The sequence below is a fragment of the Pseudomonas sp. GW821-FHT02H09 genome (assembly GCF_059421425.1).
In genome coordinates, this window is record NZ_JBWKVA010000033.1 from 1 (window position 1) to 57,671 (window position 57,671).

General features: G+C 56.3%; 45 protein-coding genes and 3 pseudogenes (1 of these 48 running past the window's edge). 26 read left to right on the plus strand and 22 right to left on the minus strand.

The features are described from left to right. Nucleotides 1–453 precede the first annotated feature (453 nt). From katG to AC07VR_RS29895, 5 genes and pseudogenes are all read right to left on the minus strand, one after another. Entirely contained in the window at nt 454–2,688 is a 2,235-nt protein-coding gene (gene katG, locus AC07VR_RS29875) for a catalase/peroxidase HPI (protein ID WP_495013417.1), read from the minus strand. A gap of 1,291 nt (nt 2,689–3,979) precedes the next feature. Then, entirely contained in the window at nt 3,980–5,122 is a 1,143-nt protein-coding gene (locus tag AC07VR_RS29880; RefSeq protein ID WP_495013418.1) for an FAD-binding oxidoreductase, read from the minus strand. A gap of 9 nt (nt 5,123–5,131) precedes the next feature. Then, a complete protein-coding gene (locus AC07VR_RS29885) occupies nt 5,132–6,388 on the minus strand; it encodes an aromatic ring-hydroxylating oxygenase subunit alpha (protein ID WP_495013419.1) in 1,257 nt (418 codons plus the stop codon). A 147-nt stretch (nt 6,389–6,535) separates the two neighbouring features. After that, on the minus strand, nt 6,536–7,474 hold the full coding sequence (locus AC07VR_RS29890) for a LysR substrate-binding domain-containing protein (protein WP_495013420.1): 939 nt from the start codon (nt 7,472–7,474) through the stop codon (nt 6,536–6,538). A gap of 150 nt (nt 7,475–7,624) precedes the next feature. Then, nucleotides 7,625–7,750, minus strand: a pseudogene (locus AC07VR_RS29895) (MFS transporter); the annotation flags it as partial. A 530-nt stretch (nt 7,751–8,280) separates the two neighbouring features. Between AC07VR_RS29895 and AC07VR_RS29900 the strand changes: the two are divergent. The 10 genes from AC07VR_RS29900 (at nt 8,281) to AC07VR_RS29945 (ending at nt 18,703) form a co-directional block, all read left to right on the plus strand. Further along, nucleotides 8,281–8,994 (plus strand): GntR family transcriptional regulator, encoded by a 714-nt coding sequence (locus tag AC07VR_RS29900; protein ID WP_494995581.1) that lies wholly within the window; start codon nt 8,281–8,283, stop codon nt 8,992–8,994. Then, the gene (locus AC07VR_RS29905) at nt 8,991–9,902 is read left to right on the plus strand and encodes a dihydrodipicolinate synthase family protein (protein WP_495013421.1); all 912 of its coding nucleotides are present in this window, start codon (nt 8,991–8,993) and stop codon (nt 9,900–9,902) included. Before AC07VR_RS29900 ends, AC07VR_RS29905 begins: the two co-directional genes overlap by 4 nt. Further along, complete coding sequence (locus AC07VR_RS29910; RefSeq protein ID WP_495013422.1) at nt 9,895–11,412, plus strand: aldehyde dehydrogenase; 1,518 nt, start codon at nt 9,895–9,897, stop codon at nt 11,410–11,412. Before AC07VR_RS29905 ends, AC07VR_RS29910 begins: the two co-directional genes overlap by 8 nt. Next, on the plus strand, nt 11,409–12,755 hold the full coding sequence (locus AC07VR_RS29915) for an NAD(P)/FAD-dependent oxidoreductase (RefSeq protein WP_495013423.1): 1,347 nt from the start codon (nt 11,409–11,411) through the stop codon (nt 12,753–12,755). The genes AC07VR_RS29910 and AC07VR_RS29915 overlap by 4 nt, the downstream gene beginning before the upstream one ends. Nucleotides 12,756–12,827: 72 nt before the next feature. Continuing rightward, the gene (locus AC07VR_RS29920) at nt 12,828–13,676 is read left to right on the plus strand and encodes a glycine betaine ABC transporter substrate-binding protein (protein ID WP_494995577.1); all 849 of its coding nucleotides are present in this window, start codon (nt 12,828–12,830) and stop codon (nt 13,674–13,676) included. A gap of 76 nt (nt 13,677–13,752) precedes the next feature. Then, nucleotides 13,753–14,871, plus strand: coding sequence for a quaternary amine ABC transporter ATP-binding protein (locus AC07VR_RS29925; RefSeq protein WP_494995576.1), 1,119 nt, complete (start codon nt 13,753–13,755; stop codon nt 14,869–14,871). Beyond that, nucleotides 14,868–15,716 (plus strand): ABC transporter permease, encoded by an 849-nt coding sequence (locus tag AC07VR_RS29930; protein WP_495013424.1) that lies wholly within the window; start codon nt 14,868–14,870, stop codon nt 15,714–15,716. The genes AC07VR_RS29925 and AC07VR_RS29930 overlap by 4 nt, the downstream gene beginning before the upstream one ends. After that, a complete protein-coding gene (locus AC07VR_RS29935) occupies nt 15,713–16,564 on the plus strand; it encodes an ABC transporter permease (RefSeq protein WP_494995574.1) in 852 nt (283 codons plus the stop codon). Before AC07VR_RS29930 ends, AC07VR_RS29935 begins: the two co-directional genes overlap by 4 nt. A gap of 12 nt (nt 16,565–16,576) precedes the next feature. Further along, nucleotides 16,577–17,575: a 4-hydroxyproline epimerase gene (locus tag AC07VR_RS29940; protein ID WP_495013425.1), complete on the plus strand. Its 999-nt coding sequence runs from the start codon at nt 16,577–16,579 to the stop codon at nt 17,573–17,575. Between the two features lie 144 nt (nt 17,576–17,719). Continuing rightward, complete coding sequence (locus AC07VR_RS29945; protein WP_495013426.1) at nt 17,720–18,703, plus strand: GlxA family transcriptional regulator; 984 nt, start codon at nt 17,720–17,722, stop codon at nt 18,701–18,703. Nucleotides 18,704–19,043: 340 nt separating this feature from the next. Here the strand turns inward: AC07VR_RS29945 and AC07VR_RS29950 are convergent, their stop codons facing one another. From AC07VR_RS29950 to AC07VR_RS29960, 3 genes are all read right to left on the minus strand, one after another. Next, the gene (locus AC07VR_RS29950; RefSeq protein WP_495013427.1) at nt 19,044–19,811 is read right to left on the minus strand and encodes a metallophosphoesterase; all 768 of its coding nucleotides are present in this window, start codon (nt 19,809–19,811) and stop codon (nt 19,044–19,046) included. 124 nt (nt 19,812–19,935) lie between these two features. Continuing rightward, nucleotides 19,936–22,752, minus strand: a complete 2,817-nt coding sequence (locus tag AC07VR_RS29955; RefSeq protein WP_495013428.1) for a 2-oxoglutarate dehydrogenase E1 component — start codon at nt 22,750–22,752, stop codon at nt 19,936–19,938. A 250-nt stretch (nt 22,753–23,002) separates the two neighbouring features. After that, nucleotides 23,003–24,034: a GlxA family transcriptional regulator gene (locus tag AC07VR_RS29960; RefSeq protein ID WP_494995570.1), complete on the minus strand. Its 1,032-nt coding sequence runs from the start codon at nt 24,032–24,034 to the stop codon at nt 23,003–23,005. Nucleotides 24,035–24,351: 317 nt separating this feature from the next. On the opposite strand from AC07VR_RS29960, the gene AC07VR_RS29965 reads away from it, so the two are divergent. Further along, nucleotides 24,352–25,437: an NAD(P)H-dependent flavin oxidoreductase gene (locus tag AC07VR_RS29965; protein ID WP_495013429.1), complete on the plus strand. Its 1,086-nt coding sequence runs from the start codon at nt 24,352–24,354 to the stop codon at nt 25,435–25,437. Between the two features lie 610 nt (nt 25,438–26,047). After that, a complete protein-coding gene (locus AC07VR_RS29970) occupies nt 26,048–26,701 on the plus strand; it encodes a peroxiredoxin (protein WP_494995568.1) in 654 nt (217 codons plus the stop codon). Between the two features lie 774 nt (nt 26,702–27,475). On the opposite strand, the gene AC07VR_RS29975 is transcribed toward AC07VR_RS29970, so the two are convergent. The 8 genes and pseudogenes from AC07VR_RS29975 to AC07VR_RS30010 form a co-directional block, all read right to left on the minus strand. Further along, nucleotides 27,476–28,804 (minus strand): MFS transporter, encoded by a 1,329-nt coding sequence (locus tag AC07VR_RS29975; RefSeq protein ID WP_495013430.1) that lies wholly within the window; start codon nt 28,802–28,804, stop codon nt 27,476–27,478. A 160-nt stretch (nt 28,805–28,964) separates the two neighbouring features. Further along, nucleotides 28,965–30,158, minus strand: coding sequence for an L-2-hydroxyglutarate oxidase (gene lhgO / locus AC07VR_RS29980; protein WP_495013431.1), 1,194 nt, complete (start codon nt 30,156–30,158; stop codon nt 28,965–28,967). A gap of 125 nt (nt 30,159–30,283) precedes the next feature. Continuing rightward, nucleotides 30,284–30,994, minus strand: coding sequence for a FadR/GntR family transcriptional regulator (locus AC07VR_RS29985; RefSeq protein WP_495013432.1), 711 nt, complete (start codon nt 30,992–30,994; stop codon nt 30,284–30,286). Nucleotides 30,995–31,474: 480 nt separating this feature from the next. Next, nucleotides 31,475–31,600: pseudogene (locus tag AC07VR_RS29990) on the minus strand (IS630 family transposase); the annotation flags it as partial. Between the two features lie 314 nt (nt 31,601–31,914). Continuing rightward, on the minus strand, nt 31,915–33,246 hold the full coding sequence (locus AC07VR_RS29995; protein WP_495013433.1) for a sodium:solute symporter family protein: 1,332 nt from the start codon (nt 33,244–33,246) through the stop codon (nt 31,915–31,917). A 183-nt stretch (nt 33,247–33,429) separates the two neighbouring features. Continuing rightward, complete coding sequence (gene ilvD / locus AC07VR_RS30000) at nt 33,430–35,100, minus strand: dihydroxy-acid dehydratase (RefSeq protein ID WP_495013434.1); 1,671 nt, start codon at nt 35,098–35,100, stop codon at nt 33,430–33,432. 39 nt (nt 35,101–35,139) lie between these two features. Then, a complete protein-coding gene (locus AC07VR_RS30005; protein ID WP_495013435.1) occupies nt 35,140–36,489 on the minus strand; it encodes an FAD-dependent oxidoreductase in 1,350 nt (449 codons plus the stop codon). Nucleotides 36,490–36,727: 238 nt separating this feature from the next. Then, the gene (locus AC07VR_RS30010) at nt 36,728–37,756 is read right to left on the minus strand and encodes a LacI family DNA-binding transcriptional regulator (protein WP_495013436.1); all 1,029 of its coding nucleotides are present in this window, start codon (nt 37,754–37,756) and stop codon (nt 36,728–36,730) included. 265 nt (nt 37,757–38,021) lie between these two features. Here AC07VR_RS30010 and AC07VR_RS30015 point away from each other — a divergent pair, with 265 nt between their 5' ends. Both AC07VR_RS30015 and AC07VR_RS30020 read left to right on the plus strand, forming a co-directional pair. After that, nucleotides 38,022–38,996, plus strand: coding sequence for a quinone oxidoreductase family protein (locus AC07VR_RS30015; RefSeq protein ID WP_494995567.1), 975 nt, complete (start codon nt 38,022–38,024; stop codon nt 38,994–38,996). Between the two features lie 80 nt (nt 38,997–39,076). Then, a complete protein-coding gene (locus tag AC07VR_RS30020; protein ID WP_495013437.1) occupies nt 39,077–40,000 on the plus strand; it encodes a LysR family transcriptional regulator in 924 nt (307 codons plus the stop codon). A 201-nt stretch (nt 40,001–40,201) separates the two neighbouring features. On the opposite strand, the gene AC07VR_RS30025 is transcribed toward AC07VR_RS30020, so the two are convergent. Continuing rightward, on the minus strand, nt 40,202–41,800 hold the full coding sequence (locus AC07VR_RS30025; protein ID WP_495013438.1) for a winged helix-turn-helix domain-containing tetratricopeptide repeat protein: 1,599 nt from the start codon (nt 41,798–41,800) through the stop codon (nt 40,202–40,204). Between the two features lie 259 nt (nt 41,801–42,059). Between AC07VR_RS30025 and AC07VR_RS30030 the strand changes: the two genes are divergently transcribed. The 4 genes from AC07VR_RS30030 (at nt 42,060) to AC07VR_RS30045 (ending at nt 46,104) form a co-directional block, all read left to right on the plus strand. Then, nucleotides 42,060–42,821, plus strand: coding sequence for an SDR family oxidoreductase (locus AC07VR_RS30030; protein WP_495013439.1), 762 nt, complete (start codon nt 42,060–42,062; stop codon nt 42,819–42,821). An 82-nt stretch (nt 42,822–42,903) separates the two neighbouring features. Further along, a complete protein-coding gene (locus tag AC07VR_RS30035; RefSeq protein ID WP_495013440.1) occupies nt 42,904–43,317 on the plus strand; it encodes a cupin domain-containing protein in 414 nt (137 codons plus the stop codon). A 97-nt stretch (nt 43,318–43,414) separates the two neighbouring features. Continuing rightward, on the plus strand, nt 43,415–44,512 hold the full coding sequence (locus tag AC07VR_RS30040; protein WP_495013441.1) for an HlyD family secretion protein: 1,098 nt from the start codon (nt 43,415–43,417) through the stop codon (nt 44,510–44,512). Beyond that, nucleotides 44,509–46,104 (plus strand): DHA2 family efflux MFS transporter permease subunit, encoded by a 1,596-nt coding sequence (locus tag AC07VR_RS30045; RefSeq protein ID WP_495013442.1) that lies wholly within the window; start codon nt 44,509–44,511, stop codon nt 46,102–46,104. The genes AC07VR_RS30040 and AC07VR_RS30045 overlap by 4 nt, the downstream gene beginning before the upstream one ends. Nucleotides 46,105–46,135: 31 nt before the next feature. On the opposite strand, the gene AC07VR_RS30050 is transcribed toward AC07VR_RS30045, so the two are convergent. Then, a complete protein-coding gene (locus AC07VR_RS30050; RefSeq protein ID WP_495013443.1) occupies nt 46,136–46,777 on the minus strand; it encodes an FMN-dependent NADH-azoreductase in 642 nt (213 codons plus the stop codon). A 107-nt stretch (nt 46,778–46,884) separates the two neighbouring features. Here AC07VR_RS30050 and AC07VR_RS30055 point away from each other — a divergent pair, with 107 nt between their 5' ends. Continuing rightward, entirely contained in the window at nt 46,885–47,739 is an 855-nt protein-coding gene (locus AC07VR_RS30055) for a LysR family transcriptional regulator (protein ID WP_495013444.1), read from the plus strand. A 129-nt stretch (nt 47,740–47,868) separates the two neighbouring features. Here the strand turns inward: AC07VR_RS30055 and AC07VR_RS30060 are convergent. The 3 genes and pseudogenes from AC07VR_RS30060 to AC07VR_RS30070 all read right to left on the minus strand — a co-directional run. Next, a pseudogene (locus AC07VR_RS30060) lies at nt 47,869–47,995 on the minus strand (3-oxo-tetronate kinase); the annotation flags it as partial. Between the two features lie 20 nt (nt 47,996–48,015). Next, complete coding sequence (gene denD / locus AC07VR_RS30065) at nt 48,016–48,990, minus strand: D-erythronate dehydrogenase (RefSeq protein ID WP_495013445.1); 975 nt, start codon at nt 48,988–48,990, stop codon at nt 48,016–48,018. A 15-nt stretch (nt 48,991–49,005) separates the two neighbouring features. After that, nucleotides 49,006–50,316 carry an MFS transporter gene (locus AC07VR_RS30070; RefSeq protein ID WP_495013446.1) on the minus strand — a complete coding sequence of 437 codons (1,311 nt, stop codon included), beginning with the start codon at nt 50,314–50,316 and terminating at the stop codon, nt 49,006–49,008. 162 nt (nt 50,317–50,478) lie between these two features. On the opposite strand from AC07VR_RS30070, the gene AC07VR_RS30075 reads away from it, so the two are divergent. Further along, complete coding sequence (locus AC07VR_RS30075) at nt 50,479–51,264, plus strand: FadR/GntR family transcriptional regulator (protein ID WP_495013447.1); 786 nt, start codon at nt 50,479–50,481, stop codon at nt 51,262–51,264. A 656-nt stretch (nt 51,265–51,920) separates the two neighbouring features. Here the strand turns inward: AC07VR_RS30075 and AC07VR_RS30080 are convergent. Further along, nucleotides 51,921–52,805 (minus strand): LysR substrate-binding domain-containing protein, encoded by an 885-nt coding sequence (locus tag AC07VR_RS30080; protein WP_495013448.1) that lies wholly within the window; start codon nt 52,803–52,805, stop codon nt 51,921–51,923. Between the two features lie 164 nt (nt 52,806–52,969). On the opposite strand from AC07VR_RS30080, the gene AC07VR_RS30085 reads away from it, so the two are divergent. The 6 genes from AC07VR_RS30085 to AC07VR_RS30110 all read left to right on the plus strand — a co-directional run. After that, nucleotides 52,970–53,716, plus strand: coding sequence for an SDR family NAD(P)-dependent oxidoreductase (locus tag AC07VR_RS30085; RefSeq protein ID WP_495013449.1), 747 nt, complete (start codon nt 52,970–52,972; stop codon nt 53,714–53,716). A gap of 65 nt (nt 53,717–53,781) precedes the next feature. After that, nucleotides 53,782–54,630: an alpha/beta fold hydrolase gene (locus tag AC07VR_RS30090; protein WP_495013450.1), complete on the plus strand. Its 849-nt coding sequence runs from the start codon at nt 53,782–53,784 to the stop codon at nt 54,628–54,630. 58 nt (nt 54,631–54,688) lie between these two features. Further along, nucleotides 54,689–55,438, plus strand: a complete 750-nt coding sequence (locus AC07VR_RS30095; protein WP_401117527.1) for an SDR family NAD(P)-dependent oxidoreductase — start codon at nt 54,689–54,691, stop codon at nt 55,436–55,438. 44 nt (nt 55,439–55,482) lie between these two features. Beyond that, nucleotides 55,483–56,232: an SDR family NAD(P)-dependent oxidoreductase gene (locus AC07VR_RS30100; RefSeq protein ID WP_495013451.1), complete on the plus strand. Its 750-nt coding sequence runs from the start codon at nt 55,483–55,485 to the stop codon at nt 56,230–56,232. Nucleotides 56,233–56,304: 72 nt separating this feature from the next. Continuing rightward, complete coding sequence (locus tag AC07VR_RS30105; protein ID WP_495013452.1) at nt 56,305–57,564, plus strand: MFS transporter; 1,260 nt, start codon at nt 56,305–56,307, stop codon at nt 57,562–57,564. 86 nt (nt 57,565–57,650) lie between these two features. Continuing rightward, nucleotides 57,651–57,671, plus strand: the start of a protein-coding gene (locus AC07VR_RS30110) for a glutathione S-transferase family protein (protein ID WP_495013453.1). The gene runs 627 nt beyond the window's last position; 21 of the gene's 648 nt are visible here — the first part of the coding sequence; it begins with the start codon at nt 57,651–57,653; its stop codon lies beyond the right edge, outside the window.

The following is a 57,671-nucleotide window of genomic DNA, read 5'->3' on the forward strand; positions in this document are numbered from 1 at the left end:
TCTCTACAGCGGACGCAGAGCGTCCGGGGCGGCATTCCCACGCAGAGCGTGGGAACGATCAAGACCATGAACGTCGCCTAAGGCGAGTTCAGCGTCATCGAGCCCCATTCGGTGTTGAGCCGGGTGGGGCTTTTTTGTGAGTCGGGAATGAACAAAGGCTTGTCTTTGATTCCTGAAAGCTTCGGTGACTTCCCCACGGCTTTGCCGAACCTGACGCTGTACCGGCGAGTCTCGCCGACGAAGCCTGTTCCCTGCATTTACAACCTGCGGCTGGGCGTCACTGCGCGATGCGGCGAGCAAAAAGTCCAACGCCTCCACACAGGGAGGCGTTGCGGGTTTTCAGGAGCACCGAATGGAATATGCCGCATCTACTCTCGGCAACCTCCCTGGAGTCCCCCAACCTGAGCGATCAGGTCGAGGTGACCCAGTTCAAGACCAGGTCCAACGTTCGCATCACCTGAGGTCGAAGCGGTCAAGGTTCATCACCTTGGTCCAGGCAGCTACGAAGTCTTTCACGAACTTCTCCTGGGCGTCGCTGCATGCGTAGACCTCAGCCAACGCCCTCAATTGCGCATTCGAGCCAAAGACGAGATCGACACGAGTGCCTGTCCATTTGAGGTCGCCGGTTTTGCGATCGCGCCCTTCAAACTCTTCATTGGCGTCCGAGACCGGCTTCCATTCCACGCCCATGTCGAGCAGGTTGGTGAAGAAGTCGTTGGTCAACGCTTCAGGTCGCTTGGTGAAGACCCCGTGCCGGGTTTGTCCGACGTTGGTATTGAGCACGCGCAGGCCGCCAATGAGCACCGTCATTTCTGGCGCGGTGAGTGTCAGTAGTTGCGCCTTGTCGATCAGTAATGCCTCGGCCGGTACCCGGTAACGGGTCTTGAGGTAGTTACGGAAGCCATCGGCGATGGGTTCGAGAAACCCGAAAGACTCGACATCCGTCTGTTCCTGATTCGCGTCCATGCGTCCTGGCATGAAAGGCACCGTTATGGTGTGACCGGCATTTTTCGCCGCCTGTTCGACGCCAGCGCTACCGGCCAGCACGATCAGGTCCGCCAGCGAGATCTTCTTGCCGCCAGTCTGCGCGCTGTTGAACTCGCTCTGGATTTTCTCGAGGGTCGCCAGCACGTTCGCCAGTTGCTCAGGCTGGTTGGCCGGCCAGTCCTTCTGCGGGGCCAGGCGCAGGCGCCCACCGTTGGCGCCACCGCGCTTGTCGGAGCCACGGAAGGTGGAAGCCGCCGCCCAGGCAGTTGATACAAGCTGCGAGACTGTCAGGCCACAGGACTGGAGCTTGCTCTTGAGTGAGGCGATGTCGCTGTCGTTGACCAGGGCATGGTCGAGCGCCGGGATGGGGTCTTGCCACAGGAGTTTTTCGTTGGGCATTTCCGGGCCGAGGTAGCGCGAGAGCGGTCCCATGTCGCGGTGGATCAGCTTGAACCAGGCGCGGGCGAACGCGTCGGCCAACTGATCGGGATTCGCAAGGAAGCGCCGCGAAATCTTTTCATAGATCGGGTCGAATCGCAGGGACAGGTCCGTGGTCAGCATGGTTGGATTACGACGCTTGGACGGGGCGTGAGCATCCGGAATGATGCCCGCGCCGGCGCCGTTTTTCGCCGTCCACTGGTTCGCACCCGCCGGGCTCTTGGTCGGTTCCCACTCGAAGCCGAACAGGTTCTCCAGGTAATTGTTGCTCCACTTCGTGGGTGTCGTGGTCCAGGTCACTTCCAGGCCGCTGGAGATCGTGTCGCCACCTTTGCCCGCGCCGAAGCTGCTCTTCCAGCCCAGGCCCTGCTCTTCGAGGCCAGCGGCTTCGGGCACGGGCCCCACATTGGATACAGGGCCGGCGCCGTGGGTCTTGCCGAAGGCGTGGCCGCCTGCGATCAGCGCCACGGTTTCTTCGTCATTCATCGCCATGCGAGCGAACGTTTCGCGGATATCCACCGCAGCAGCGACCGGGTCCGGGTTGCCCTCCGGGCCTTCCGGGTTTACGTAGATCAGGCCCATTTGCACCGCGGCGAGCGGTTTCTCCAGGTTGCGCTCCTGGACGGTACGGCTCTCCTCTTTGCCGTAGCGCACATCGCCCCCCAGCCAGGTGCTTTCGGAGCCCCAGTAGACGTCCTCATCTGGTCCCCAGACGTCCGGACGGCCTCCGGAAAAACCAAAGGTCTTGAAGCCCATGGACTCCAGCGCGACGTTGCCGGTGAGGACGATCAGATCGGCCCAGGAGATGTTACGACCATACTTTTGCTTGATCGGCCAGAGCAGTCGACGCGCCTTGTCGAGGCTGACGTTATCCGGCCAACTGTTGAGCGGCGCGAAGCGTTGCTGACCGGAGCCGGCACCACCACGCCCGTCACCGGTGCGGTACGTGCCCGCGGCGTGCCAGGCCATGCGAATAAAGAGCGGCCCATAGTGACCGAAGTCCGCAGGCCACCAGTCTTGCGAATCGGTCATCAGCGCATGCAGGTCTTTCTTGAGCGCCTCAAAGTCCAGTTTTTTGAACGCTTCGGCGTAGTTGAAGCCCGCGTCCATGGGGTCGGACAGGGACGAGTGCTGGTGCAGGATCTTCAGATTGAGTTGGTTCGGCCACCAGTCACGGTTCGACGGGCCACCGCCCGCGGCGGCGTGATTGAACGGGCATTTCGATTCAGTTGCCATGTGTGAGCTACCTTTGGTCGTGTTCATCCGGCTATCCCGGCCCGGTGTGGGCGCGCAATAGCGACGAGCGAAATCAATGACATCGGCTGCAGGGCCAGCTGTTCGATCAATTGATCGTCGTGGTCACACGGGAAATCCGGATAGCAGCAATCGAGTTACCAGCATGGTGGCCCACGGCAAGCCTAGTACGCTTCTGACTTATTCGTATCTCTTATCAGGTCTCAACCGGCCAGTTTTCACCAGCGCTGCGTTAAGGGTAGACCCCTATAAAGCAGTCAGCTAATAGGTGGCGTATTCGGTCTTGATAGGCATAATCTTTTATTGGGCCTCTGGAGATGGAGCAGCGGGTATGAGTAGCTCTCGTAAGACCTTTTACGCGACGAACCCATGCACGGCAGAGGACCCGCCCATGAATCAGCGCCCGCGCCGCACGGCCATCCACGAAGCTGGCCACGTCCTGGCCTTTTGGTGGAATGATCAGCACATAGAGCGCGTCACTGTGCGCACCAGGACAGAAGCCTTCGCCGGCCCAATGATTGATCTGCGCGGCAACCCGCAAAACGTAGAGGGGTTGGTAGAGGCTGATTACTGTGTCCCGCACCCATCCTTCGACCCCCCCGGGATTGCTGAATACTTGCCCTCTATGGTTGAGTCTATTGAACGCGACCTTCTCCAATGCTTCGCCGGCCCAGTAGCCGAAGCAGTCTACAGGCACACCAGATCTGACAAATTCATCAGCGGCAGTGGCCGGGGTGACCGGTGCCGGGGTTACGAATTGATCAGTTTGCTGCCCGCACGAAAGCTACTCGACGCCGAATCCCAAGCAATCGCCCGGTCCAGCTGTCTGGTGCGTCGTTACTGGCCCGCTGTCACCGCTGTGGCGGATCTTCTACAAGAGCACGGCACGGTTAACGGGGAAGCTATAACAGCGCTGCTGTGGGAAGTCACCGGGGAGTCGCCTACGCGGCTCAGCAATGACCTGGCAACCCTCGACACGCGACGCAATAGGCGGTGGACTGCAGTCCACGCCAAGCTACTTTGTAGCAAGGCCCGGCAATCGTCTGACCGAACTGACGGTGACGGTCCATCAGCTCAATCCTGAAAAAAACAAAGGGCGCCTCCAGGCGCCCCATGCCATTGTCAGTCATCAAACGGTAAACTGAGATGCTGGCGTGCCGTGAATACTGGCTTCTGTAAATGTAGGCGTATCAGCGCCTGACATTGAGAAGGGATCAAGGCCACGGTCGTCGAGTGACTTTCAATAGTCGACGACCTATGGATTGCTGATGCCTTGAGGGTTGATTTGTGCGGTGGGGGCTTACAAATCGATGACAAGGTCTGACGTAGGTTTACTGCAGCAGAGCAAGCGCAGCCCCTTGTCGATTTCACGCTGGCGGATACCCCCGTTGTGGTTCATTTCCACCGTGCCTTGCAGCACGGCTGTTTTACATGTGCCGCAGACCCCTTGGCTGCAGGAGGAGGGGACGATAGCACCGGCTTTTTTTGCAGCCGCCAGTACCGTCTGGTTGCCTGGCATGCTGAAGGTTTTACCCGAGCGGGACAGCGTGACCGTAAAAAAGCGCTCCCGCCGATCGAGGACGGACGACTGTTCTATGAGAGGTTCTTCGTCCAGCACCGAGATATCGAAGCTTTCCTGGTGATAGTGCTGGAAATCAAAGCTTCCCTGTTTGAGTAGGGTTTTGACCGCATCCATGTAGCCTTGCGGCCCACAGGTGAACACTTCGCGCTCCTTGAAATCTGGTACCAGCTCGCTGAGCAGGGCCAAATCCAGGCGGCCGATCGGCCCGGCCCAATCCGTGTCGACGCCGCGCCCTTCGCAGATATTCAGGACGCGCAGGCCAGGCATGCTGGCCTGCATCCGACTCAGTTCGTCATGGAAAATAATGTCGATTGGCGTTCGCGCACTGTGCACGAAGACGATATCTAATCTGGCCGCCATGTCGAAACTCGCCCGTGTCATGGACATCAGAGGTGTCACTCCGGAACCCGCCGACAGGTAAAGCAGCTTGGCAGCTGGACGGCCGACCGGCGTGAAGCTGCCAGCGGGGCCGGAAGCAAGCAACATATCGCCTTCGCGCAAGTTATCGTGCAGCCAATTCGACACTGTCCCGCCGGGAACGCGTTTGACTGTGATCGAAAGCGCAAAGGGGCGAGTGGGAGATGATGACACCGTATAGCAGCGTGACACGCTTTGCCCCGCGATGATCGGCGATACAGTAATGAACTGCCCTGGCTCAAAACTTATTGCGCTGAAATCCGCACTACGAAAGATAAAGGTCTTTACATCGTGGGTTTCGTCGCGCACAGCGCAGCATTGCAGCGCCTTTTGTTCGCCGCTGTTCCACTGTGCGCCGCAGGCGCTCCAGGTGTCAGGATTTGTGAATACCCTCTGCGCGGATCCGGCGCCTGCGGTAACCGGCGTTTTTTCATAGGTGGTCATGGTCATTCCTCACACACCGTGTGCGGCAAGCCGCGCGGCGTACCAGCGAGAGAACTGATCAACGTAGGATTCGGTGAACGCCGAGAATGGCCCAGGCGAGTAGCCAGGATCTTGCGTACCGCTATGAGTGATTGCGACAAGGTTAGCGTCCTGCTGATTGGTCGCTTTCCACACTTCGGTCAGCTTATCGATGTTGTAATCCACGCCCTCAATGGCGTCTGCATTCACGAGCCACTTGGTACGCACCAAGGTCTTGTCAGGTGCGAGAGGGATGATGTAGGAAATCACCGCGTGATCGCTCATCACATGCGTCCAGGAGTTATGAGTCCACAGGTGAACGTCGCCGAGGTCGCGGCGGGTCAGGTCACCGAACAGGCGCGTACAAGCCACCCGGGTGTCGAGCGTTTGAGACTCGCCATTGCCGGCGATGACCAGCCGTTGCGTGCGAAATTGGGTCACTGCGTCTACGTCCAGGTGTTCTACCGCGTCGCAGATAAACCCGTCGTTTTCCCAGTTCCGTTTTGCAGCAGCATTGCGTTCTTCATATTCATCCAGCGCCTGAAGCGATTCTTCGCTAAGACCATCGGCGCAGAAACCGAAATCTTCCGGCAGGAAAGATGCTGTTAATTCCGGATGCGTCGCTGAACAGTGATAACACTCGCGATTATTCTCGATGACCAATTTCCAATTACCGTCTTCAATGATTTGCGCCTCATAGGCAATCTTCGAATAGATGATGTTGTAGGGGGCTAGCCGAGGAGCCATTGTTTCTTCCAGATGTGCGATATCTTCGGGAGGCTGATCGCCAAGGCAAACGAACACATGCGTGCCGGCAACTTTTGTATGAACAGGAATCAGACTTTTACACTTTGGATCGAAATCCTTGCCCATGTGAGCGGCGTGCTTCAGGCTGCCATCAAGATCATAAGTCCACTGATGGTAAGGGCAAACCAGCATACCGACAGTCGACTTGCCGGCCGGCTTCAGACGCGCTCCGCGATGACGGCATACGTTGCGAAATGCTTGCACCTGCTCGTCGTCGTCGCGTACGACGATGATCGAGGATTTGCCGATGTCTATGGTCGAAATATCCCCAGGCTCGGGAATATCAGCCGTGACGCCTACCAAAATCCAATGTTTGGTGAAAAAGATATCGACGTCGGTTTCGAAAATATCCTGGCGGCCAAACAACGCCCCATGCATGCCATGGCCTGGTGTGCGCGCGGTAACAAGCTCTTGTTGGGATTTCACGACGGTAGTTGTCATTATAGCCTCATGGGGTCGATCTAAATCATCAGCAGGTGACGGTGAGGCAAGTATCGAAATGCTTCAGGGTTGCGTCAATGCGCTTTATTCTCACCTTGGCATATCTAAAAGTTATGCGAAATTTCAGCCGGTTTTTTACCATTTACTTCAGTGCGCTAATACTGATTCATCTCGCAACCAATCGACCAGGACATTAACTAATGGCGTTATTTCTCGACCATTCGGGACAATCAAGTAATAAGCATCTTTGGGTTTGACCACATAGGGGGAGATACGAACTAATTCACCACTGAGGAGCATAGGGCCAAGCAACCTGTTCCAGCCCAAGGCTATGCCATACCCCTGTAGCGCTGCCTGCACAGTGTCGTTGTAGCTGCTGCAGCGCAGGCTGTAATTCATCTTTGGGCGACTCTGCCCCAGCTCCTTGAACCAGCTATTCCAAGTCATCCAACCTTCGAGCGTTGTTTCCGAATCGATGAGATCCATATGCAGGAAGTCGTCGACTGACATGGGTGCGGGATGAGTGGTCAACCAGGTCGGCGAACACACTGGGAAAACTTCTTCGTCAAACAGGAAAATCGAAGTGCCGTCCTCCCATTTTCCATTCCCGAAGCGAATGGCGATATCTACATCCTGTCGGCTTACGTCAGGATTGAGTATGTGTGTAATCAAGCGCAGTTGCAGCTTGGGCTGTGACAGGCGCAATGAGGCCAGCCTGGGCAAGATTCGTAGTTGTGAAAACGCCGCAGTACAGGCAAGCACCAATTCCTGTTCGGGAATGCCCTCGGAAATCTTGTCGAAGACGCTCGCCATGCGTTGCATGGATTCGGAGACCACCGAATACAGCACGTACCCCTCGCTGGTTAATTTGATGGCACGGTGTAGACGATGGAATAACCTGGTACCCAAGGTTTCTTCCAGGTATTTGACCTGTTTGCTTACTGCGGCTTGGGTCACTCCCAGTTCCTGAGCCGCCAGTGTGAAACTGCTCAACCGCGCTACTGCCTCGAACTCCATCAACGCCGTCATGGAAGGGATCAGCCGGCGGTAACCCTTAACCTTTTTGCTGGTTTCTTCACTATCCATCGTGGTTGATCCTGAAAGGAGAACTGGCGCAGCAACCGCTTGCGTTCAAGCACCGAGCCGACATGGCGGTCATGCGGGGTACAGGCGAACTCTACGTGACCAGCTCACGGGAGCTGCGCCAAGGGTGCAGTTGGCAGTGTCGATCTGCAGGATAGCCGCTCCCTGTGGCATACATTGCTGCCGGCCTGCGGCGGTAAAAAGCACAGGGACGATGTTTGAGCATCCAGCTCCCACCAGGGCATAACCGATCAAGGACGCAGGCCATCCATCGAAACCTTATCGACGTGATGCCGTCATTGCGTAGTGATGCTTGGTTGCTTTGACGATACGCTCATGTATGCCGCTGCGGTTGTTCTGGAGCGACACGCCATTGCCTGTTCGCTCAGCACCGAGAAACGCTGGAACCGCCTCCTTTGAATCGCCTTCTGACAAGGGGTCTTCAGTCCGCATTCACTAAAGCCTCTCCACTGCCTCAAAGGCATGTCGCAAACGCTTCCTGGAACGTCGTACCGGGCCAACCGCCCCTATACAAAAGTGCGCTTGGTAATAAGCTTTATTATGGAATGATCTAGGAAAAAACATTCCAAAAACGACCATATTCTTTCCTGTGACCGACCACGTCGTTTTTTTAATAATTAAGTAACTTGATGAATTTAAAGAAAATTCTTCAAAAAAATCATGTGTTTTTCATGTGTTTTTTATGTATACACAACAAATACAATCTATTGACCATCCCCAAAACCCATGCGAGTCTCGACTCATCAGTCAGCCGCACCTGACAGCGAAACTACCTCTGGAGGTCGTTTGTGAAAAACGGCAAAACTTGTCTCTACGAAGACCTGAAACGTCAAATTTTGACGATGGAACTGGATCCTGACGAAGCGCTGGATGAAGTCATTCTCAGCGAGCGTTATGGCTTATCCCGAACGCCCGTCCGAGAAGTTTTCCGACGCTTGGCCGGTGAAGGTTATGTCGATATTCGAGAAAACCGGGGCGCTCGGGTTATTCCAATGAATCACTCGACACTGCGAAATTTCTTCCTGGTTGCACCGATGATATACGCAGCCATTGGCCGTCTGGCGGTTCAAAACTTCAAGCCACGCCAACTGATCGATTTGAAAGAAACGCAGCACCGGTTCCGCATTGCCACCACCTCAAGGGATGCGCTGGCAATGGTCGTCGAGAACAATCGTTTTCACGCGATCATGGGCGAAATGGCCGGCAACCAATATCTCCAACCCAGTTTGGAAAGATTGCTCATTGATCACTCCCGAATCGGTAATACATTTTTCCGACCTCAAAATGAGGATATGGAGGAGCGTCTTGAACTTTCTGCGGGGCACCATGATTTTTTTATCGAGGCTATTGAACGTCGCGATGAACAAGCAGTAGTTGATCTCGTGTTTGAACATTGGGAACTGTCCCGAGAAAACATGGAGATTTTTATCGCGCCCCAAGGCATCAAGGCGGACGCGCTCGTTGACCTTCCACGTAACTCATATTCGGAGAAATCATCTTGAAATTTGAAGGCATCTATACACCAGCGGTGACTCCTTATAAGCCCGATGGGGAGATCGACTGGAGCGTGTACTCCGAAGTATTGGAGTCGCTGATTGAGGCGAAGGTACACGGCATTATTATCGGCGGGTCGACCGGCGAGTATTATGCGCAGACGGCAGAAGAACGTACTGAGCTTGCCGCTTATGCAAAAGATGTGATCGGCACTCGGGTGCAACTGATCATTAGCACCGGGGCCATTCGCACTGAAGATGCGGTGCAGTATGCGAAGGATGCCAAAGCGATCAAAGCGGACGCCATTCTCGTCACCAGTCCACCGTATGCGCTCCCTACCTCCGAGGAAAACGCGATACATGCATTGACCATTGATCGTGCTGCCGATCTGCCGATCATGCTTTACAACTACCCGGGTCGCATGTGCGTTTCGATGGACGAGGATTACTTCACCCGTGTGAGCAAATCGAAAAACGTAATTGCCATCAAGGAAAGTTCCGGCGACATGGGGCAGGTGCATCTCCTCGCGCGTAAGTTTCCCAACATCGCACTGTCATGCGGCTGGGACGATCAAGCACTTGAGTTTTTTGCATGGGGTGCCAGAAGTTGGGTGTGTGCAGGCTCCAACTTTTTGCCGAAAGAGCACGTGGCGCTTTACGAAGCCTGCGTCATTGAAAAGGACTTCGACAAAGGCCGTCAGATCATGTCGGCGATGATGCCTCTGATGAATGCTTTGGACGGCGGCAAGTTCGTGCAGTCGATCAAGTTTGGTTGCGAGCTGACTGGACTGAAAGTAGGGGACGTGCGGTTGCCGCTTCAGCCGCTTGATTCAGAAGAGAAGAAAAGCCTTGTAGCGATCATCAGCGATGTGAAGCGCGACGTTGCCAACATCACTTCGGGAGCCAGCCATGGGTGATCTTCTGAGCAAGGCCGAATACGCCGCCATCGCTAAAGGTATTTCGTTTCCTTCTAACGCGTTCATCAATGGCGCGTTCAAGCCCGCGATCTCTGGCAAAACGTTCGCCACGACCAATCCGGCGACGGGTGAGTTTCTGGCAGATGTTGCCGCATGCGCGTCTGAAGATGTCGATTATGCAGTTAGTAACGCTAAAGAAGCCTTTGAGGATGGACGCTGGAGATCGATTTCTCCCAGGGAGCGAAAAGCCGTTCTCCTGAAGTTCGCGAATCTGCTTGAAAGCAATCAACACGAATTGGCAGTCCTGGAAAGCCTCGATAGCGGCAAGCCCGTCAGTGAATGTCAGTTGGTCGATGTGCCGGACACCATTCACACGCTGCGCTGGCACGCGGAGTTGATCGACAAGATTTATGACAACACCGCCCCTGTGGGCAGTGACGCACTGACCATGGTTGTTCGCGAGCCAATAGGTGTAGTGGGCTGCGTGCTGCCCTGGAACTTTCCTCTACTAATGCTGGCCTGGAAAATCGGCCCGGCGCTCGCAGCGGGATGCTCGGTGATCGTCAAACCCGCCGAACAAACCTCGCTGACGACGTTGCGCGTTGCGCAGCTCGCGTTTGAAGCCGGTGTTCCCGCAGGTGTGCTCAACATCATTACGGGTACAGGCAAGGATGTCGGGGAGCCGATTGGCTTGCATCACGATGTCGACATGGTGAGCTTCACTGGCTCCACCGCGACCGGTCGCCGGTTTCTGCATTACGCAGCCGATTCGAATCTGAAACGTATTGTCCTCGAATGCGGCGGGAAAAATCCTGCCGTGGTGATGGACGATGCGGAAGATCTGGATCGCGTTGCCGAGCATGTCGTAAACGGTGCGTTCTGGAACATGGGCGAGAATTGCTCTGCAACCTCGCGCCTGATAGTCCACACATCCGTGAAAGATGAGCTGCTACAGCGCATGGGCGCCTACATCCGCGAATGGAAAATGGGCGATCCACTCGATCCGCAAAACCGTGTTGGGGCGCTGGTCAGCCCTGAGCATTTCGCGAAAGTGAAGTCGTACCTTGAGCATGCCACCGCTGGAAAGCTCGAAGTTGTGTACGGCGGCGCGACCAAAGACGGTGCCTTCGTAGAGCCGACCGTGATTGACGGCGTAGGTCGGGACAACCGGCTGTTCCAGGAAGAGGTTTTCGGCCCGGTTCTTTCGGTCACCACATTCAGCTCGATCTCCGAAGCCATTGCCTTGGCCAATGACACGGTATACGGCCTTGCCGCCTCTGTTTATACCGGCAGTCTGCGACGGGCGATCAAGTTGTCGCGGGAAATTCGCGCCGGCATCGTCACCGTGAACTGCTTTGGTGAGGGCGATGCTTCCACGCCTTTCGGCGGCTACAAGGAGTCAGGGTTCGGCGGTCGAGACAAATCGATTTTTGCTCACGATCAGTACACCGAAATCAAAACCATCTGGATCGATGTTTCTGGTCGGTCGGATGAAGAGACTGAAAAATGAGCACCCAGACCATCAAGCGCCTACCGGTAGACACCGGGGTTTCAGGTTGGGAGGCGATTTCCACGCGCACTGCTCCTGTGCGCATGCTTGATGGGAGCGTGTCGGCAGATTGGCTGATTATCGGAGCAGGGTTTGCAGGTCTGTCCGCTGCGCGCAGGCTAGCCCAACTGCATCCCGGCGATAGCATCGCGGTCGTTGATGCCCATGAAGTCGCGAAGGGGCCAGCAGGAAGAAACTCTGGCTTCATGATCGACGTGCCCCACAGTCTTTCATCTGGGGAGTATTCGGTTGCCGCTGAGTCTGCAACGTCGTTGGAAATCGCCCAGAACCGCTTTGCTATCGCTTTTGCAGCGCAAGCCGCACGCGAGTACGGCATGTCTGTCGAGACCTTTGATCCGTCCGGAAAGATCAACGCGGCTGCAACAGAGCGGGGGATGAAGCTCAATGACAACTATGCGAAATCGCTAAAGGGCATTGGCGAGCAATACGAGTTGCTGGACGCTGCGCAGATGCAAGAGATCACCGGCTCCCGTTATTACCATGGTGGGCTTTATACGCCCGGTGCGGTGATGATTCAGCCCGCTCAATATATTAGGGATTTTGCATTTGGGCTTGATAAGAACGTCAGCCTTTATGAACGCTCTCCGATTATTGAACTTTCCAGATCGGGAAATAGCTGGAAGGCGAGGTCTCATCATGGTGTGGTTAATGCACCTAAGGTGATTCTTGGAGTCAATGGCCATATCGAAGACTTCGGCCATTTTCAAGGTCGACTGCTGCACGTGTTTACCTACGCTTCGATGACGGCTGCTTATAGTCATCATGAGTTTGGAAGGCCGGTGACAGGTAAGGATCGATGGGCCTTGTTACCCGCGGATCCGATGGGAGCGACCGTTCGCAAGATTACTTCAAATGGGCTTTCGCGCATCGTTATCCGTACAAAGTTCACGTATGACCCAAGTATTCAAGTGACACTAAAGCGTGTTGCCGGGATTGCCGAAGAGCAACGGCATTCGCTGGACGCGCGCTTTCCCGAGCTGAAGTCGACTCCGTTGGAATTTAGCTGGGCTGGACGCCTCTGCTTGAGCCGTAACAGCGCTCCAGCCTTTGGCGAGATAGAAGAAAACCTCTATTCGGCTTGCTGCGAAAATGGGCTGGGAACTGTCAAGAGTACCCTGGCGGGCGTGATGGCCGCTGAGTTGGCCTCCGGCACCAATTCAAAGTTTTTAGAAAGTTTCAGTCAAGCGCCTGGGCCAAGCAGGCTTCCACCCAGGATATTAACGAAGCTGGGTGTCAACTCGGTTATTCGTTGGCAGGCGCTGAGAGCAGGGCGAGAGGGCTGAAGTGTTTCACACAACCGGCTTTTATTTCATAAAGGCCTAATCTCTGGTTTTAACCGTAGTTCGGAGTACGCCATGAAAAAGATTTGGAAGGCAATCTGCGCTGTCGCTGTGGCTGGTGTAATGAGTTTGCCAGTTCACGCCGAAGAAAAGAACATCACCATGGGTACGATGACTTGGGAGGATTTGACTCCCATCACCGGTATCACCAAGAAGGTGCTTGAAGACGCTGGCTACACAGTGAAAGTTGTAGATTTTTCCGAGTGGGGCATCGCGTACGCCGCGTTAACCAAGGGTGATGTTCAGGTGTTGGCGTCCCAAACGGACTATGCGGCGAACGATTACTGGAACAAAAACAAGAACAAGATCGAGAAACTATCTCCTGTTTCCTTTGGCCTTTACCAAGGTCTTGCAGTGCCGAGCTATGTCAACATTGATTCCATTGATCAGTTGAATGCTAACTCGGAAAAACTGGGCGGCAAAATTATCGGTATCGAGCCAGGGTCTGGCTTGATGAGCGACGCTAACAACGTAGTTAAAGCGTATGACCTCAAGCTTAAGCTGGTCGAGGGCAGTACCACCGCGATGACTGCAGCGTTGAAATCAGCCGTCGACCGTAAAGAGCCGGTAGTTGTAACCGTCTGGGAACCCTCCTGGATGACCAAGAAGTTCGATCTTAAATTCCTGAAAGATCCAAAAGCCATATTCCCCCCACAGCAAGGCTACTACTGGATCGGCCACAAAGGCTTTGCTGAAGGCAATCCACGTGCTCGCGAACTCATGGCGAGCGTATACGTGCCGATCGCAGACATCACCGCGATGAATGCTGAAGTCAAGGATGGCAAGACGATGGAGCAGGCTATCAAGGGCTGGACGGATAGCCACGCCGAGCTGCTGAAGCGTTGGGAAAATATCAAGAACTAATCAATTTTTGCTTTGTAGCCACTGCCGCCCTTTGATTAATTAGAAAAACCAGAAAACTGGTTCACGGGTTACGAAAATGACAACGCCCAAAATTGACACCAACGAAGTGCTGATAGATTGCCAGTCAGTCTGGAAAATCTTCGGGAAAGCCGCACCTGCAGCAATGAATGCTGTTGTTCAGCAGGGGCTCACCAAGACTCAGATCCTGCAAAACTACGGCTGCGTGGTTGGCGTCTCCGACGTCAGTCTCCAGGTTCGCCGAGGAGAGATCTTTTGCATCATGGGATTGTCCGGCAGTGGCAAATCCACACTTATCAGGCTACTCAATAAGCTGATCACACCTAGCTCAGGGACAGTCCTGGTTAAAGGCAAGGATCTGTCTTCCCTTACAGCTGCACAGCTTCGTGAGGTTAGGGCGCGTCACATTGGCATGGTCTTTCAGAGCGTCGCTTTGTTACCAAATCGAACAGTGTTGGAGAACACGGCGTTTGGCCTGGAAGTGCAGGGCGTGGGCAAGGCTGAACGTTACAAGGTGGCCGAGCAGGCCTTGGCCAAGGTGGGTTTGAGCGATTGGTCTTCACATTATCCCAGCGCGTTGTCTGGAGGTATGCAGCAACGTGTGGGTCTGGCACGTGCCATCACCGCCGATCCTGAAGTGATTTTGATGGATGAGCCTTTTAGTGCGCTTGATCCGTTGATTCGCCGGCAGTTGCAGGATGAATTTCGCCAGTTGACCAAGGAGCTTGGCAAGTCCGCCGTGTTTATCACGCACGACCTGGACGAGGCGATTCGAATCGGTGACCGCATCGCGATCATGAAGGACGGCGTGATCATCCAGGTGGGTACGGCCGAGGAGATCGTTCTCAATCCGGCTGACGACTACGTCGCGGAATTTGTGGCGGGCATTTCCAGATTGCATCTGGTTAAAGCCCAGTCGGTCATGACGCCCGTGGAGCCTTACCAGGTGGCGAACCCTGGCTGCGACATTTCCAGGCTTGCCAAAACCTCGCTCGACGCCGATATCAACGAGCTGATCGAATTGACCATGAAGTCCGAGCGTGACGCACTCTCTGTTGTCGACAACGGAACAGTGGTAGGCATCATTACGCTGCGTGATCTGCTGCGTGGCGTTCAAGGCATTCCGAATGAGTTCGCGGCTTCGACCGCCGCCAGTCTTCTGGAGGCATCGACATGAGCATCCCGGACTTTTCCAATCAGTTCGACTCGGTCGTCGACTCGAGTCTGGAATGGCTATCGGATCACGGCGAATTTTTATTCGACGGCGTCAATGCATTGCTGACGGGCATATACAAAAGTGTTCTCTGGTGCATTGCTTATCCCCCGTATTACATCGTCGCGATAGCCATTGCCCTTATCGGGTGGCGGGTTGTCGGCGTTCGGTTCGCAATTCTCGCAGGCCTGGCGTTGTTGTTTTGCGACGTGATTGGCTTGTGGCCGGAGACGGTCAGTACCCTTGCCCTGGTGCTTACGGCTACCGTGCTGGCGCTGGTGGTAGCGATCCCATTGGGCGTGCTGGCCGGTCTCGCGCCGTCAGTTGATCGCGTCGTAGATCCGGTTCTGGATCTGATCCAGACCCTGCCGCCCTACATCTATCTGTTGCCGGCAATCGCCCTGCTGGGCTACGGCCCGGCCACGGCACTGTTGGCCACCTTTATCGTTGCCGTACCACCGGCCATACGCCTGACCTCTCTGGGGATTCGCATGACTCCACGGGAATTCATCGAGCTGGGGGATGCCAGTGGCGTCACCGGTTGGCAGATGTTCTTCAAGATCCGCCTGCCATTCGCCAAGCCAAGCATCATGGCAGGGGTGAATCAGAGCTTGATGATGGCATTCGGCATGGTGGTTATTGCCGGCATCGTGGGTTCCGGCGGCCTGGGTGAGTCGATTTATGCAGCTGTTCGCACACTGGATATCGCCAAGTCGATCAATGCGGCCATCGCCATCGTCATTCTGACCATGATTCTGGATCGGTTGGCGCAGCACGCTGCACGTTCGCGGATGGGAGAAAGCCAATGACTACCATGAACATCCAATTTTCCCCGGGTGAGTTCCTTGCACCTGCCGTTGACTGGCTGAACGCCAATCTGCACGGTTTGTTCAAAGGGATCAGCCAAGTCATCGAGGCGGTACTTGGCTTCGTTGAGGCCGCGCTGCTTGCGCCCCATCCTTATTTGTTCATTGGGATCGTCGTCGTTGGAGCTTTTTTTCTCACCAACAAACGCGTCGCCGTATTTGCTGCTTTGATGTTGGCTTTTTGCTTATTCTCCGGTCTTTGGGTCGCCTCCATGCAAACCATTGCCCTGGTCTCGGTCGCGGTTCTGATATCGGTGGCCATCGCCTTTCCACTCGGTGTGCTGGCCGCACGGGTGAAGCGGGTTGATGAAGCGTTCCTGCCGATCCTCAACATCATGCAGACGGTGCCGCCATGGGTTTACCTGATCCCCGCCGTGATTCTGTTCAGCCTGGGGCGGGTGCCGGCAATTATTGCGACCATCGTTTACGGCATTCCGCCGATGCTCAGGCTGACAACCCTGGCGTTCAAACAGTTGCCGAAAGATTTGCTGGAGCTGGGGCAGGCGTCCGGTGCTTCGCCAAGGGACATTTTGTTCAAGATTGAACTGCCGACTGCCGCTCCCACGCTGTTGGTAGGCCTGAACCAATGCATCCTCATGTCCTTGGCGATGGTGGTGCTGGCAGGTCTGGTGGGGGCGGGCGGTTTAGGGGCTGAAGTAACCCGAGGTCTCTCAAGGATGGAAATGGGCCTGGGACTCCGGGCCGGCCTGGCGATTGTGGCGGTGGCACTGCTGCTGGATCGTCTGTCACGCGGCGCATTGCAGCGTCACTCCCCCAGCAACCTCGTTTGATAGGTTTCCAGTATGAGACGCAGCTTTTTTTGCATCGACTCACATGCGTGCGGCAATCCGGTTCGGGTGGTGGCAGGTGGCGGCCCTTTGTTGCCGTCGGTGTCGATGGCCGAACGACGAGAAATTTTTGTCCGCGATCATGACTGGGTGCGAACCGCGTTGATGTTCGAGCCCAGGGGGCACGACATCATGTCCGGCGTCATCATCTATCCGTCCTCGCGTGATGACTGTGACTTTGGTGCGTTGTTTATCGAGGTCAGTGGCTGTCTGCCGATGTGTGGGGCAGGGACTATCGGTCTGTCTACCGTGGTGATCGAGGAAGGCCTGATCACACCGCGCGAATCGGGCAAGCTGGCCATCGAGACGCCGGCCGGGCGAGTGGATGTCGAGTACACCATGAACCGCGAATATGTCGACTCCATCCGCCTGTTCAACGTGGCCAGTTATCTGCACAGTGCCGACGTGGTGGTGGATGTGCCAGGCGTAGGTGAGCTCGTCGTGGACATTGCTTACGGCGGCAATTTCTATGCGGTGGTCGAGCCGCAGGAAAACTGGGCCGGCTTGCAAGGATTGACCACGGCAGACATCGTCAACCTGAGCCAGAAACTGCGCTCGGCTCTGGCAGAAGTATGTGACCCCGTGCATCCCGAGAACAGCAGAATCAGTGGCGTTCACCATGTCATCTGGTGCGACGACGAACACAGCACGGCAGCAGATGGACGCGGTGCCGTGTTCTACGGCGACAAGGCCATTGATCGCTCTCCCGGTGGTACAGGTACCTCGGCACGGATGGCTCAACTATTTGGTAAAGGACGATTGAAGGTGGGTGATACGTTCCGCAACGAAAGCTTGATCGGGACGATCTTCGAAGGGAAAGTCGAAGCGTCGGTGAAAGTCGGAAGGTTTGATGGCATCAGGCCAAGTATCGGTGGCTGGGCGCAGATAACGGGACACAACACCATATTTGTCGATGATAAAGACCCGCTTCGTCACGGTTTTCAGCTTGCCTGATCAGCAGAGTAATGACGCCAGGGGTAAGCGCTTTTTGTACTTCTGGCGCTTGGCATTGCGCTTTATCAACGCACCAAATAACGTGTTCATTAACATAAGAAAGTAGGTCGAACATTGATCGAGCGACGCCAATTCAGCGGAGGCATGAAGGGGAAAAATCTCCGCTATCTGAATGAAAACCCCAACGAGACGACTCAAATGGTTCGGGCAGGATTTCTGCTGCTTGAGCATTTCTCGCTGCCCGCGTTCACCCAAGCGCTGGATACGATTGTCACCGCGAATCTTCTACGACCCGGGTTGTTCTCTTCCCGAACGTTTGGCTTGACCGATGGGGAGGTCGTCAGTGATCTGGGCTTGGTCATTCGGCCGGATGCGCGTATCGATTGTTCAGTGATTAACGACCTTGATCTACTGGTCATTTGCGGCGGCTACAGGACAGAACTGAAGGCTAATGATGGATTTATCACCCTGCTCAGGACTGCATCGGATCTGGGTGTCAGTCTGGCCGGATTGTGGAATGGTGCATGGTTCCTGGGGAGGGCAGGATTGCTTGACGGTTACCGTTGTGCCATTCACCCCGAACATCGCCCCGCACTCGCTGAGTTCTGCAAGGCGACGCAGGTCAGCAGTGAGCCCTATATCATTGATCGAGATCGGCTCACGGCTTCCAGTCCTTCCGGGGCCTTTCATATGGCCCTGGACTGGATCAAAGGACTGCATGATAAAGCCCTCGTCGAGGGTATAGAGGACATTCTGGCGTTCGAGGAGTCTCGTTATCGGCGCATCAAACCAACTGAAAATATCTGTGTGAGCGCGCCGTTACGTGAGGTGGTCAAGCTGATGGATGCCAACCTCGAAGAGCCTTTGGAGTTGGAGCAGCTGGCGGTCTACGCCGGCCGTTCGCGTCGACAACTCGAGCGCTTGTTCAAGGAGCAACTTGGCACAACGCCACAACGGTATTACATGGAACTGCGTATCACCGAGGCGCGACGACTTCTCCAGCACACAGAGCTGTCCCAGGTCGATGTGCTGGTTGCCTGTGGCTTTGTTTCGCCCAGTCATTTCAGCAAGTGCTATAGCTCGTATTTCGGTTACAGACCGTCCAAGGAAAAGCGGCTGGTAAAGTAAAAAGAACCGTTGCGTTAGTAACGTTTTGGAATGATCCATCGCAATGGTGGATCAGCTAGATCACTTTGATGCCGGGAAAGGTAACTGTCGGTAAAGCTGTTGTCTCAACGCGTCAAATGCGGCACTCGCTGCCGAAATTAAATACTCCCCAACGTTTTTCCGTGACTTCATGGCGCAGCCCGATCCGTCGATGCTTCGTGAGGCAGCTGTGTATGCGTGGATATCAGGCAGGTCCGGTAGACCGACGATATCACCTTGCCATGGTGCCTCTACATCGGAACGGGATGGTGCCGGTGATTGCCTTGGTGGTTTTACGGAGGGGGATTTGCAGTGTGTTGCCTCATATATCCAGGTCAATCACGTATGAGCCATTAAATTCAGGGTTTTCATTGATGCCATTTTTTGCATAGCCCCGGGCGTTGCAAATGACGCGGGTATTGCCCACCCGATAGTCAAAGCTCCCATGGGTATGGCCATGTAGCCAAAGTGCCGGTTGCCAGTCTTTGATCCGCTCTTCGAGGTCTGAAACATAACTGGAGTTAATCGGCGAACTCGCAAAAGCCGGGCTGATGCTCAACCGTGTCGGTGCAAAATGGGAAACCACCACCGTGGGCATGGTTCTGTTTTTGGTAAAGCAGTCTTCCAGCCAGGCGACTGTCTGTAAAAAAACCAGTTGGGAAATCGCCGGAGTGAACAGGTCTTGAAAATCGGGTGAGATTTTTATGTGGGTGAAGTCCCGAATGACCTTCGTCGCCAGATCAATGCCCCGTGCCCGATCCTCTGCGGAATCGAAAAGACGATAGTCAGACCACAGGGTGCAACCCAGAAAACGCACGCCGTTGTGGACATACTCCGAACGTTCCAGCACGTGGATCTGTGTGCCTTGCGACAATCTGTTCAAGTGCTCGTAGGTAGAGATCAAGTCACTGCCATAAAACTCGTGATTGCCTGCCACGTACACGACCGGAGCGGGGCAGGATTTGGCCCACTCAATGGCCGCTGCCGGTCGGGAGATGTCTCCGGCGAGGACTACGATATCGGCATCCACATCGGGAAAAGGTAATGCGTTGACGGACAAGTGGATGTCGGACAGCAAGGCGATGCGCATTGATCAACTCCTACCGGTTTTAAATGGCGGCCCATTCAACTTACGCGTTGATCACCTCTTGCGACAAGCTTGGCGACTCCCTCTCGACACCAGGATGGCGACGAGAGGGAGCACAAATCGTCCCCTAAGAGAACGCGCTTTGAATGACCAGGCGTTGTTGCTCAACGTGCATCGTCATATTGCCTGGTGCCGTGGATGCACCTGGTGGTGGTCCTGCGTAACGAAGCGAGGCCGACTCAGGGGTAATTTCACGCAGATAATCATCGACGAATTTCCAGGCACCTTGATTACGGGATTCCTCCTGGCACCAGACCACCGATTTCAGATTTTTGTAACGACCGAGTTCATTAGCCAACGCCTCGCAAGGAAAAGGAAAGAGCTGCTCCAGGCGGACAAAAGCAATATGTTCAGCATTCACAGCACGGCGGTGTGCCAACAGTTCATAGTAGATCTTTCCGGAACAGGCGATCACACGGGTCACCTTTTGATCTTCCGCAGCAGCGGTAAAACTCTCACCCATCACCTCCTGAAAAGATCCCTCAGAGAATTCCATTAGCTCGCTCACAGCATCTGGATGCCTCAACAAGGATTTCGGAGTCATCACAATCAATGGCCTGGGTGCGGAATGCAACGCCTGACGCCGCAGCAAATGGAAGAACTGAACCGGCGTCGTCGGCTGACAAACCCGCATGTTGTCTTGCGCACATAATTGCAGGTATCGCTCCAGTCGGGCTGAAGCGTGTTCCGGACCCTGACCTTCTTGCCCGTGCGGCAACAACATTGTCAATGCACTGTGCTGACCCCATTTGGCAGCGCCAGCGGCAATGAACTGGTCGATAACTACCTGCGCGCCGTTGGCAAAATCTCCGAATTGAGCTTCCCACAGTACCAGTGCGTCAGGACGAGCGATGGTGTAACCGTATTCAAAGGCCAGGACCGCGGCTTCGGACAAAACCGAGTTGATGACCGTGAAGTTACCCTGCTGCCCTTGGGCCACATAATCCAAAGGCCGATATTTACCTTGTCCACGCACTTCACGATTCTGCGGATTTAAAACGGCGTGCCGATGGCTGAAAGTGCCTCGCTCGCAATCCTCCCCACTGAGCCTCACATCGACACCAGCAGACAACACCGATGCGAAAGCAAGGTGTTCACCCATGCCCCAATCCAACGGTTTCGAGCCCATTGCCATCTCGTGCCGGCCATTGATGACCCTGGATACCAGAGGGTGCAATTTCAAATCTGCAGGAAGCTCTGAAATACGGGTAGCCAGTGCTTTGATTTGCTCCAGTGTCGGTGCTGAGTAAAAGTTGGTTTTCAGGCCTGGAGAGAACTGTCGAGCTGTCTCTACGGCCATGGAGATTTCAGCTATAGCGCCAGACTGGGAGTTTTCCAGACCGTCGCGGTAAACCTGCGCGATGGACAAAACCTGCTCGTCAGTTAGCAGTCCCGAAGCGACCAGCTTATTGGCATAGATTTGACGTATGCCCGGATGGGTACTGATCGAACGGTACATCAGCGGCTGAGTAATGTTGGGTGTGTCTTGCTCCTGATGGCCGTGCCGTCTGAAGCAGACCAGGTCGATCACTACGCTTTTGCCAAACTCTTTGCGGAAATCGAGTGCGAGCTGTACCGCATTGACAACAGCCTCAGGGTCGTCCCCGTTCACGTGCAATACCGGCGCCTCAATCATCTTTGCAATGTCAGTGCAGAAAAATGAGGACCTGGTTTCTTGTGGATCAGAAGTGGTAAAGCCAATCTGATTGTTCACGACGATGTGTACGGTGCCGCCGGTGCCATACCCTTTGGTGTAACTCAGGCTCAATGTTTCCATGACGACACCTTGTCCGGAAATGGCCACATCACCATGTATCTCTACTGGCAGCACGCTGCCGCGCTGGGAAGCTTCGTACTGCTCGCTTTGAGCTCGAGCCATACCTTGAACAACCGGGTTGACGATTTCCAGGTGAGAAGGGTTGAAGGCCAAGGCGACTTTCACCGTACCGTTTTGCGTTTCTATGTTCCCCGTGAACCCCTTGTGGTACTTCACGTCACCCGCCGGTAAAACATTGGCAGCTTTGTTATCGAACTCATCGAATAGATAAGCCGGTGGCTTACCAACCGTGTTCACCAGAACATTCAAACGGCCACGGTGAGCCATGCCCATTACGACATTACGTACACCGTTTTTTGCGCCATGATTGATGAGCTCATCCAGAAGGACGATCAAGGATTCACCGCCCTCCAACGAAAATCGTTTTTGACCGGTGTACCGGATATGCAGATATTTCTCGAACCCTTCCGCCGCCGAAAGACGCTCAAGAATGCGAAGTTTTTTCTCGGGACCGAGCGCCGGCTTCGATCGTGTGGACTCGAGACGGATCTGCCACCAATCGCGTTGCAATGGGTCGCTCAGGTACATGAATTCGGTGCCTAAAGTTCCACAGTAGGTTGTCTCTAATGCGCAGACCAGGTCAGAAATAGACCCTTCGCCTTTCCAGAAGTGGTTACCTGGCAGCTCGATTTTTTTAGATAAGTCGCAGCCTTCCAATCCGTGAAACTCAGGCGACAGCTCCGGCATGCCAGGTAATGGAGCCCATCGCAGAGGATCAAGATCGGCCCGACGTGCGCCGACCATTCGAAAGGTCGCGATTAATGATTGAGCTGCCAATTGTCTACGAGCAGTTTCCATGTCTGGAACGGCGACCGACAAAGCCTTGCGCCCGGCACGTCGCGCAAGCTGCACAAACTGCTCGACTATCGGCGCGTGCGCAATGTCAGCTGTCTGCAGCTCACCAATGCCGAGAGGCAGCCGAAATGACTCAAAGTAGGTACGCCATTGATCGGGTACGGTTAAGGAGTCAACGAGAAACTGCTCATATAACTCTTCAACATAGGAGGCGTTCCCACCATGTAAGACTGAAGTTTTTTGGCTTTGCATCGCTAACTCCTCGTTTCTCTGCCCTCGGATTGTTAGAGCGATGCTAACTAAAATGTCATTCTAAAATACTTATAGATGGTGCGGTTCAAGGCCAAAGAAAGGCGATTTTCGGCCAAGCATCCACCCGTATCGGAGCTGCTCGTACTTGGCCAGAAAGTGATTGAATCTGGCTTGAAATCGATGCTTTATAAACTTGATGTGAACCCGCGTCGGTGCCATCTTTTTGTTTCGGACGCCGCCAGGAGATTCACTATGCTGCCTCGATTTTTTTCGTGGTGTGGTGGGGCACCTGCGATACTTTCTTGTGTATTACTTTTGCGCTTTTCTCGGTGTTTCTGAAGTGACTCCGGTATTCTTTCGGCGTGGTATTCAAGCGTCGTGAAAAAATCATGCGCATATGTGTTGAGTTATGAAAGCCGCAGTTGAATGCAATGGTTTTTAATGGGACGTCTGTGTCTTCAAGCATTTTTCGAGCATGGTCAACCCGCACCTGTTCAACGAAAGCCGCAGGCGTGACAGCTGCGTATCTGGAAAAAATTCGCGAAAAAGTACGACGGCTCACCGACACGGCATCCGCCAGTTGATCCATCGAAAATGCTTCACCGATATGATCTGTCACATAACGCATCACCGTAGTGACGATGGAGTTCTCTTCGGGGCGCAAGGCCAGGAATGGGCTCGATTGTGACTGTCCGCCCTCTCTGTGGATGTACACAACCAGGCGTTTTGCGACGGTGACTGCAAGTTCGTTACCCCAGTCTTCAGCGACCAAAGACAGGCACAAATCGATGCCGGCCGACACACCGGCAGAGGTGAACAGATCTCCATCGCGTACGAAGATTTTGTCAGGCCGGATCAAGGTAAGAGGGAATTGATCTTCAAGCCGCTGAACATCATTCCAGTGTGCGGTCACTTCGCGCCCATCCAGCAAGCCAGCATGAGCTAACAGAAAGGCTCCATTGCACACCGATCCAAATCGCCGAGATCCCGCCGCCTGACTGCGCAACCAATCCAGAAAACCTTCTTCTGGCCGTGCGTCCGGCATTCTCGGACCACCCGCCACGAGAAGCAGGTCGCAATGGCCCGGATAGTTTTGATAGTGATAGGGAACGGCAATCTCCATCCCGTTCGAGCAGCGTACATTTCCTGGTCGAACCCCCACCATTGAGACGTCATACCGCTGACCTTCTGGCAGGAATGAATTCGCTTCGGCGAACACATCGAGGGGACCTGCTACATCCAGCGCCTGGACACCATCAAAAACAACCAGTGCAAGTTTCATATGAGCCTTCTGAGTCAACCGTCCGTAGAAGGGGCGGTTGTGCTACGAGAATTTTAGACAGGTTCGTCTACACACGCTACGGGTCACCGTCAGCCGGTCAATAAGCCTCTCGCTATCTCGTGCGCAAATGGCCAGAAATAGCTATTCATTGGCTCTAAAGTGAATGAGCAAAAAGTCGGCGTGTCTCGATTTGCCTCTAAGCTTGCTGCAGATATGAGCCGGCTGTTGGTACATCTCAATATTTATGGGTGCCCCAACTAGCGGATATCCCAAAGAAAAATATTATTCAATTTCGATAGCAAACGGAGCGTATGCCGATGTGGTCCAACACGCCCGCAACAAGACTGTTGGGTATAAAATTTCCCATTATTCAAGGTCCCTTTGGTGGCGGCCCCTCGTCCGTTGAACTGGTCAGTACTGTATCCAATGCCGGAGGTTTAGGGTCTTTTGGCATGCAGTCACTGGAGCCCGCGCAAATGATTGATGTGGCACGGCAGATTCGTATAGCGACGAGTAAACCGTTTGCCATCAACCTTTGGATGTCTAACGGTGAAGAGACAGAATCAAGCCCCGAAGGCGTTCATGAAGCAGGCGAGCTTTTGCGTCCGTATTATGCCGAACTTGGAAAGGAAGTTCCGGCCACGCCAGAGCGTTTTATCCCTGATTTGGGCGCCCAGCTAGCTGCAATGCTGGAAATTAAGCCGCACGTATTCAGTTTTGTTTTCGGCATTCCTCCTGTCGCCATTATTGCTGCCTGCAAGTCATTGGGTATTTTGACGATGGGGACAGCGACCACTGCGCTGGAAGCGAAAGCATTGGAACGTGCAGGCGTCGATTGCATTGTTGCCTCAGGATTCGAAGCCGGTGGTCATAAAGGGTCGTTCCTGAGATCGGCTGAAGAATCGCTTACGGGCACATTTTCCTTGATTCCCCAGGTCGTGGACCAGGTGGGGATCCCCGTTATCGCTGCCGGTGGCGTAGCTGATGCACGCGGGGTGGCGGCAGCCTTTGCCTTGGGGGCTCACGGCGTTCAGATTGGTACTGCGTTTCTTGCCTGTAAAGAGTCAGCGGCGAGTTCCCCGCATCGCAAAGCCCTTTGCGAGAGTCATTCGGGATCTACGACGCTGACGAAAGCCTTCACTGGGCGCCTGGCGAGGAGCATTTCGAACAGGATGACTACCGAGATGAGTCACAGCAGCTCAAAAATTGCGGCTTATCCTGTCCAGGCCTGGTACATGGGGAATCTCGGAAGAGCGGCGCTAATGCAAGGCCACGATGACTTCGTTTCTCTGTCAGCAGGGCAATCCGTCTCTCTGATTCGTCACGACAACGCGCGCGAGTTGATGGAGGAACTCGTCAGGGAAACTCCGAAAATTTTTGCGAAATACTGTTTGCATCGATGATGAAGATCGAAGGGGGGAGGTCAGCTTTTTGCGGATCTCTGGATTGGGATGTTATTCGTTGGAGCTTATTTTTAAAGTACTCTGACGGCGCAAGTTTGAAAGTTGATAGCATCCCGGATCGTTTCCAACAGGAGGCAGATCCGGGCCACTTCATCCGCTGGTATGTTCAGGCAGATCCACTACTCGGTCATGTTCAACATCGGCTCCGCAGCCTTCGGCGAACCATCTCGCACCCACCAACAATGTCCGCCTCAAGCAGCCCCACGGCAGTGTCGAATTGCCCGGTTTTGATTGCCGCCTGATGCCCGCATTGTGGGGCACCGAAAGACAGATGCACCACCTGGGCGGCGCCACGTACGCTATTGCTGGATGAGTCCGCGAAAAGAGGATTGAGGCCGGTCTATCGACTGAGTCACCAGCTTAATGCTGATGACACCGTAAGACACACTAATTCAAGCACTTACAGAGTAAATACCCTGGTTTGCGCCTTGTCTTGGTACGTCTCCTATACTGACTCGCGTTGACAGGTTCAACGCAGACACCGAATGCCGTTGGAACTGCAGTCGGAGTTCTGACAACTTCCCTACCAGTCACTGTAAGGAGATCGAACATGGCAATCCGTATTGGCGACGAAGCACCGGATTTCACTGCCGAAAGCACCGAAGGTCCGCTGCACTTCCACGAGTGGATTGGCGACAAGTGGGCCATCCTGTTCTCGCATCCGAAGGACTTCACCCCTGTGTGTACCACTGAGCTCGGTTATATGGCCGGACTTAAGCCGGAATTCGATAAACGCAACACCAAGATAGTCGGGCTCAGTGTCGACCCGGTCAGTGACCACCGGGCCTGGGTCGGTGACATCGAAGAGACCCAGGGCCATGCGGTCAACTATCCCATGATCGGCGACGCAAACCTGGTGGTGGCGAAGCTCTACGACATGATTCACCCGAATGCCAGTGGCGGCTCACGCACCGCCGCGGACAACGCCACGGTGCGTTCGGTGTTCATCGTCGGCCCGGACAAGAAGGTCAAGGCGATGCTGATCTACCCAATGAGTGCCGGGCGCAACTTCGATGAAGTGTTGCGCCTGCTCGATTCTCTGCAATTGAACGCCAAGCACACAGTCGCCACCCCAGTGAACTGGCGCCCGGGTGAGGACGTCATCATTCCCACTTCGGTATCTGACGAAGAGGCCAGGAAGAAATACCCGCAGGGCTTCAAGACGTTGAAACCCTATTTGCGCGTCGTGGCGCAACCGAGGTAACAACAACCAGCAAGGGCTCAGTCACGATTGGAAGATGGATTATGTATCCGGGAGCGACTCTACGCCGGATGACATCGATCGCAGTGTTGACTGGGCTCACCCACCTGACTGCCGGCGCCGCGACGACGGGCACCTTGAAGTAAGTTCACGGGGTCGCGTTCAAGCTGGATGGGCAATAGCTATCTATCCCGCCCAATACCGTGATGGGCACTGGAGCACGGCAACGGGCTTGAGCTCGACTATGTGGACTTTTCTGCCTGCCGTCAGGCGATCTGAGTTGACTTTCAATTTGTAGGCGCATCCGAACGACTGTTTTGGCCGATGCTGTTGAAAAGGTCCGGGCAATCATTTCAACCTCGGAGTGAGGCAAGAAAACGCACATTTTTTCGCGTCGCTACGAAAAATCTGACCAGATTCGTCACTCAAAATCTGGCCAGATTTCAATCTCCACAACATGGCTTTTCGCTGCGATGATTGGATGGGACTTTTTCAACAGAATCGGCCGATCCATACCACTCAGTCGGATAAGACTATGGGGCAATAGCAAAGCACTGCATCCGCTGGCAACACCGTATCGCGCTTGTACGCAGTCTTTCACAACCGCTACAGAGGGTACGGCTTGCAGAACCGCTGCATTGCGGTTGTCGAGAAGCTATGGGCAAATTGCTGGTTCGTCGCGACGAACGGCGAGTGGCTTGCATCAACTCCCATACACTTTAAGGCGGGTTGTTGGGGAGGAGCTGGTTCCGCCAACTTTCCACGATCACTCACTTCTTAGTTTTTAAACGCTGAGTGCTTGCGTCCTTGATCGCACAGAGCGAAAACCACGACCAATGCCGACGCTATCGCCAGGATGATGACAACTCCATCTGTGGAGTGGGTTGCAGACGTGGACACCAACGACAATGCTCCCAGCGGTGCTAGTCCTCCTGCGATGGCGGTACCGATTTCGCGCCCTGTGCCGAAGCCTGAGGAACGGGTCTGGGTAGGGAACTGGCGGCTCAGGAAAGAACCTTGCGGAGCGAACATCATGGGGGCAAGGATGCCGGTGCCGACGCCTATGGCCACATAAATCATCAGACTCTCGCCGGTGTTAAGCAGCGCCAGGAACGGGTAGGCAAACAGCAGCGAAAACACACCGCCGAGTATGAGCACTGTCTTGCTGCTCCACTTGTCGCACAGCCAGCCGAAGAAGGGTACGGCGACAATGGCGATCATACTGGCGATAGTCACTGACAATGACGTGACATGAACATCAACTCCCTTGAACTGGGTCAGGTAGGCCAGGGAGAACGTTTTGAAAATGTAGCTCAAAGCGTTGTAGCCAACAGCCACGAAAAATACGACACCCAGCCCTTTGAGGTCATTCTTGAACAGTGCTTTCAGGGGCGACGCCTTGGCTTTTACCTTTTGCTTGCTCAGATCAGCGAACTCGGGAGTTTCCGGAATGCTGCTGCGAACCCAAAGACCTACGGCTACTAACGCAATGCTGCAAATGAACGGGATCCGCCATCCGCCCGACAGCAGGAATTCATTTCCATTAATGGTCAGCAGATAAACGGTCAGCGATGAAAGCAACAGACCCAGGTTTAGACCCAGTGCCGGCCACGCGCCCTGACTTCCGCGTTTACCTTCGCAAGCATGCTCATAGGAGGTGACTGCCGCCCCAGACAACTCGGCCCCCGCCCCCAGCCCCTGGATGATCCTTACCGCGACCAAAATGATGGGTGCCCATATGCCGATTGAGGCGTAGCTGGGAATCAGGCCGATCAAGGTTGTGCAGACGCCCATCAAGCAAAAGGTCAGCACCAGCACTTGTTTGCGGCCGAATTTATCTCCCAGATAACCGAAAATTACCCCGCCAAACGGTCGAGCAATAAAACCGATGGCAAATGTGGAAAATGCTAACAGCGATGCAGTTTTGGGATCGCTGTTATCAAAGAAGATTTTCGAAAACACAATCGCGGCCATTGTTGCGTACAAGTAAAAGTCGTACCACTCAAGCATTGAGCCAAAAATGGTGGCCGCGGCAACTTTACGCAAACGTTTTCTGGCTTGTTCTGGGGTTTCCACTAAAGGACTTATCGTCTTAATTGCCGTCATTTTATATTTCCTCATGCTTCATTGTATTTATTTTAAAGTCGACGCTAGTTGCTCTCTATTTGCCCTTGCGAGCCAATAGGTTTTTTTGAATGTATTTGACCATCGCCCCTCCAGCAGACATCAACGATGCAGATCTAGATGGAGGTCAGTTGAGTCGGTATTAGTTGGGTTTTAATATTCGGTCGGCAATCATAGAACCTATGGGAATGGCCGAAGTGGCGGCAGGAGAGGGCGCATTACACACGTGGAGCATGCGTGGCGTTTCGGCGAACAAAAAATCATGCACCAAGGTGCCGTCGCGCATGACGGCTTGGGCACGAATACCCGCCTCATACGGCAGAAGATCGTCAATGTTCAGTGACGGGCAATATTTTCGGCATTGCTCCAGGTATCCGGATTTGAACAATGAGTTTTTCATCTCCACGCTACCGGAACCCAGGTTTTGCCAGATGGTTTTCCAGAAGCCAGGGAAGGTTGTGTACTCGGCCACATCGCGCCAATTGATCGAAAACTTTCTGTAGTTCTCACGGCCCAGACCCAGCACAGCATTTGGGCCTACGGTGACACTGCCATCAATCATGCGGGTCAGGTGTACCCCCAAAAACGGCAACTCAGGATCTGGTATAGGGTAGATAAGGTGATTGACGATGTTGTTTTTCGCTGCAGGCAAGCGAAAGTATTCGCCGCGAAACGGAATTATCTGGTGGTCAATTTTGATGCCCGCCATTGTCGCCAGGCGATCTGATTGCAGGCCGGCACAGACCACCAGCTTCTTCGCACGCCAGACACCGTCATGGGTGCTGATCGTTACGTTGTCACCGTTCTCCTCTATGGCCGTAACAGTCTTTTCCAGATAGATCTCACCGCCGCTGCTGGTAATGACTCGGGCCATGGTTTCGCAGACTTCCCGGTAGTCGACGATGCCGGTGGCGTCGAGAAATAGCCCGCCGAGCCCAATGATGTTTGGTTCCCGGCGACGCAGCTCATCCGCGTCAAGACGCTCGACTTTCATTCCATTGAGTTGCGAGCGGGCATACAACGCTTCCATTCGCTCGACTTCGAGGGCGGTCGAGGCCACCAGCAACTTGCCGCAGACGTCGAATTTGATGCCGTGCTCAGTGCAGAACTGCTTGGTTGCCTCGGCACCGCGCTTGCACAACTCAGCCTTGAGACTGCCTGGGGCGTAATAAATACCAGCATGTATCACACCGCTGTTATGACCTGTCTGGTGCTTGGCCAATGTTATTTCTTTTTCGAGGATAACAAGCGATGCGTTGGGCTGGCGTTTGAGTAACTCCATCGCGGTGGCAAGGCCCACTATCCCCCCGCCGATGATGCAAAAGTCGTAAGTCATTGTGTGGTTACCATAGATCAGTAAATGGCTGGTCTTGTTATCAGGCTATCAGGTTGTCTGACTAATGATTTTGTAAAAATCACGCATACCAGTGCATGCTTTCAGGGCTTCATAACGAGCTTGACTCAGTCCATAGGAGGAAGCTCAAGTTGTAGGCGCTTGGCTGATGCGCGCAAGTGGGCGTCTGCACAGGCAGCAGCGGCATGCCGATCACCATTTTCAATGGCGTGGTACAGCGCTTGGTGCTCGTAGGCAGCATCTGCCGAACCGCCGACTAAGCGAGAAGCCGAGTTTTCCCAAGCTGTTTTGCGCGCGGCCGCCAGCTGACCTCTTAGGAAGTCATGAAAGGCCACGAAATAGTCATTCTTGCTGGCTTCGGCGATTGCACGGTGAAATTCCACATCCGCCAAGGCCGCACCTTCAAAGTCAGTGCGTTTGTCATGCATTTCCTGCAACGCTTCTTTCATGCGTTGGAGATCTGCTGCGTCTCGTCGCTGAGCAGCAATCGAGGCTGCCTGGGTTTCGATCCACAGACGCATTTCGAACATTTGCACGAGGTCTGATCTGTAGTCGTTTTTTTTCGGGAACCGGAAAACCGTCCCGGCGGGTGTCTGGGAAATGAATGATCCAAGGCCTCGCCGTGCTAGCAATACACCATCGGCCTTCAGCTGGGCGATAGCCTCGCGAACTACTGAGCGGCTAACGTTCAGCTGTTCCGCTAACTGTTGTTCAGTCGGCAAACGCGATCCGGGTGCAAGCTGGCCGGAGTCGATTTCCGCGCGGATGGCGCTGACAACACGCACCACGAGAGAATCGGGACGCTGTACCTCAAGCATAAGACAATCTTCCTAGTCAGGTTGTCAGACAATAGTCCGCCCGGTTTTCAATTGTCAAGATGGGTTGCATCACTGAACCATCCTGCGTGATCACTTAGGGGGGAGGACGGAACCCGTAAAGATCGTACAGGACTACGAAAATTTTTTGAAAAACGCCCCAAGCAACAGGACGAAAGTGGACTTGTGATTTCTGTTTTTACCGAAGTCTGCGGTTGTGACCGGCAGATATGAGTCGATATATACCGTTAAAGAAGGGCGGTAATCGCCCAGAAGGCGCCGTGGCAGGTTTTTATCATCTAGTGGCCTGAGCGGTTAATCCATTAATTTATTTTTTGTCATACTCAGCTTTGCCTGGTGTACCGAACTGATGCTGGCCTCAGCCGTTTTGTTCCATTTAAAGGGGTTGGCCGAATACTCGTTATGAGCTTCGATAAATTGGCGGATAGCCGTTTTCAAGTCGGCCACGCTGGTGAAGGCACCCCGGTACAACGCCTGGATCTGGGTTTTCTCGTCAACTGACAACACCAAGGCGTTATCCGGTGGGTTCAGATAGAGCCCAACCACGTCGACCACCTTGTCGGCGAAATGAGGCTCGTTACTGATTTTTAAGATCTTCAGGCGGTGGGGTGCAGGGTAATGAGGTCTGAAGGCGTTAAAGCGAAGGGAGACGCTGGCCGAGGCATGCGTATAACCAATCCATGACATTGGCCGCATAGTCTATGCGTCGCCTGTAGCAAAATGACTTAACCGCTCAGGCCACTAGCGAGTGAAAGCCCGAGCGTTGGAGGGAAATGAAGTGCATAAACTACCTTCGCTGACGAGGTCTCAGGCGAAAGGGGCGGAGCGCGCCCGGGTTGATGAGAAATATCACTATACAGGCGGCTCCTGAGCACACGGACAGGATTGATGGCTAATACGCGTTACTGCAATGAGGTGCCGGGTTGAAGGCCTTTGACCTTATCTCCATTGCCAGGCGTGCCTTTGTCGGTGCTGGCTATGTTTCGTTTGCCGAATATCAAGCGGTCACCGGTCATGAACAGCGCAGGAACCGCCATGGCGATATAGACGTCGTCGAACCATGGATCGCCCAGCATGTACCAAATAGAAGTGCCCACTACGCTTCCCATCAGGCCAAACATCGCACTCTTGCCGCTACCGATGCCCGGAAGATAAAACAGGAATACCGCTACCACTGCGATCGCGGTGCGCAACGCCCGCGCAAAAAATATGGTATCCAGCAGACCGGGGACGAATAACGCGAAGGGGATAGGCATCAGGCCGACCAGGATGGATACGATTCGCGTGATCTTCAGCTTATTGGCCTCATCCGGCTTTACGAACGGGATAATAAAGTCCGACATGAGTAGGGCGGTTGTCCCTACCTGACACGCAAGAATGGTGACAAACGTGACTGCAATAATCCCCATCACCGCAACGCCTGCCATCCAGGCCGGCATGGCGTTAAGGAAGATCGGCAAGGCCATGACCGGGTTGATATCCGGGTAGGCACCCCGGGCCGCAATGCCTATATAGGCAGAGATCAAACCTGCGGGAATGATAAAGATTGCAGCGATAAAACTTGCTTTACGCGCCTCCTTTTGCGTGGTCAAAGAGCTGATGCATTGGATGACGTACTGGGTCGCAAAGATCGCGCCGATATTTGCAAATGTCCAGGATACCAAGGTCTTTGTCGGTACGCCGTCCAAGGTATAGAGCTTATCGGGGATCTTGGCCGCCATCTCTGGATGATCGCGCAGCATGAAGTAGGCGAACAATCCGATCGTGATCAGACTCACGAACTTGAAAAACATATGGATCAGGTTAGAGATACCTACCCCGCGAATACCGCCGAAGGTAACGTTGAAAATAGATGCAATACCGATAATGCAGACACCGGCTTGAACGGGTAGCCCGAGCAGTGTGGCGAAAATAACCCCGCCGCCGGTAAAGGCCGCGACGTTAACCACGATAAGCGCATAGGTCATGACCAAGGACACTACCATCCGGGTTCCATGTCCGTACCGTTGTCCGAGCGCTCCCGAAATGGTGTAAGACCCGGTCTTCTGAAACTTCGGTGCCATGAAAAAGCCATAAAGCACGAAGGCGAGCCCCAGGGAAATGACGTTCCACGCAGAGGCGATACCTTTCGAATAGGCGGCCTCGGCGGTGCCAAGCGTTGAACCGGTGGCGATGAATTCCGACATGAGCAGGATGCCGACCACAAAGATCCCCATCATGTTCTTTGCACTCATGAACGCAGAGGTGTCTTTCGTATACTTTGCCGACCACGAACCCACTAACGTCGTTATTACGATGTAAAGGGCCACAATACTGAGCACACTAATAGAATGTAACATCTTATTATTATCTCCTGCAAAGTGAGTACCCGGCAGCGTGATAGTTCAGGCTACCCAGGTATTTATGCAACGGTAAGATTATTTGCCGGGTTTCAGCGTTCCCCCCTTGGAGAGGGGCTGGACCATATGTTGATAAATGCGCAACCAGCCCATCTTTTCACTTGGAATGAATGGCGAAAGTGCGGACCGCCTTGAGTCCATTTCCTCCGGGGTGATTTCTAACTCCACCTTTCGCCGGGCGATATCGATGAATACGCTGTCGCCATCACGCACGAGTGCAATCGAACCGCCGTCTGCTGCTTCCGGCATGACTTGGCCAATGGTGTATCCCCGATTCAATCCCGAGAGTTGCCCGTCTGTGATGACGGCGATATCGTCACCCAGGTGCGCACCATTGACGGCCGCCACGAACCAGGAAGCAGAGGCCACACCGGGACCGCCGCGGGCTCCCAGTCCACGCAATATGATGACTTGGCCGCTAGTGATTTCTCCGTTCGAGAGCGCCTCCAGCGCCTGCTCCTGGCTTTCGAAAACCCGGCTTTTGCCACGGAATGTCTGTGCCTTGCCGCCTAGGCCGAGTTTCATGATCGCGCCTTCCGGGGCGAGCGATCCTCGAAGCATGATGACGGAGGGGCCAGGGTTGATCGGCTGTTCCAGACTGGCGATGACCTCAGGATTCAACACCTGCGCGGCGGCGAGATTTTGCGCGACGGTTTTACCGTTCACAGTGATCTCATTGACGTTCAATAGAGACTCCAGTCGCTTCATCACGGCCACTGTGCCGCCTGCTGCTTCAAGGTCTTCAATACGTCCCGGGCCGTTGGGTTTGATAGCCGCCAGCAGAGGCGTCCGCTTACCCAGTTCATCGACCAGTTCATAAACGTCTACATCGATCTCTCCCTCTGCCGCTACACCTTGAAGGTGGCGCAGCATGTTGATCGATCCGCTGACCGCCAACCCAACCGACACCGCATTTGCAAAGGCTTGCGGTGTCATGATCTGGCGCGGGCGCAGGTCTTCGTTTATCAGGCCGACGATGCGGCGACCTGCTTCGATTGCAAGCTGACACATGCGCTCACTCCGGGCTGCGACGGGCGCGCTGCCGGGAAGTGTCATGCCAATGGCCTCTGCCATGATGTGCATGGTGTTAGCGGTCCCCATGCCTGCACATACGCCGGGACTTTGCACGGCCACCTCACACATGTCGGAAATATCTTTGATGGAGATATTGCCTGAGCCCAGCTCTCCGACGGATTCGAAAACGTCTTCGATGTCGACCTTTTTACTGTCGATTTTGCCGCATGCCTGATAGCCGCCAATGACCAGAATGCTTGGAATATTCAGCCGTGCGGCAGCCATCAAATGGGCCGGCGCAGTTTTATCGCAACTGCTCAGGCAGACCATGCCGTCGAGCAATGCGCCTTCAACCGCCACTTCAATATCGTTGACCAGCAGATCCCGCGAAGGCATCAGGTAACGACCGGCACGGCCCGCACCTGTGATGAAATCACTCGGAGCGGTGGTTTTGATTTCGAACGGCAGACCGCCGGCTTCCCGGATTCCTTGCTTGACGAGCTCAGCGACTTCATCGAGATGGCTGAAGCAAATAGACAGCTCTGATGAAGAGTTGATGATCGCGATCTTCGGCTTTTCCATGTCTTCATCGGAAAGGCCCAGCGCGTGCCATTGTGCTTTGCGGATGGCCCAGCGTGTCGTGCCTGGCTCGAAATTGGATCGGTATTTTGTCATGATCTTCTCCACGCGTTTTAATGGGGTAGGGGGGCTGGCTCAGCGGACGTCATCGCCAAGAAATGCCCCTTGCCGTAGCAATTGCTGTCTGAGTGCCGGGATGTCGAGGTCACGCAAGAGACATTGATTGGCAACGGCTTGTGCTGCCGCGACGCCTGCCGCTTCACCGAGGGCCATGCACACGCCGCCCACCCGCATTGACGCGTGAGCGTCATGGGAAGCTGAGGCGCAACGCCCTGCGACGAGCAGGCGTTCAAGCCCGGTCGGTAGCAGCATTCGAAAGGGCAGTTGGTAGTAGGTCCCGGGTTCGAGGAAGATCCATTTCGTCGCACGCCCGGCGCCATGTTCCTCTACGGGCCAGGCACTGCATCCAATTGCATCACTGAATCGTCCCTCTCCCAGCACATCTTCCAGAGTGAGCCAGTAGTCGCCGCGAATTCGGCGGCTTTCGCGCACGCCGATGTTGGCCCCAATGTCGGCGATAACGCTTTCTTCGTAGCCGGGCACGAAGTCACGGAAGGCTTTCAAATAGGTCTTGAGTTGCTGGCGCCCGGCGAGTTCTGCCTGGGTCAGTTCTGCGGTATCCAGAGGGTCCGGTGAGCGGCCATCTTTTACGACGCGGGTAATGTTCAAGTGCATGCTGTCAGGCTGATTGCTGAACGCGCCGCCTGCGGTCCGGGGCAACGTCATCCCTGATTCAATCGCCTGCTCCAGGCAACTTTTCATTTCGTCACGGGTGAGCGCACTGGCACGTTCGACATCGACGTTGCCTAGCCGAAACATCGTGGTGGGAGCCTGAATGACTTCGGTGTCGTGCTCAAACGACGCCCCAGCCAGCGCAGCGATGTCGCCATCGCCGGTGCAATCGATAACCACATTTGCCAGACACGCCCAGCGTCCATCGCGTCCTTCAAACGTGACACCACGCACCTCATTGCCTTGTTTGTAGACGTTCACCGCCAGGCTATGGAAGGCCAGCTTGACCCCCGCTTCGATGACAATTTCATCGGCCACAATCTTGAACATCGAGGGGTCATAAGGCATGGAGGCGGTCTTCAACCAACGTTTTGGCGCCTTGGCCCCTCCCATCTGCTTAAGCCGCTCGATGATTTCCGAAGCAAATCCGCGAACCACGGGGATGACCTCGTCCCCGGCAACGGCGTACAGGCCGCAGATACTGCCCAGTGTCACCATGGTTAGAGCGCCGCCCAAATACCCATTGCGCTCGACCAGCAATACATTTGCACCCAAGCGAGCCGCAGTGGTCGCAGCGGCGATTCCTGAAGGTCCTCCACCCACAACAAGTACATCCACCCTGTGGCGCACCGGTACCTGACGCGCCGGTTCCTCTATACAAGAAAGCTCATGTCTCCCTGGCTGAACGCTCATGCTTTGCTCCTGTAGAAATGCTTGCGTTATTGATCGAGCCTCCTTTTTGGAGGCGTTTTTATTGGATTTTCAGCTCATGTATACGTATTCATATTCAGTTAAAAAAAAAGCGCTTATTGCTTGGCGGTGACACAGGAGTGGCAGATCAATCAGCTCGCTGACCAGCCGATTTGGCCATGGTTATGAATACGTATTCATATTCACCTCAATGTTATCGGAACTGCTTTTCAGGTCTGGGTTAGTTGAGAGGGAGGAGGCCAGATGATCCGCGCACGACAAATTCTTCTGATAAGCAAACGATGCGCGGTTCGCCATCATAGCCATTGATGCGCTCCAAAAGCAGGTCGATGGCGCCTTCGGACATTTTGATCATCGGCTGACGAACTGTGGTCAGATCGAAGGCCTTCCAGCTCGCCATTTCGATGTCGTCGTATCCCACAATCCATAGTTGTTCCGGTATATCAACCCCTTTATCGCGAGCCGCATCTATAGCGCCCAGGGCGATGATGTCGTTGACGCAAAACAGCGCGTCGGGCGGCTCAGGCAGTTCCAGAAGGCGACGTGTTGCATCAAATCCTTGCTTATACGAGAACTCTTCCACCGACGTGCACACGGACTGATCGAGTATCCCGCCTTGTTCCGCCAGAGCCTGTTGAAAGCCGGTCTGGCGATCCCGAATCGTACTGGCAGTGATAGGCCCCTGAATCATGCCGATACGACGGCGATTGGATCTCAGGAAATACTCGGCAACCATCCGCCCGCCATCCAGATTGTCACTGGCGACTTGGTCACAAGGCCATCCTTCCACTACACGGTTGATGAGCACCACTGGTGCATTCATTTGCAGTGCGTCATACAACCGAGTCGAGGCCACTGTCGCTGTCGTCATGATCACGCCGTCGACACGACTTTCGCGCACGGCATCGATCGCGGCCTGTTCATCCATTTCTTCTGTGTTCCAGACGACCATACGGAACCCGGCCCGGATCAGGGTGCGGCCGAGTATCTGCAGCAGTTCCGGGTACAGGGGGTTGGCGAGGCGGGAAACGACAACGCCGATATTGCCGGTGCGGTTGGTACGCATGGCAAGCGCGTTGCCATTAGGCCTGTAGTCGAGTTCCCGAATAGCGGCCATCACTTTGTCGCGAACCGCCTGGCGCACATAAGGGTGTCCCGCCAATACACGGGATACGGTGGGCTGCGAGACGCCAGCCCGCTGCGCCACATGACGGCTAGTCACGCCTCCATATCCACGGTTTGTACTCATGACAAGACACCTGAAAAACGATAGAAGACATTAAGTTCTGAATACGTATACATGTCAACCCTCAGATTTTCCCTTTTTGAACGGTATCACCACCTTCATGGCTAAACCGCTGACGTCTAGCAGCCAGCGCGGCCGTAGAGTCCCCATCTGCGCCTTTAACTTTATTGTTGCATTCAGTGCACTTATGAACTGCAATTTTCCTGGCTAGTGCTTTGTTTTCGACCAATTACACTCCTCAGCACAACGAATGCGCCAGGAGATCAAGATGGTAAGCTGCGTCAGGATTCAGAATATTGGTGGGCCTCAGGTCTTGCGGCTCGAACAGACAAGTACACAATCACCTGGTGCCGGAGAAGTCTGGCTGGAGCAGGCGGCCATTGGGATCAACCCCCTGGACCTGAGCCAGCGCTGCGGCACTGTTCGTATTCCTTTGCCATCCGGTCTCGGTCTTGAAGGGGCCGGGCATGTTACGGCGATAGGGCCGGACGTCACCGAGGTGGCGGTGGGAGACAGGGTCGCGTACGCCACCGGCCCGATTGGCGCCTACGCCAGTGGTCGCCTCTATCCGGCCAATCGACTCGTGAAGATTCCCGATGATCTGGGCTTCGACGAAGCGGCAGCGGTGCTCTTCAAAGGCATTACCGCCCACTATCTGCTCAAGACAACCTATCGCGTTGGCCCCGGCTCCAGGGTGCTGCTGTATGGAGCTGCGGGCGCGTTGGGGCAAATCATGGTGCCGTGGGCCAAACATCTGGGCGCCTTCGTGATCGGTGTGGTCTCGAAGCAGGAAAGTGTCGAGCGCGCAAAGACAGCCGGTTGTGATGAAGTACTGGTGTTCAACGCAGCTACGCTTGCCGATCAGGTCGCCGAGGTAACCAAGGGGAAAAAGGTCGACGTCGTGTATGACCCTATCGGCCGGGTTTCTTTCGAGGCTTCCCTGGATAGCCTTCGCCCGCGTGGCCTGCTGGTATCTTTCGGAATGGCCTCGGGAACGACGCCTGCCATCGAGGTCAGCACCCTGAACGCCAAGGGTTCTCTCTTCCTGACCCGACCGTCCCTCGCCGCGCACACGGCCACTGCGCACGAGTATCAGGAGCGCGCAAAGGATGTATTGCAAGCGATAACCGACGGTATCATCCAGCCACGAATCTGGCGTCGCTACCCGTTGGCCGACGTAGCCTCTGCGCACGCCGATCTGGAGAATGGGCGGTCGCAAGGCGCGATGATACTCACGCCCTGAGCGCAGGCCGGGACCAGGCGTATGCCCCGGGCCTTCGCCAGAGCCCTTTGTCTGGATGTGTCCGCGAGGTTTGTAGTTGTATGGATCTGTTCGATAGCCGTCAGGCGGATGAACTCGCCACACTCCTGGCTCTGTCCGACCACGGCTCGTTTGCCGCGGCGGGAAGGATGCTGCAACGGCACCCTTCGGTGCTGTCCAAGCGGCTCAGCGCCTTGGAGCTTCGTCTCGGGATACGCCTGGTCGAACGGACCACGAGGCAACTGCGCTTCACGGACGAAGGGGAGCGCCTGGTCACGCGGCTTCGCCATGCAGTGAGCTTGATTACGGAAGCTGAGCATGATGCAGCTCAGGGCGCGGCGCAGGTCAGAGGGCGACTGCGGATTGCCTTGCCAGCGGCGATGGGGCGGCTATGGCTCAGCTCGATAGTGTCGGAGTTCGCCCTGGCGTACCCCCAGGTTTCGCTGGAGGTCGAGTACTCGGAGCGATTCGTGGACATTGTCGCGGAGGGTTTCGATGCCGCGATCCGAATCGGTGAGCTTTCAGATAGTCGACTGGTTGCCAGGAAGCTGTGCGACCACCGTCGTATTCTGTGTGCCGCGCCTGCCTACCTGCAGCGCCATGGAGAGCCGAAAGTTCCGGCAGACCTCGATGCCCACAATTGTCTCGGCTTCACCGGGCTGCACTCATACCCGGAGTGGAAGCTGACGCGCGATGGCGATCAGAAGTCCGTCAGGGTGCGTAGCGGTATGGTCAGCAACGACAATGAGGCATTGCTGTCCGCCGCCTGCCTGGGGCTGGGCATTCTTGCTGGAGGCGAGTGGCTCATGAAGAGAGACATCGATTCCGGTCACCTCGTCAGGGTGCTTCCGGAGTGGCAGCTGGATGCCGACGCGGGCGTCTATCTGGTACGCCCGTCCGCCAGGTACAACACGGCAACGACGACGGCGTTCAAGCACTGGATCGAGGAAAGGTTTTCCAGGGGGGCACCTTGGCAATCGTTTTGACAGTGGGGATGCCCATAGCATGGGGCAGAAAAAGATCAGAAGCGGACCATGGACACAATGCACGTGACTCCGTAATGAACACTGTCATGCAGCCCATCCACCGCAAAAACTCATCGCACGATTGCGTTCGGAACTGGCGAACAAACGTATCGTCTGCCTGCACATTCCCGATGATTTTGAGTACATGGAACCGTTCCACGGTCACTCGGGCAACCCGGCCAACCGCAGTCCATCGACGAAGCGCGCGAAATCCTCGTGCCGTTGGATGGGCAGCCAGTCTTTCAGGTTTGAGATGCGCAAAGAGGGATCCAGCTCGCGAAGACGCTGCATCGCCAACCTCGCTTTATCCATTCGTCCGCTGAGGGCATGACTGGCCGCCACCAAGGCCACCGGGGCCAGGAAACTGGGCAGGTTGCCCAGCGCCTTTTCCGCCCAGTCCGTCGTGAGATCGAAGCGCCCGGCGAAGAAATGCGCGAGCGCCATTCCGACCTGCATCCTGAACATTTCCGGATCCAGCGGACTCAAGCGAGTGGCATGGGTAAGCTGCTCGATGGCGGCGTCTGTTTCACCGCGCAGCGCGCGCAGGATACCGCCCAAGTACCAGGCGGGGGCGAGGTTGGGGTTGAGCAGACGTGCCCTGTCGAGCAATGCAATGCCGCCGTCAACATCGCCGGCGAGATGGCTTAATGCATGTCCGCCTCGCGTCAACGCGACTGCATCATCCCGGCCAAGCGTCACCGCCAAACGCGCAAGCCGTACGCCCTCAGCGATCTCTTGTATACGATCGGTCATCCAGCCATTCAGCTTGCGCCAGAAGTGACACCAGGCTGCCATGCCATAGGCCGATGCAAATTCCGGATCGAGCTCGATGGCCTTGTAGAACAACGGCAGCGCCTGGTCGAGGGCTTCCCGGGTGCCGTTGTGCAGTTTTGCCATTCCGCGCAGGTAGTAGTCGTAGGCGTCCAGGCTTTCCGTCGGTTTGCGTTTGGCACGTTCAATTTCTGCCCGTTCGAGTTGCGGTGCGATGGCACCGACGACGCTTTCGGCGATTTGATCCTGCAGCTCGAAGATGTCGTTGAGCGTGCCTTCGAAGCGCTCCGCCCAGATATGCGTCCCGCTCGTCGCGTCGATGAGCTGCCCGGTGATGCGTACCTTGTTCCCGCACTTGCGCACGCTGCCTTCCAGCACGTAGCGAACGCCCAGCTCCTGGCTGACGCCCTTGGCGTCCACCGTCCGGCCCTTGTAGGTGAAGCTCGAATTGCGCGCGATGACGAACAGCCAGCGGATACGCGACAGGGCAGCGATGATGTCTTCCACGATGCCGTCAGCGAAATATTCCTGCTCCGGATCGCCGCTCAAATTCTGGAAGGGCAAGACAGTAATCGAGGGTTTGTCCGGGAGAACGAGCGAGGAGGAGGGCATTTCCTTCGGGTCTGTGTGCGCGCGTTCGTCGATGGCAGGCTGGTCAGGCTGTTGCGCTTCGCCGATCCCGCCGACCTTGATCTGGCCGACAAAGCGGTAGCCCTTGCGGGCGACGGTGCGCACCAGGCGCTGTTCCTCACCCGTATCGCCGATGGCCTTGCGCACCGCATTGATGTGACTGGTGATCGTCGATTCCGAGACGATCCGGCCACTCCACACCGCCTTGAGCAGGTCGTCTTTGCTGACGACACGATCGGGGTTGTTGACGAACAGCAGCAATAGATCGAAAACCTGCGGTCCGACGGCCACTGTTTGCCCGCGCAAGGTGAGTTCCCGGCGCTCCTCATCGAGCACGTAGTCTTCAAACACGAATGGCAAAGTGAGGTTCCCCCTGACGAAGCGCCCGCAACTCCATGTCCCAGGCGACTGGCGATTAGTATTTGATTTGATGATACGGCAGCGCTAAACCCGCCGCACCGTCCGTGGCAGAGACGGCGGCGGACAGCGGCGTCTTTGGACGTAAAACCAAGCGTTCGTGGAGGGAAATCCACAGCAGGCACAAGGACTACGCTCACGCGCGCAGGCAATCTCTCCTTACACCGACGCAATGGTTGCAGTCGATACGTGGAGAAAGCCCATGAAGATCGTCGTCATCGGAGGCTCCGGCCTCATCGGATCGAAACTTGTGAAGAACCTCCGCGAGCGCGGCCATGACGTGCTCGCTGCTAGCCCCAGCACGGGCGTAAACAGCATCACCCGCGAGGGCCTGGCCCAAGCGATGGATGGTGCTGACATCGTCGTCGACGTGGCGAACGCGCCGTCGTGGGAGGACCAGGCTGTCCTCGAGTTTTTCGAAACGTCGAGCCGTAACCTGCTGGCCGCCGAAGCGGCGGCCGGGGTTCGCCATCACGTTGCCCTGTCGATTGTCGGGAGCGAACGGCTTCCCGAGAACGGCTATTTCCGTGCCAAGGTCGCGCAGGAAAGCCTTATCAAGGCATCCGGCATTCCTTACTCTATTTTGCGTGCCACGCAGTTCTTCGAATTTGTCGGCGGCATTGCCCATTCGTTTACCGTCGGCGAAGAGCTTTGCGTTTCGCCGGCGCTGATCCAGCCGATGGCGTCCGACGACGTGGTGGCGGCACTTACCGATGTCGTGCTTGCAGCGCCGGTCAATGGCACGGTCGAAGTCGCGGGGCCCGAGGCCATGCCGCTCGACGAGTTGATCAGGCGCTTTCTGCGGGCCACCCAGGATACTCGCCAGGTCGTACCGGACGTACACGCACGCTACTACGGCGCCGTGCTTGACGATCAATCGCTGACCCCCGGCAAGAACCCGCGCCTGGGCGCGATCCGTTTCGAAGACTGGCTCAGCCAGTCAACGGCCGAAGCGGGCCGCTGAGGCTTCCAGGGACAACTCTGGAAGACGCCGCGCCGGTAATGAGGCGCGCCGTCATAACGCCTGCACACGAAGGATTATTGCCATGGTTAGCCGATTTCTCTTAGCCGCTGCTTTTGCGGCATTGTCGATCACCACAGCGTCGGCCGACGAGCGGCCCGGCGTCAACGTGACGGTCGTATTCGACCACCCCATTCCCAATATCCCCGGCAAGAGCATGAAAGGCGTGCTTGTCGAGTACGCGCCGGGCGCTTCGTCACCGTCCCACACCCATCCTGAATCGGCCTTCATCTATGCAACGGTCCTGGAGGGCTCGGTCCGCAGCCGCGTCAACGGCGGGCCGGAAAAGGTCTACAACGTCGGCGAAAACTTCGTTGAGGAGCCTGGCTCCCATCATCAAGTCAGCGCGAACGCCAGCGACACGAAACCCGCACGCCTCATGGCCGTGTTCGTCCTCGACACCGACGAAAAGGTGCTCGTCACACCTGCCAGGCAGTGAGCCGATAAGCGCGCTCATCGACGTTCGACAGCCGGGCGGCAGGCCACTGCCGCCCTGGGGTTGCTGTAGTGCATGGCATTGAGCAGGAAATGAAAAAATGAACTCGCTCCAGGACAAGGCCACCATTGCCACCGGGGCAATCGCCGGGCCCCCCGTCGTAGTGGCGCGGCTAAGCACGCGCAAGACAATCGGCATATTACTGTGCGTCGGCGCGGTGGTGGTCGTGGCCGCCTGGGGGACCATGGCTGTTTCGAGCGGCACAACCTCGACCGATAACGCTTATGTTCGCGGTGACGTGACCTCACTCGCCGCAAAGGTGGCCGGCTATGTCACTGCGGTAGAGGTCGTGGACAACCAGACCGTCCGGGCGGGTGACGTCCTGTTTCGTATCGATGACCGGGACTATCGCGCAAAGCTTGCGCAAGCAGAGGCTAATGTCAGCGCTGCAAAGGCTCGACTGACCCATGTCGATGCGCAGACCCAGCTTCAGCGTGCGTTGATTCGGCAGGCCGAAGCCCAACGACGTTCAGCCACCGCCGACATGGATCTGGCAACCAAGACCCACGATCGCAGTCGCAAACTGATCGTCAGCAACGCGGTGAGCCAAGCCTTGGTCGATGAAACCGGCACGGCGCGTTCCAGAGCCGAGGCGTCGGTATCGGCCGCTTCGGCAACGGTCGAGGCGCAACAGCAACACATCGCCGTCTATGTGGCCGAGCGAGAGGCTGCCGTGGCGGCCGTGTCGCAAGCAGAGGCTGCGCGCGATCTCGCCCAAATCGATCTCGACTACACCGTGGTACGCGCGCCTGTGGGTGGCGTCGTCGGTAACCGCCAGGTTCGTATCGGCCGGCTCGTTACGCCGGGCGTTTCCTTACTCGATATCGTGCCGGTCAATGATGTGTGGGTCGTGGCCAATTTCAAGGAAACCCAGCTCGAACATATCCGCCCCGGACAGCGCGTGCGCATCACGGTCGATGGCTACCCCAACACGGTGCTTGAAGGCTTGGTCGACAGCTTTGCACCGGGGAGTGGGGCGGCGTTCAGCTTGCTGCCGCCTGACAACGCAACCGGGAACTTTGTCCGTGTCGTGCAGCGGGTTCCGGTCAAGATCCGGCTGGCCGACAATCCGCTGCCGGGGCGCATCGTGCCAGGTCTGTCCGCGCGGGTGGAGGTGACGCAAGGGGGCGGCTCATGAACACCTTTGCCAGCGCAACGCCGAGCAGCGCCAAGGCTACGACTGGCGTCCTGCTCATCGTGGGCATCGTGCTGGCCACACTGACGGAAGCGATCGCCGGCACCGTTCTTTCGATCGGGCGCGGCGATATCATCGGCGACACCTATGCAACACCTGATGAATTCGCCTGGCTGGATGTCGGCTACACCACGCTCAAGCTGATCGGGTTCATCATGGCCCCATGGCTGATGCAGCGTTTTTCTGCGCGTAACCTGATCATCGGTTCAACCCTGGCCATGGGCCTGGCGTGCTGCATGGCCGCCATCATCGCTCGACTGGACCTGCTGATCGCGCTTCGCATCATTCAAGGCTTCGCCGGCGGCACCCTGCTGGTGGCGGGCCAGGCGATGATTTTTCGTGCCTGGCCGCGTGCCTTTCAGCCGATCCTTCAAGCCCTGTTTGCCATGGGCTCGGTGGTCGCGCCAGCGACTATTGCCCCGGCCCTTCAAGGGTGGTTGATCGACAGTCAGTCCTGGACCTGGATTTTCTTCAGCGTGGTACCGCTGGCCCTGGCGGCGACCGGCCTTTTGTTCATCGCAGACGGCCCATCGCCTGCCAAGGTCCGGCAGCGTCCCTTTGACTGGCTCGGCTTCTCCCTGATCTCGGCCACCCTGTTCTGTTTCACCTACGTGTTCAGCCAGGGCAGCCGATGGGACTGGTTCGAGGAACCTCGGATCCTGATGCTGACAATGATCGGCACCGCCGCGCTGCTGGCATTTTTCGGCCAACAAGCGTTGGCCAAAGGCCCGGGGCTATTCGATTTCACGGTGTTCAAATCGAGTGATTTTACCTTTGCCTTTATCGTCAGCTTTGTCGCTGGCGCCGCCTTGTTCGGCAGCGCATTTTTGATTCCGGCATTCGCCCTGTCGGTGCTGGCGTTCACCCCGACCGATGCCGGCTTGCTCCTGCTGCCCAGTGGCGGTCTGTTTGTTGGCTCGCTGCTCATCGCTGCCTTTTTTATCAAAGTGCGCCGCGTTCCACCGGTTGCGACAGTGCCCTTTGGCATCCTGCTTATCATGGGGACGATGTGGATGCTGTCCGGTTCCACCAGCGACAGCGGCACCGGTGACATGATGGCGGCTATCCTGTTGCGCGGCCTGGGCCTTGGCTTCCTGTTTCTGTCAATTACGCTGATCGCCTTCAGCGACCTCAACAACCGCAACCTCGCCTGCGGCATCGGCCTGTTCAATACGGGGCGTCAATTGGGTGGCTTAATAGGTGTCGCCGGGCTCCAGACCCTGATCGACCATCACATCGTCATCAATGTCGCGGCCCTCGGCGCCAACGTTACCCCTGGGGGAAACGCGCTCATCGAACGGCTGACGACCACCACGGCGATGTTGGTGGGGAAGGGGATGGATCAAGCGGCCGCTGGCAGGGCAGCGACGAGCCTTTTGGGCAAGGTCGTGTCAGGTCAGGCCACGGTGATTGCCTTCGACACCGCGTTCTACGCCGTGGCCCTGCTGTTTGTCGTCGCCGCGCCCATACTGATCGGCATCAAGATCGGCCTGCTGCGATACGCGAAAGCGCGAGCTGCGCTTACAGTCGCGTGAGACAGCCCACACCAACCGAGCCCCTGAAACGTCAGCGATAAATACTGTCTGCCAATCTCCTGGCCTGCTGAGTCGCGGCCTCACGCGCTATGCGATCAACGTCTTCGCCCAGGATGGTTTTCTCCACAATCACCGAATGCACATCCGTCACGCCGACAAATTTCAGCCAGGCTTCAACGTAGGGCTTCTGAAAGTCGAAGCGTGTTGCCGGCGTGCTCGACTGCGCCGAAAAATCCAGGCCACGGGCGTACATCACCACAGCGGTTTTGTTGAGCAGCATGCCTTCCAGGCCGCGCTCCGCGTCAAAACTGAACAGAATGTCTTTCTGCGACACCAGGTCAATGAAGTGCTTGAGTTTGTACGGGATACTGAAATTCCACAGCGGTACGGACATCACCAGCACATCCGAGCGGTGCAGGTGACTTGCCAGATCTTTCAGCGTGTTCCAGGCGTCTTGTTGTGCGGGGGTCAAGGGCGTGCCATTGAGTCCGGCGTATTTGGCCTCCATTGCCAGATCATCGAATTCCGGTAAAGCCTTGTTCCAAAGGTCGAGCGTGATGATTTCGGTGTCTGGGGCGTGTTCTTGGTAACGCGCAATGAAGCTGCGGGCGACTTCAAGGGAGGCCGAACGTTGCTTGCGTGGGGAACATTCAATATGCAGAAGAGTAGTCATGGCGCGCCTCGAGTGGTGGGGGAGATAGGGCTGGTGGGCGCATTGCAACATAGTTAAATTTGAAATATAAATCGTAAATTAATACGCAATTGATCACGTATAAAACTATGTTCGATACGCTGCTGCTCAAGACATTTGTCACTGTCGTCGATGAAGAAGGCTTTAGCCGTGCTGCCCAGAAGCTGCACCTCACTCAGTCTGCGGTCAGTGGCCACGTGCGGCGATTGGAAGAACAGATTGGTAAACCGCTGTTGACGCGCACCACCCGCTCCCAGCAATTGACTCCCGATGGCGAGCGCCTGGTCTCTTATGCGCGCACGATCCTTGTGCTGAACCGTGATGCCTGGGCAGAACTGACGCGCACGCCGTTTCACGGACGGCTGCGGATCGGGGTGTCCGAGGATTTTGTCGAGTCGCGGTTATTGCGCACTTTTCAGGATTTCGCGGCGCAGTACCCGGGCATGGAGATCGACGTGCAGGTGGGCATTCCTGGCACGTTGCTGAACCTGATGAAACAAGGCCATCTGGAGCTGGTCATCGGTTCTCTATGCGAAACCAGCGAAGCGGGGCTGCTGTTGTGGCAAGAGCCGCTGGTGTGGGCCTGGTCGGTGCAACCCGTCACCCGGTTACCGACGCCATTGCCGCTGGCCCTGTTCCCCGAGCCGTGCCCTTATCGAGAGATAGCGCTGACGCGGTTGGCTCAGGCGGGGATCGCCCAACGCACGGCGATGTTATGCAGCAGCGCTGCCGGGTTGCGGGCGGCGGCGCTTGCAGGCTTCGCGGTTGCGCCCATGACACTCAGTCAGTTGGGGCAAGGACTGGCGGTTCTCGGGGGCGAACAAGGGTTACCGGATTTGCCGGATGTGCAATTTCGGTTGTTTACCTCTCCTGACGCGGATCAGGCGATTGCGGCAGCGATCACTCAGCTCATTGTGGAGTATTGCTCCACGCGGAGGGCTTGACGGTCATTCACGGAGGGCTGCTCAAATGTGTAAATTCCGGTGGTGCTTAAGCTACACAGATCAGCTCTCGGAAGAAGTGATTGAGTCGTGACTGCATGCCCGACTCGCTGAGTAATTGGTCCTGTACGCGGCACTGGGTATGCCGATGCAGTGCACGGTACGCATGCCGCCATGCACCAGCATGTTGGCAAGGTCAGTGGCCGGTGAAATCTTCAGCGATGCAGCCCAACAGGGAGCGGGCAGGGGCATTCAACATGTTGAGTTCCTCAATCTGGTTTATCTCGGCAGATACTCATTCATGAACTGCTTGATCACATCGGTGAAATCCTCATCCGCCGTGAACCCCAGATCCCGGGAGTAGGTGGCGCAAAAGGCTCCTGGCCACGAACCGACGATGCGCTCGATCGCGGGATTGCGCTCCATGCGAATCCGTCCGGCAACTTCTGCGCCCGCAGTCTGACGCAGTGCATCGATCATCCGTTCGACGGTAATCGACAGGCCCGGCATGTTGATCACACGACCCTGGTTCAATTGCTCGCTTGATAACTCATGACCATGGATCAGGTTTCGAATCGCGAGCGCAGGCGACATCAGCCAGAGCCGGGTATCGAGGGGCACCGGACAAACGCTGTGCTGGCCGTTGAGCGGTTCGCGGATGATGCCACTGGCAAAGCTGGAAGCGGCCAGGTTTGGTTTGCCCGGGCGCACCACAATGGTCGGCATGCGCAGGCTGCGGCCGTCGACGAATGCGCGCCGGCTGTAGTCGGCGAGTAGCAGGTCGTTCATGGCTTTTTGCGTGCCATAGGAACTCTGCGGCGCCCAGACGTGATCATCCCGGACGCGTTCCGGCAATTGCCCGCCGAACACCGCGACGGAGCTGGTCATCACCCATTTCGGGCAAGTGCCGAGCAGGCGAATTCGTTCGAGCAGATTCTGGGTCGCAGTGAAGTTGATGCGCATGCCCAGTTCGAAGTCGCCTTCCGCCTGGCTGGAAACCACCGCAGCCAAATGGAAGATACTGTCAGTGGTTGCATCGATCAGGCTGTCCAGAACTTCAGGGTTAGCGATATCGCCACACACCACCTTTACCCGAGGATCATCGATCCCCTCGAGCGCGACCCTGTCGAAGGCGACGATTTGCCTGATGGGTTGGGACTGGCCGACGCGGTCGGTGAGAGAGCCACGCAGCAGCAGGGCTTCGATCAGGCGGCGGCCGAGGAAGCCGGCTGCGCCGGTCACGAGAATTTTCATGAGTTACTCCAAGCTTCAATGATTGACGAGTTTTCCGGGAATTCTGAAGACCAGCAGGGCGCCTAGGAACAGCGCGCTTGCCATCACATACATGCCGATCGTGGTGCTGTGGGTCGCGTCTTTAAGGAAGCCCATCACGTATGGAGAGACGAAGCCCGCCAGGTTGCCCCAGGAGTTGATCAGGGCAATGCCGGCTGCCGCTGCCGTGCCTCCGAGGAAGGCAGTAGGCAGGCTCCAGAACAGTGGCAGGGTGCTCATAGCCCCCATGGAGCCAAGGGTCAGGCCGATCATGGAAACAGTGAAGTTGTCGCTCCAGGTGGCGGAGATGAACAGGCCGATACCGCCCAGCACTGCGGTCAGCGCCAGGTGCCAGCGACGCTCGCGCAGCCGATCCGCGCTGCGCGAAACCAGGATCATGGTCAGTGCCGCTGCGGCATAAGGGATGGCGGTGAGCATTCCGACCTGCAATACATTGCTGACTCCGGCTTGGCGGATAAGTGTCGGCAACCAGAAACCCACGGTGTAGAAACCGGCGATCATGCAGAAATAGATGGCCGTCAGCAGCCAGATGCGCGGCTGAAGGAACACCTCTTTCAGGCTGTGCTTTTGATGGCCAGCGGTTTCGGCGTCGATGCGGGTCTGCAGCAGAGTTTTCTCTTCACTGGTGAGCCAACCGGCCTTGGAGATCCGGTCGCTGAGGCAGAAAATCACCAGAATTCCGACGGCGATCGAGGGCAGCCCTTCGAGAAAAAACAGCCATTGCCAGCCGGCAAACCCATGGTCACCGTTAAAGGCGCTCATGATCCAGCCGGATAAGGGTGCGCCAATCAGTCCGGACAGCGGCACTGCCGTGGCGAACAGGGCATACATCTTGCCGCGGCGATGGGTCGGAAACCAGTAAGACAGATAGAGGATGACACCCGGGTAGAACCCGGCCTCGGCGAGCCCCAGCAGGAAGCGCATGATGTAGAAGGACATTGGCGTACTAACCAGTGCCATGGCGGAGGAGATGATTCCCCAACTGATCATGATGCGCGCGATCCACAACCTCGCTCCGACGCGATGCAGGATCAGGTTGCTGGGAATTTCCACCAGGAAGTAGGCAATGAAGAAAATCCCTGCGCCGAGACCATAGATGGCTTCGGAAAATTGCAGATCGTCGGACATCTGCAATTTGGCGAAACCAACGTTCACCCGATCCAGATAGGCGACGAGGTAGCACAGCAACAACAGCGGCAGGATATGCCACGCGACTTTGCGATACGCCAAGTCCTCGAAGCGATCAGCGGGCACGATGGCACCGGTTTGAATCACTGATTCAGTCATGTGTTTCCCCCATCCTTATTTTTGTAGTGGGTAACTTTGTTTTTATCGGATTAACATGAAGTGCCGTTTTTTATCATAATACGTCATACGAATTCAAGGGTCGGAAGTCAAGGAGGACGACGGGCCTAAAATGCAGTACCGTTTACCGATTTGAGCCTAGAGATGCCTATGTCCACTCCTGATAAATCTTCCTGTTCCGCCGATGCGCTGGCTGTTCTGAAGGATTCCGCCAAGGGCACGCTGTCCGATCAGGTAACTGCGGCCCTCAAGGCCTATATCACCAATGGCGAAGTGCTGCCGGGAGCTCGCCTGCCCACGGAACCCGTGCTCGCGGAGCGTTTCGGGGTTAGCAGGACGGTAATCCGCGAGGCGATCTCGCGCCTGAAGTCAGCCGGTCTGGTCGAGGTCCGCCAAGGCAGCGGTACCGTCGTCAGCGAAGGCGCGCACATCAAGGCGTTCACTATCGATCTGGATGTCTGCGGGTCGATTGAGGCGGTATTACGGGTCACCGAGTTACGCCGTGGTATCGAAGGGGAAGCGGCTGCACTGGCAGCGCAGCGGCATTCGCCTGTGCAGCTGGATGCCATCCACCAGGCGTTGAAGGCCATCGATGCAGCCGAGCAGGCGGGTCGCGATGGCGTCGAGGAAGACCTTGCGTTCCATCACTCCATTTCCAAAGCTACGGGCAATCCGCTGTACCCGTCACTGCACGAATTCATCGCTCAATTCATCAAAGAGGCGATCCGCATCACGCGCTCCAACGAGGAACGCCGCCGGGATCTGGCCAAGACGGTGCGGGTCGAGCACTTCGCTGTGTACGCGGCCATCGCCGCACGTGACCCTGAAGGCGCGCGCCATGCGGCGCTCAACCACATCAATAACGCTGTTGAGCGTCTCAAGAGTGCCGATCCCTCGTTCTGGCAGAATCCGGGGGCGAGAGCGTCATAGTATCGTGCGCGTTTACTGGTGCTCGTTAGGCATGCAAACGAATACATCGTCTGTCTAGGACTTTAGCGGATGGTGATATTAGGCACTGCGATCGTATTCCACATGGACCGGTTTGGTTAGCGCCTTAAAGAGGCGCGCAAGGCACTTTTCCAGCGCTCGTGATACAGCGTGGCCGCTTGCTAGCTATCATGCAAACTGACTCGAACACAAAACAGAGGGAATATCTGCGTCCTACTCTAAGCGGGAGTGGGCGAGGGAAATTTGATGGCGGCCTTTCGTCAAGGGCCGCTTCTGGCCGATTCTGTTGAAAAAGTCGGCTTCAGTTTCCGCGACAGAAAAGTACGCGTCTGAGATTGAAATCCGAGTTTTGCGCAGAAGGTTCAGGACTCGGATTTTACGTAGCAGCGCGCTGAAAACGCATTTTCACCGCTTAATACATGGGTAGCCAGGCCGGGTCGACTTTTTCAACAGAATCGGCCGATAGCTGCCTGCTAACGCGTTACACCGCTGTGCGTTTTCGGACTACTTAAAGGCGTTCGAAAAAGTCTCGTGTCATACCCTCCGCTCACAGGGCCTAACAAAACTAGACATGAGGACGAATGCGAGCGGGTGGCCAGAACGAATCCAATATGTCTTCCCTTTATTTTCTACAGGTTTCACTTCGGTGCCATCAGTTCGCCGAGCCGCGACAGAAACAGCTTGAGAATCGGTGAGGTGTTCGACTTGCTGTAGCCCACCGCTAAATCGATCATCGGTGCCTCGCCTTCTAGCGGACGGCTGACGACAGACCACGGCAGCAAATTCTTGGCATAGGCGGGCATCAACGCCAGGCCGCGGGTGGAGGCGACCAAGGACATGGCCATCGCCAAATTGTCCACCCCGTGATCCAATTTGATGTCGAGCCCCGAGCGACGGAGATAGTCTTCGGTGACTGCACGCAGCACCGTGGCCTTGTTCGAGCCGCCGATGAAAATCTCGCCCACTAAATCTTGCGGGCGCACTGCTTCGCGCGCGGTGAGGCGATGGTCGCTCGGCATCAGGACGATAAGTGGCTCCCGGTCCACCACGTGGTACTCGAGATCGTAATCCGGTTCTACGCGCAGGAAGGCAAGGTCCAGCCGGCCGCGGACGAGCGCTTCGGCGAGATCCGGTGAATAGTCGCTGGAGACCATGACCTGGATGTTCTTCATTTCGTCGCGCAGCACGTGCATCGCTCGCGGCAACCAGTTCATCTCGTGCCCGGTTTGGAAGCCGATGGAGAATGTCTTCCTTATCGGCTGCGCCGCCCTGCGTGCCGTTTCGACCGCAGCATCGACCTGCATCAGCGCCAGGCGGGCGTGGTCGAGAAAGGCTTTGCCCGCAGCGGTCAGCTCGACGCCATGAACGCTGCGCGACAGCAACTCGACTCCGACATGATTTTCCAGATCCCGGATCTGCCGGCTTAACGAAGGCTGCGAGGTGTGCAGTCGTTTCTCGGCTGCTTCCGTCAGGCTACCCGTCTCGGCGACGGCAATGAAATATCGAAGATGTCGCAGTTCCATGGTGCTCTCATGCCTGTCAGGTATGCCCACAGCTTACAAAGTCTTTTTCAACTTCGCCATAAGCTCCTAGCTTGTTGCCTATGGCGGCGTCGGGGAAGTTCTCCCAGCGCCGAAACCATTTGGCTATCTATACGCCGCAAGTCATACCTTGCAGGAGCTTAAAAATGAACAAGCCCGTTATTCTGATCACCGGAGCCCTCACCGGTATCGGCCGCGCCACTGCCGTCGCCTTCGCCAGGAAAGGTGCGAAGGTGGTCGTTGCCGGTCGACGCGACGAAGCCGGCAAGGCACTCGTTGAGGAGTTGCGCTCTTTCGGTTCGGAGGCCGAATTCATCAACGCCGACGTCCGCAACGAAGATGACGTCCGCAATATGGTCGACAGGACCGTTGCGCGGTTTGGGCGTCTCGATGTCGCCGTGAACAACGCCGCCACTGAAGGTGCGGTCGGCCCGATCACGGACCAGACCGCGGAAAGCGTTGCCGCGACGTTCGATACGAACGTTCTCGGCGTGGTCCTGAGCATGAAGCACGAGGTGCGCGTCATGCAGGCCCAGGGGAGCGGCAGCATCATCAATATTTCCTCGACCTATGGGCACAAGGGCGCGGCTTATGCCTCGATCTATGTGGGCGCCAAGCACGCTGTCGAAGGCATCACCAAGTCGGTGGCGCTCGAACTCGCCGCGTCGGGCATTCGCGTGAATGCGGTCTCGCCGGGCCCCACGGACACCGGCATGCTCACCCGCTTCACCGGCACGGAGGAGAACAAAGCGGCCTTGGTGGCGCAGGTTCCGCTGGGCCGACTCGGCCTCTCGGAGGACCTTGCCAACGCGATCGTCTTCATCGCATCGGATGAAGCTTCATTCATCACCGGCCATGTCCTCAACGTCGACGGCGGTCATACCGCTAACTGATCCTGCCCGGGTGCGGAGATTTGCTCCGCACCCGGTTAAGGGGGTCATCACCAGAGGGAATCTCAATGACTCAGTACAATCATCAGAGCGCGCCGACGCAGTTCGTGGACGCAGCGGGTATTCGGTTTGCATACCGACGCTTCGGCAAATCGGGTGGGGTTCCACTCCTCCTCAATATGCATTTCACCGGCACGATGGATCACTGGGATCCTGCAGTGACGGACGGATTGGCGCACGACCGTGAAGTCATTCTGTTCAATAACGCCGGTATCTCCAGCAGTTCGGGGGAGGTGCCGAACTCAATTGAGGAAATGGCGGCCAACGCCGCGGTCTTCATCAGGGCGCTCGGCCTCACACAGGTGGACGTACTTGGTTTTTCGCTCGGCGGCCTGGTCGCGCAGGAACTGGCGCTAGCCGAACCGGCGCTCGTACGGCGGCTGATTCTGGTGGGGACCGGACCGCGCAGCGGTGAAGGTATGGCCTCGCTGACACCCGAAGCGCAGGAGATCTTCGGTGCGACCTACGACGAGCCTGATCACTTGTGGCTCAGGGTGTTCTTCACCCCGTCCCAAGCCAGCCAAGCGGCGGGCCATGCTTATCTCAAACGCTTTCGACAACGCATAGTGGATCGCGATCCAGGCGTTAGCGACAAGGTCGGACCTGCGCAGATCGAGGCGTTGACCAAGTGGGGCGCACCACGCGAGAACCCTTTCGATTACTTGAAGGCAATTAAGCAGCCAACGCTGGTCGTCAATGGTGACAACGACGTGATCATCTATTCGGTGAACTCTTTGATCCTGCAGCGGCATCTGCCGAACGCGCAACTGATCCTCTACCCGGATGCCAGTCACGGCTCGCAGTATCAATACCCCGAGCGCTTTGTCGGCCACGCGTCCCTGTTCCTTTCTGAATAGACCAGGCACGCCTGAATCTTGCAGCGGGATTCTGGATCAAGACCAAGGGATGCTTATCATGACCAACCTCTACGGCAAGACTGCACTCGTCACCGGTGCCTCCCGCGGCATTGGCCGTGCCAGCGCACTAGCGCTGGCAAGAGCCGGCGCTCAAGTGCTCGTCCACTACGGTAGCGGAGAGAAGGAGGCGACAGCAGTGGTCGCCGAAATTCGCAAAGCGGGCGGGAAGGCCGAGAAGATCTCCGCCAACATGGGCGCAGCAGACGGGCCGCATTTGCTGGCCGAGCGCGTGCGCGCCATCGTCGGTGGTCGATTGGACATCCTCGTCGCCAATGCCGGTATCTCGAAGGCCGACACGATCGAGAAAACCACCGTCAAGGACTTTGACGATCTCTTTGCGGTGAACGTGCGCGCCCCGTATTTCCTGGTGCAGCAGTTGCTACCCGCTCTGTGCAAGGGCAGCAGCGTCGTTCTCCTGTCATCGCGTGCAGCAGCGCACACCGGCGTTGGGACGCTGTCCGCCTATGCAGCCACCAAGGGCGCCATCGATACCCTGGTCAAGTACTTCGCATCGGAACTCGGCGGGCGGGGCATCCGCGTCAATGCCGTAGCACCGGGCGTGGTTCTAACCGAGATGTCCAGTTTCGCCAAAACCGATGCGGGGCGGGACTTCACGCTGAGCATCCAGGCGCTTAAGCGCATGGCTCAGCCCGATGACATCGCAGCGGCCGTTGTCTTCCTCGCTTCCGATGACGCCCGTTGGATCACCGGCGACACCCTGCACGTCGATGGCGGCACAAAGCTCTGAACGATGGTTCTTCGAGCTACGCGTACTTAACCAGGATAAAGCAAATGTCTACTCAATCTGTTGTTCTCATCACAGGCGCACTGACCGGCATAGGTCGAGCGACCGCGATCGCCTTCGCTAATGAAGGTGCCAAAGTTGTCGTTTCCGGACGACGTGAAGAAGAAGGTCAGAAACTGGCGGCCGAACTCCGTGCACTCGGCACCGAAGCGGAATTTCTGATGTCCGACGTGCGTCATGAAGATGAGGTCCGCAGTCTGATCGATGCAACGGTCGAACGCTTCGGCCGGTTGGATATTGCGGTTAACGCCGCCGGCACAGAGGGGCAGTCCATTGCCGTAACGGAGGTGACGCCCGAGAACTATGCGGCAACGTTTGATACCAATGTGCTCGGCACGTTCCTCAGCGTGAAACACGAGATGAGGGTGATGTTGGCGCAGGGTAACGGCAGCATCATCAACATTTCGTCAACGATGGGCGAACGTGGTGGGGCGAATTTATCCCTCTATACCGCCAGCAAGCATGCCGTGGAAGGTCTGACCAAGTCGGCCGCCCTTGAGGGGGCGGCCTCCGGTGTGCGGGTCAATGCAATTGCCCCTGGACCGGTTCAGACAGCGATGCTCGACCGGCTAACCGGTACGGCCGAGCGCAAAGCCGCTTTCCTGATGAGTGTTCCACTCAAGCGTGCCGGAGCCCCGGAAGAGATTGCCGACGCCATTGTGTTTGTCGCATCCGGTAAGGCGACCTTCATTACAGGCCAAATCATTCGAGTCAACGGCGGCAAAACCGCTTCGTGACCCGTGCCCGTCATCAGGTTGGCGGTGGCTCGAAGATTTGAGTCCTTCTGCCGGCACAAAGGAGTATCTGCCATGCCCGTCGTCTATCCGCACTGTCCACCACCACGGATCGCTGCTCTGGCTTCTCGGCCCAACGAGCTGAGCCCGCGCGCTAGTTTCTGGGTGTCGGCGGGGGTAGTCGCACACACTTTGTGGACCAGCGCAGCACCAGCCATGAGCTACCGATTGTATGCGGAGCACTGGCAACTATCCCACACGGTGACGACGGGCATATTCGCTATCTATCCGCTCTTCGTGGTCACAGTCCTGATTGTGTTTGGTGATCTCTCTGATTACATCGGCCGTAGAACGACAATGCTTTTCGGCCTGATCGCCTCGCTGCTCGGCGTGCTGCTATTTGCCATCGCTCCGGGCGTCTTGTTGTTGTTCGTTGGCAGAGCATTGATGGGCATTGGTGTTGGGCTTAGCGTGGGGGCGTCGACCGCCGCGATGGTTGAGTTCGGTACCGATTCTCAGGTCAGACGGGCTGCATCCGTCACTGCGGTCGCACAGGCCTTCGGTTTCACAGCGGCACTGCTCGTTGGAGGTGCGCTTACACAGTACGCTCCATGGCCGATGCATCTCTCGTTCTGGGTACTGTTTGTGCTCCTCGTGGTGCTGTTCGTTGCGGTGTGGCATCTGCCGCGCCATGTGGGTACGCGAGCTACCAGCAAGTGGCGGCCAAGGGCGCCGTCCGTTCCCTCTGTTTTACGACCTGCGTTCACCATCGCAGCATTAGCGGTGACCATCGCCTACACACATGGCGTGCTGATTCTATCGCTCGGTGGGCAGGTCGCCCGCGACGTAATCGGATCCCCTAATGCCTTGGTCAATGGCGCAGTACTGGCCTTATTTGCGGTCACCTCTGCGCTGTCCGGGGCAGTGGCGCGACGGCTGAGGCCAAGGCTTTCCATGATTTTGGGTTCGATCGCCTCCGCTGTCGGAATGGCCTTGCTTGCGCTATCCGTCGTTTGGCACGGACTTTGGCTATACCTTGCGGCAAACGCGATGACCGGCGTCGGATACGGTCTGCTCTTTTTGGGTGGACTTGCCTTACTCAATTGCGCGACGCCCGCACAACACCGCGGTGGTGTGTTCTCGGCCCTTTACCTATTCGCTTATCTCTCGCTTGGCGTTGTCGCCCTTGGGCTGGGCATCGTGGCGACACACGCGGGGCTGAGTCTCGCAGTTGACCTTGGCGCGGGCGTTATCGCCTTGCTAAGCCTCACTGCAATCACTCTTTTGGTGGCGCAGCGAAAGAAGAGTTTTCTTACCGAGACTGCTTCCCTCTGAACATATGTTGATGACATCGCCGTCGGGGCATTAGCCAAAGCCCGACACATTGCTCTACCTCCGAGTCTCACAACGGAAATCAAACCATGACCGCCAATACACTCAAA

Bases quoted from the DNA above. Each gene is read 5' to 3' on its own strand.
- katG (WP_495013417.1), bottom strand. From the start codon at position 2,688: ATGAACACGACCAAAGGTAGCTCACACATGGCAACTGAATCGAAATGC.
- AC07VR_RS29880 (WP_495013418.1), bottom strand. From the start codon at position 5,122: ATGACCACCTATGAAAAAACGCCGGTTACCGCAGGCGCCGGATCCGCG.
- AC07VR_RS29885 (WP_495013419.1), bottom strand. From the start codon at position 6,388: ATGACAACTACCGTCGTGAAATCCCAACAAGAGCTTGTTACCGCGCGC.
- AC07VR_RS29890 (WP_495013420.1), bottom strand. From the start codon at position 7,474: ATGGATAGTGAAGAAACCAGCAAAAAGGTTAAGGGTTACCGCCGGCTG.
- AC07VR_RS29910 (WP_495013422.1), top strand. From the start codon at position 9,895: ATGGGTGATCTTCTGAGCAAGGCCGAATACGCCGCCATCGCTAAAGGT.
- AC07VR_RS29915 (WP_495013423.1), top strand. From the start codon at position 11,409: ATGAGCACCCAGACCATCAAGCGCCTACCGGTAGACACCGGGGTTTCA.
- AC07VR_RS29920 (WP_494995577.1), top strand. From the start codon at position 12,828: ATGAAAAAGATTTGGAAGGCAATCTGCGCTGTCGCTGTGGCTGGTGTA.
- AC07VR_RS29925 (WP_494995576.1), top strand. From the start codon at position 13,753: ATGACAACGCCCAAAATTGACACCAACGAAGTGCTGATAGATTGCCAG.
- AC07VR_RS29930 (WP_495013424.1), top strand. From the start codon at position 14,868: ATGAGCATCCCGGACTTTTCCAATCAGTTCGACTCGGTCGTCGACTCG.
- AC07VR_RS29935 (WP_494995574.1), top strand. From the start codon at position 15,713: ATGACTACCATGAACATCCAATTTTCCCCGGGTGAGTTCCTTGCACCT.
- AC07VR_RS29940 (WP_495013425.1), top strand. From the start codon at position 16,577: ATGAGACGCAGCTTTTTTTGCATCGACTCACATGCGTGCGGCAATCCG.
- AC07VR_RS29945 (WP_495013426.1), top strand. From the start codon at position 17,720: ATGAAGGGGAAAAATCTCCGCTATCTGAATGAAAACCCCAACGAGACG.
- AC07VR_RS29950 (WP_495013427.1), bottom strand. From the start codon at position 19,811: ATGCGCATCGCCTTGCTGTCCGACATCCACTTGTCCGTCAACGCATTA.
- AC07VR_RS29955 (WP_495013428.1), bottom strand. From the start codon at position 22,752: ATGCAAAGCCAAAAAACTTCAGTCTTACATGGTGGGAACGCCTCCTAT.
- AC07VR_RS29960 (WP_494995570.1), bottom strand. From the start codon at position 24,034: ATGAAACTTGCACTGGTTGTTTTTGATGGTGTCCAGGCGCTGGATGTA.
- AC07VR_RS29965 (WP_495013429.1), top strand. From the start codon at position 24,352: ATGTGGTCCAACACGCCCGCAACAAGACTGTTGGGTATAAAATTTCCC.
- AC07VR_RS29970 (WP_494995568.1), top strand. From the start codon at position 26,048: ATGGCAATCCGTATTGGCGACGAAGCACCGGATTTCACTGCCGAAAGC.
- AC07VR_RS29975 (WP_495013430.1), bottom strand. From the start codon at position 28,804: ATGACGGCAATTAAGACGATAAGTCCTTTAGTGGAAACCCCAGAACAA.
- lhgO (WP_495013431.1), bottom strand. From the start codon at position 30,158: ATGACTTACGACTTTTGCATCATCGGCGGGGGGATAGTGGGCCTTGCC.
- AC07VR_RS29985 (WP_495013432.1), bottom strand. From the start codon at position 30,994: ATGCTTGAGGTACAGCGTCCCGATTCTCTCGTGGTGCGTGTTGTCAGC.
- AC07VR_RS29995 (WP_495013433.1), bottom strand. From the start codon at position 33,246: ATGAGTGCAAAGAACATGATGGGGATCTTTGTGGTCGGCATCCTGCTC.
- ilvD (WP_495013434.1), bottom strand. From the start codon at position 35,100: ATGACAAAATACCGATCCAATTTCGAGCCAGGCACGACACGCTGGGCC.
- AC07VR_RS30005 (WP_495013435.1), bottom strand. From the start codon at position 36,489: ATGAGCGTTCAGCCAGGGAGACATGAGCTTTCTTGTATAGAGGAACCG.
- AC07VR_RS30010 (WP_495013436.1), bottom strand. From the start codon at position 37,756: ATGAGTACAAACCGTGGATATGGAGGCGTGACTAGCCGTCATGTGGCG.
- AC07VR_RS30015 (WP_494995567.1), top strand. From the start codon at position 38,022: ATGGTAAGCTGCGTCAGGATTCAGAATATTGGTGGGCCTCAGGTCTTG.
- AC07VR_RS30020 (WP_495013437.1), top strand. From the start codon at position 39,077: ATGGATCTGTTCGATAGCCGTCAGGCGGATGAACTCGCCACACTCCTG.
- AC07VR_RS30030 (WP_495013439.1), top strand. From the start codon at position 42,060: ATGAAGATCGTCGTCATCGGAGGCTCCGGCCTCATCGGATCGAAACTT.
- AC07VR_RS30035 (WP_495013440.1), top strand. From the start codon at position 42,904: ATGGTTAGCCGATTTCTCTTAGCCGCTGCTTTTGCGGCATTGTCGATC.
- AC07VR_RS30040 (WP_495013441.1), top strand. From the start codon at position 43,415: ATGAACTCGCTCCAGGACAAGGCCACCATTGCCACCGGGGCAATCGCC.
- AC07VR_RS30045 (WP_495013442.1), top strand. From the start codon at position 44,509: ATGAACACCTTTGCCAGCGCAACGCCGAGCAGCGCCAAGGCTACGACT.
- AC07VR_RS30050 (WP_495013443.1), bottom strand. From the start codon at position 46,777: ATGACTACTCTTCTGCATATTGAATGTTCCCCACGCAAGCAACGTTCG.
- AC07VR_RS30055 (WP_495013444.1), top strand. From the start codon at position 46,885: ATGTTCGATACGCTGCTGCTCAAGACATTTGTCACTGTCGTCGATGAA.
- denD (WP_495013445.1), bottom strand. From the start codon at position 48,990: ATGAAAATTCTCGTGACCGGCGCAGCCGGCTTCCTCGGCCGCCGCCTG.
- AC07VR_RS30070 (WP_495013446.1), bottom strand. From the start codon at position 50,316: ATGACTGAATCAGTGATTCAAACCGGTGCCATCGTGCCCGCTGATCGC.
- AC07VR_RS30075 (WP_495013447.1), top strand. From the start codon at position 50,479: ATGCCTATGTCCACTCCTGATAAATCTTCCTGTTCCGCCGATGCGCTG.
- AC07VR_RS30080 (WP_495013448.1), bottom strand. From the start codon at position 52,805: ATGGAACTGCGACATCTTCGATATTTCATTGCCGTCGCCGAGACGGGT.
- AC07VR_RS30085 (WP_495013449.1), top strand. From the start codon at position 52,970: ATGAACAAGCCCGTTATTCTGATCACCGGAGCCCTCACCGGTATCGGC.
- AC07VR_RS30090 (WP_495013450.1), top strand. From the start codon at position 53,782: ATGACTCAGTACAATCATCAGAGCGCGCCGACGCAGTTCGTGGACGCA.
- AC07VR_RS30095 (WP_401117527.1), top strand. From the start codon at position 54,689: ATGACCAACCTCTACGGCAAGACTGCACTCGTCACCGGTGCCTCCCGC.
- AC07VR_RS30100 (WP_495013451.1), top strand. From the start codon at position 55,483: ATGTCTACTCAATCTGTTGTTCTCATCACAGGCGCACTGACCGGCATA.
- AC07VR_RS30105 (WP_495013452.1), top strand. From the start codon at position 56,305: ATGCCCGTCGTCTATCCGCACTGTCCACCACCACGGATCGCTGCTCTG.